Here is a 53,547-nt window from a genome sequence, read left to right as displayed (position 1 = left end):
ATCGCCTGCATGGATAATTTCATCAGCACCATTAATAAGATTGGTCAATACCCTAAATTGCTGTTCAGTATTCGGTAAAATACTGTACTGCAACGGACGGAGTTTCATCGGTAATGTTTCCCGACGCCACTTTATGTAATCTGGATTAAGTTCTCCTGGAGGAGTTAATTTAACTAAATGACCAATACACCAGGAAACAATATGTGATCCACAAACGATATATCCATCATGAGTTTGACCATTTCCCAGAACCTGAGCAATAAGCCGCCCCAACTCCGGTTTTTCCGCTATCCAAAGTATTTTCATTTATTCATCCCGACTATGTGATTATATAGTTAATAAAATAAGAGAGGCAACAATGCCCCGCCCATCAGGAAATAGCGTAAATAGCCTTACGACAAACCCCGTATCCGTGTCCAATAAAGGGAATATCGTCTTCAAAATCCATCGGTGGCTCCCCAGCGGAGGCCGGAACGGACGACTGCGGAGTTCCATTCCCATTTGCCGGTGGTGTTTTCCCCCATCCTCCACTATTTCCTCCTGCTTTTGTATTGCCATTTTGCCGACTGCCGCCAAGCATTTGCATCACCCCTTTCTGGTCCACAACAATTTCAGTTGTATAATGCTCTTGCCCTTGTTGATCCTGCCATTTTCGGGTTTGTAGCTTTCCTTCGATATAAACCTGCATCCCCTTACGCAGATATTCTCCGGCAATTTCAGCCAATTTATTATAAATAACAATTCTGTGCCATTCAGTCTTCTCCTTATCTTCTCCACTTTGTTTATCTTTCCAGGATTCTGAGGTCGCAAGAGTAAAGTTTGCGACTGCAACATTATTCGGCATATATCTTAATTCTGGATCTGCACCGAGATTTCCGATAAGAATAACCTTATTGACACCTTTACTAGCCATATATATATCCTCTTTTAAAATTGTTATACTGAATAGTGGAATAGACTTTAATTCTTAGATCAATTCTGATGAACAAGTGAGAATAATTTCTCCCCTTTGTAGATGCATAATTACTACCCTTTACCATCGATACGGACAGATACGCACTCACCATTTATGACTGTAAACATATGCAGCACATATATTTAAAGGAAGGTTATGTTGTTCAGACATAAACGCAGCGCATTCATTATCTTCAAAAACAGGTAATTCATCACTAACTTTAATAAGGTGAGAATGTTCTTTCCGTTCTTTTTTCAGTTCGCTTTTATCGAAAAGCCCACTTAATGTTATACCGACCAAATCCATATAATGCCATTGAGCCGTTTCTAATTCATCAAGAATCCTTGCCTGATTCTCAACTTTAGAAAGCAAATTTTCCAATTCTCGCACAGCCTTTTCTTTATTCATTAACATATGGCCCAAATCTATAACAGACTTATCTTTTTCATTAATTTGCTTGTATGTGATTGAATGTTTAATTGACTTCACGGAGAACTTGCAAGTCTTCGGTATTAGGATGATAAAAAGCATTTTCACCTAAGGCTACTTCCACCTGTTTAAGGAAGCCAGTCATTTGAATTAAAGTCAACAGGAAGAAACGGTTCGGTTTGTTTATGGCAAACGAGGCAGACATAAATATTTTTTGTCTTATGCAGTCGCATAGCCTTACACTTACCACAATCACACCATCCATCTAAGGGTTCAGGACATTCAGGTAAGGAAGTCTTTTGATATCTGCCATGTTTATTCCATTCTTCTGAAAACATATAACCTTCCCATGCCGCCTGTGTACCTCCATCCTTATAATCCCCCAATTCATTTTTATCAGAATTAAAACCAGGCATACAGAAACATGCTTCTTCAAAATCTTTTTGAAGTGAATTTATTTCTTCACCAGACAAACTCTTAATATAATCAGATTTTCTGTTAAAAAAATAAGTCATATTACTCCTCCCCTGTTAAAGAAATATATTTAGCATAAACCTTTTTAGCGTATTTCATGCGAAAAGGTGCATTAGCCCCTTTAAATCCAGCATTATACGCACCAACTGATTCCCAGTTAACACCGTTGGTTGAAATGTTCTTAGCAAGTATCCATGCGCCGACATAAATGTTCTGGCATGGGTTTTCAAGTAAATCGTTTCGTGTAATACCCATGCTATTAAGAGTTGGGAACCAGGATGAGTTGATTTGCATTAAGCCTACATCCTCACTAACAACCTTACCACCTCGCTTATTCAGACCGATCGCTTTAGGGCTCATACCACTTTCCACTTCTGCGATAGCAATCAGTAAACGATGATCAATTGAGTAACGGGTGCCAGCCATTCTGAAACAGTTGTAAAAACCATTGGTGTTTTTTTCTACCTGAGAGAAACCAAACGGAGAAAACATAATAAGTATAGTTATAAGAAAGAATCTATTCATAATGCCCCGCTTAATATCAGAACCTGATAGCCTGAAAAAACAAAAAACAGGACTGTGACAAAAGGTATTTTGGGAGTCCATCTGGTAACAGCAAGACTGATAACCAGTGCAACAAACATTAGAGTGGCTGCATACTCCGGAAGGACCATAATACCAATTGTCGGTATAACATAAAAATCGCCGGACGCTATCCATATTTCTTTCTTCACCAGATAGCCATAAAGATGAAGTATAAGAGCTGGCAATATAAAAAATGCAGCAGACAACAGTTGAGATACGGTATCTTTATCCTTCAACGAATAAACTGACAAAGCAACCAAAAAACATATTCCTGAATCAGGAATCCATCTGGCGCTTAAATCAGTATAGGAAACGATTGCAAGAAAAAAAAGATATAAAGATAACAATATATCTTGTGAAAAGTAAAATATTGAAACGGGTATTAATAACATACAAACTGCGGCCAGCGGATACACTCCAATGTTATCCATTTCATTTTTCAAATCTTCGCACTGAATAATTGCTCTTTTTTTCTCTCTTGAGTAAAGGGCCGGAAGCTTAACTGCGAAAGCACAGGAAAATAAAATCACTGTGAGTAAAAGTAAGTACCATGTCATACTTACCTCATATAAACAATGTAACCGGAAGGAATGAAGGAGGGTTTGTTAATCCTTCCGGCTTCTGTCACAAGAGATGAACTATCCGAAACACCAACAAGAACGCTTCCTTCCGTTCTCTTCAGAATATTATTGTAAACACCTGGATACGCGGGCATAAACACATATCCCCTTTTATTTTCAATAAACATTTTAATATCCACATTAGCCGGAAGCCATGACGGAGCTGTGACGTTATGAGTCACATCTCCATTATAATCAGGATTTAATTCATAATAAGAGTCAAATACATTAACGTAATTCAGAAACAGGAGGGCTTTGCCCTCCCTCAATGAAGCCGCATAACTGTCATTATCATCCCGGAGGTTTCCATAAAAAGCCAGCCATAAAAAAAGCAGCGAAATAACAATAAAGGATTTCATTTTTATTTCCCTATGAAAATAAATATCAGAACCTGCCGCATGAGTAATACAAGGTCTGATTTCAGGCACACCAGTTAAATAAAACAATGAATTCCCATATAATATGCAGAATATTGGGTGCCGTTGTACGCACGCCAGTTCATGTTACCGTTTGAGTCAGGACCATCGGTAGGAATAAGTTCTGTCAGAGCCATTTCTCGTCCGTCAATACGGTACGTGTTGATACACAATTTAAACCGCCCCAGATTTACTGTTTGCCCCGGCCAGACCTGGAACGTTCCGGCAACCCGGAAAGAAAATTCCGACGATTTCCATATTCCTGACTGGCAGGAAAGTATACTACCAGAAGCATCCCGCCCTATAAGCCCGTTTGGTGAGCAACCAGAACCAGCGGTGTACACTTTTTCAAGCTGTAATGCCTCTCCTGCATACAGTCGTCCATCAGCTCTTACTGTCCCCCCTTTGATCTGCCCTCCGGTTGAGAAATTCTTGTCGTTGTATACCCTGACCCAGGAATTATCCGTCATATAAATGCCGCCACCGTGTTTCTCGCTATACCATCCCGTATCTCCGGTTGTGCGGAACCATCCCCCTGTGTATGTCTCCCCTTCGGTGCGCGTCGTCCTGGCATTAACATTCGTACCTGTTACATTGTTTGTTGCGGTGACATTAGTAGAATTAACATCAGTTGCATTCAGCGTGGTTGTCGTTGTAGTGGCTGCGTTGGTTATATTGTTATTTCCCATGTTCAGGGACGTGCTCATCGTATTTAATTCCGGATGTCCGGGAACGGATTTACGATATAAGTAATCATTAATACTGATACCGTGATCGTAAAAACCCGCAATCACGACGCTACCATCACCGGGGTTATAACCACCAAACGAAGACAGCGCCACACTCCAGCTACCCAGCGCTCCTTTCGCTGTGTTGCCGTCAATGATTCCCCCTTCTGCGCCAATTCCGATCGCAACCTTTCGGGCCAGGCTTTTTGACAGCCTGGCACCACCTGCCAGGTAGGTCATGGACTGTAATTTATCTGCTGTCGGCTCAAATACTCGCGTCTGATATGTAGCACCAAAACCGTTAGTCGTGGAGAATCCTGTAGGCAGATATCCGGCGCTGATTAACCGGGAAACGCCAAATATGTACGGCGTGCTGGCTGTGGCCGTGCTGGCTATCATTGAGTGATTATCCTTGATGTAGAGCTGTACCGCCTTTTGTACCCGTTTTGCCTGGGTTGAAGCCACAATCGCTTTTGCCTGATTCGATAACCAGTTATTCATGGGGATCACAATAACCCCCATAATAAGAAACAAGACACCAATTCCGATAGCAGCGTCGGTGATATTGATCATGCCGCGCTTCGGGGGATTTATTAATATAGCCATTTTCTTGATTCCATATTACAGGGTGTATTCGATACCGTTGAATTCATCCTGCAAGGCCCGATAATTGCCCTGCATGATTTTGGATTTGATAGCTGCGTTCTGCGTACAGTTCACCAGATTAAAAGCGTTGATGCTGATATTGCGGCCAGTAGCCTTATCACCACGTCGTACTGAGGTCATTGTCTGATGAGCGATGATGTACAGCGTATTGGCTACATTCTGTTTCGCGTTGTGGTTGATTTCCTCGCAAAACATCACGTAACGTTCAATGGCCTCATAGACAGATGAACCGTGGATCGTAGACACGACAAACATTGTCAACGACGCTTTCAGTACCTCATGTGCCGTTTGCCCGTCACGTATTTCCCCTAACAGCAGGCATGACGCGCCCATACGCAGGGCTTTTTTCGTCGCCGTTGAATACGATTCATTCTGGCCGACTTCAAGCTGAAGACACCGCCCGTTACCGTGTCGGCCATGCAGCAGTGTTTCTATAGGATCTTCAATGGATACCCCCAGACTCCCTGTTATCTCAATACGCTGACGTAACACTGAGGCAGCAGTAGTCGTCTTCCCCGACCCCAATTCGCCAGCAATCAGGCACAATCCGGTTGCGCCAGGACGGGTGATGGAACTACGTAATGGTGTACTGAGTGGCACATCGGTAAAGGGCAGGATACGTTCCGGCGTCTGGCGGATCACAAAACTGGCTCCCGACCAGTCATTGCAAACGACCGTCACACGGTAAATGCGCCCGTCATAGCGTAAGGAAAATTCCGTTTTATGCGTGCTGAAATGAATTTCGTTGCACGCGTTCCTGAGTTCAAAGGCATCGCTCTGGTAGATATCCGGCAAATCGGTCAGATATGCACTTGCGCCTTTCATTCCCTTTATTTCAGCAAATTCTTCTCCGAGATACAGGTCAATAAAACTCAATTCGTTTAATCGGTTCATGTGGCACGCTCCTGTTTGCCGGGCACAACAGTGTACCCGGCGTTCCTCCTGTCAGCCCCTCGTAGTGAACGCTACCGTGTTACTGTCAGAAGAACAGGCTGCGGTTGCCGCAATTGTCGATACCACGCCATTGATAGATGTTGAATTAATTTTTGTTGAAGCCATATCTGCCGTGCCGAGTTGCGAAGCCATATTAATACAATCCTTTTTGGAAAGCCCCGTACTGGTCACTGTAAATCCGGTATTTGCACCAACGACGGTAATCGTGCCACCAGAATGATTGTAAATCGTCGTACCGGAATATTTTACCTTACTTGAAATAGCTTCTGAGTTGATAATGGCCTGGTTATAATTGGCTGTCCCATAGCCACCATTACCTTCTCCCATATTTCGAACCTCATTAATAATATTACTGATGACATTCGTTTCATTTACAGCCCAGAACTTACTGTAGACTGTATAGCCAACAGCAGCCACAATCCCCAGGACAATAAAAATAATACCCATATTAACACTTTGGTCTGTAATGTTTATCAGACCATGTTTAACTTTCTTTAATTTCATTTTCAATTTACTCCAGATTATTTATCGAAGAAGTGTTATTGTGATTAGTAAATTCATCACATAAAGAATGCCTGCTGAATAAGATCGGACATCACCAGAATAAGTAACAGAATCGCAATAGCTATTCCAAAATACCCCATCACCTGAATAACTGTTCCTGATTTCTCAACCGTCTTCACCGTCCTGTCCAGCCATTTATCAGCAAAACGATGCAGGGAATTCTCCTGATTTGCGGTTTCAAAGAGGCTCTGCATCTTGATGATGGCATCCTCCCCAGGAAACTCGTAGCCGGTGGCATCCATAGCCGCCCCCAGGTTTTTTTCCCCTGCCTCAATGTTCCTCAATATGGCTTCCAGCCGCTCCAGTAGCCACGGAGAGGTACTGGATTCCACCAGTCCACGGATAGCAGTTTCTATCGGAATACCAGCAGATAACATGGCATTCACGTTGAGAATAAACGAGGCTCCCTGTAACCGCCTGTACACCGACCAGGGTGGAAACCGGTCAAACCAGAAACGAAGATTCCCAGTCCAGACGGACAGCGATCTATAAACAGTAACAGCTAATGTGGCAACGACAGCCAGCATCAGATACCAGTAATCGGTAATCGCTACATAGAAATACCAGACACCAGTCTGTAACGTATTCCATTTTTCCAGCGGGACACTTTGTTTTATCGTTGGTACTAGTGTTATACAGAAAATAGCAACCAGACCGATAGCTAAAGACTGGATATAGCCAAAATTTAATAACGTTGACCAGACAGAACCGGAAATTTTATCTGTGCCTTCTGCAATAATCATGGCATTTTTAAATCCATCAGTCAGTTTCCCGGCTTTATCACAGGACTCAATAATACTGAGTTCCTGATCAGGTATCCACTCTTTAAAGGATTCGGCAAGGGAAAATCCTGCTTTAAGATTCTGGCTACATTCCGTCAGAATTTCGCCTATTGGGTCGCCCGTTTTTTTACCTCGTCGCGTGTAATTATCGATAAGTTTTTCAAAGGTTATTTGTGCGCTCAAACCATCAAGCAAATATTGACGAAAATTATCATATATTTCCATGCGATCTGAGGCATTAAACGTTTTCTGATAAATCCAGCGTTTAATTCGGTTCATTAAATGTCTCATCTCTGTCCAGATTACAGACTTTGCTATGGCCCATTACAGGATCAACGCGGCCATCATTAATCAGCCTGATAAGATTTTCCGCCAGGGAGGTATTCCCTTTTTGTTTCCAGTATTGCCAGGCAGCAAACTTCCCTTCGTGTTGGTACAACGACATGAATTTTCGATCCGTCTCAATGACCTCAAAAACACCTGTACGTCCACGAAACCCCGTAAATTTGCACGCCGGGCACCCTGCCGGATTGCGGCTGAATAGCCCTTCCGGTCGGGTGTACCTGGTAATAATTTCCTCGATCTCCGGATCAATACTGGCACGATGCCCGGAATACGGCTGTTTGCACTCCGGGCACAACAACGGCGTCAGTCGAATTCCCACAAGACAGGTGATCAGCGTGGGGTCTGTCAGATAGCTCTCATCAACACCAAAGCGTTTCCAGCGCTGAAGCACATCAATGGGCCAGGTCGTATGTGTTGTAGTCAACACTTCATGCCCGGTCTGCGCGGCTTCAATCACACCATAAACAGACTCGGCATCACGCGCCTCTCCGTAATAAATGGTATCCGGGTCAAGACGCAGTAGATTTCGAATCGCTTCAGGCCACTCCTCCATTAAAGGAGTTTGAATAGCTCCAAAAATCGGAGATTCTACGGGATCTTCCACGGTAATAAGGTGTATACCGGGGTCGTCTCTGAGAGTCATTTCGGCAAGACACTGTAACAGCGTGGACTTACCATGCCCGGTAGGTCCGTTAGCGACAATAATGCCGGTGATCTTTCTTGCCGCACGCCGGACTGACGCTATCTGTTGTGGCGTCATACCTAACGAATCAAGCGCAAGCGACTCCTTGCGTTTGCTGATAAGGCGCACCACTACCAGAATCCGGTTATCGCCACCAGGACGAGTGGCTACTCGCGCGGTACTGAGGCCAAATTCTGTTACGAACTCTTCGCGGAAACGGGCATCAGCAGACTGTGTATAGCTCAATGTGTTGGTACTCTGACCTGCACACATGGTATTAAACATCGACTGAATCAGACGCCTGCCGTTACTCGCTGAATCATCAAATTCATGGAACGGACGGCGTATACCATCAACACGAAACCAGACACGGAAATAGTGGTCGCTGACATATAAGTGCATATCTGACGCGCCGACAGCGACAGCACGGGCGAGAAGATCTTTTACTTTGCCTTGCAGACTGGCCTCGTCTTCAGGCTGCTCATCTTCTTGTCCGGCATCAAACTTCCATGCTACCTGAGCCATTTCTTCGTTGTTGACCCAAATAACTTCAGGACGATGCCCGCTCTGCCGAAGCTTTGCAATTAACTCCAGATAAAGAGGCGTTTGATTCAGTTTATCCAGCACCAGAAACTGGCAGGTGCTGTCTTCCGTGTTTTTCAACAACAGGACACTATCCTGGATATCAGCGACAATGCTTTCCTCCTTCAATAACTGACGGAGGTTAATGCAACTGTGGGTACGTTCAGAAAACCGGCTTTCAACACTGCCAGGTCTTTCATTCTGACTGTTTTCGCTCATTAATGTTATTCCTGTCAGTTCAGTATCTCTTCACGTCGGGTGGAGATATTGCGCACCTTCACCCCATTGAGGCTGACACTTACTATTTGCCAGCGTCCGCCAGGCAGCATCTGTCCGGAGTTAACCGTTACGGTTTTACCGCCAGGCATACTGATCACCGCGTTTCGCCCGTTGATTTTCACCAGTTGCGGCGTTATGTCTGGTGTGGCAGGCACGGTATTTCGCATACCCGAACCGGCCTCGCCGGTCGACGATGAGAGCGTGATACTTCCCCCCACACCTTCAGCCTCTGCCTGTGCTTTTTTGACCGCCGCCTGAGCTTCATAGAGAACCCGCTGTTTTTGCAGGGTATCCAGATCCCAGGCGGTTCCGGTCAAATCTTCTGCCCCGGCCATAAAACAAAAGGAAAGTAACAACAAGCCTAAGCCTGCCCCCAAATATTTATTTGCGTTTGTATTCGCCATAGACCGTCCCCGTAATTTTGTAGGCCAGCTCCCCCGCCTGACCAATTTCATAAATAATGTTATTGATGCGTACCCCGGTGAATTCGTCGTTCCTGAATACCAGTTGTGGCGGAACGGCTGTATCCACGCTGAAGGTATATTCCTGCCAGTCCTGTAATGGCATATCTTCTCCCTGCTCGTTTTTCTTCACGTCATTAACAGGCACTGCACTGAATGACGCCTGAATATTCACGCTCTGGAACAGTGAGATAACCTTTACCAGTTGCTCCCCCATATTGTTCATCGGATCATCGCCGTTGGGCGGCAACGTGTGCGGGAGAGTGAATACAGATACCGATGTGCTTTTGAAGTTGACCTCCGGCTCTATGCCGTAAATTTTTCGCACAGCCTCCACAAACTTTTCAGCAGTAGCAACGGAGTTATTAGGTCGGTTGTAGCTCGCACTCATCCCGCTCTGGTCACACTTCATTCCAGAAAGCTCCCAGCCCTCAATGGACAGGCGTAGCCGTTTAAGCGCTACTTCACATCCGGTAAGAAAATCCTGTACGGATGATGTGTTTATCCACGGATGGCGCAGTTTATCGAGCGCGGCCTTGTATCTCGCTTTACGATTAACCTCTTCCTGTTGCTGTATCTTCACTTGTATGGCAATGGCCCGCTGCTGTTCCTGCTCATTGAGCCATTTGAGGTAAAAAATCAACACCAGAAGTAAAACGAAGAGCGCACTGACAAACCAAAGTAGCTGTGTTCGGGTCATTCCCCAGCGCAGCGGCCGCAATCGAAAATCTTTGCGGATATTGCCAGGCGTAAGTATGGCGTCCAGATCCAGAACATCTGTCACCCAACTACCGATATCAGGATCACCATATACCGGAATGACGTCCTGACGGTTTCCGGCCATATCCTGACGCAGGTCAACAACAGCCTGACCTATTTCGTCGTGACTAAGGATACGGTCAGAACCAGGGTGGATAGTTCCTTTTGCTGTACGTCCCAGCAACGTGAATTCAGCCTTCCCGTGAGAATTTTTACCGAGCGGGATCACTGCAATGCAGGCACCATCCATCAGTGAGGACAGAGCGACAATCAATGAGTAAGTTCCCCTAAGTTTCTGACGGGTTTTTGGTGCAAATCCAGCCTGTATTGCCTCTGCCTGCCTGAGCGCAACAACGTCGAGATTGCGAATCCGTCCTATCCGGCGAACTTCCTTCATAATGTTGCGCTGGGCCTTGATCAGCTCCCATTTGAGCCCAACCACAAAACGATAACCGTGAATCTTCAGGATTCGGATTGCGGCGTCAGCATCACTATTTTCCGTAGACTTCACTTTTTCCGTTCTGAGTCGAAACTTCTTTTTAGCGAACATAAGGCGTCACCGTAATAACAAAGGTTTGCTTGGTTTTAGCTCCGGATAATGAACCGCCAAACGCAATATTTTCCGGCTCACCGACGCCCTTACGGGTCGAATTATCCGTATTTTGCTCAAATCCGGACATCACAATCGTCTGACCCGGTTTCAGCCATATACGTTGCTGTAATGAGCGAGTATCAACGTTAGGAGCCTCAAGTTTCTGCGTATCTGAGGTAATAACACGCATATTCTTGAGTGAAGATATATCCATGAACATATTTAACATCAGGCGATCAGAGTTCTTGAGGATTTTCGGGAAGATCGTGATGTTTGTACCTGTCGTTACACTGCCCGGCGTGAGGGTCTGAGTCGTAACGGTTGAATTTCCTGAAACGTAAGGTGTCGATTCAGAACTTTTCAGATATGTAGTCTGCTGGCCTACCAGCACAGGTGCCGCAGCCATATTTGTTGTCATAACCGTGTTAGTTTTGACATCTGCTACCCGAACCTGCTGTGAAAGTGCATCCAGCAGGAATGACGTCCCGGCAAACTGTTTTGCAGCCCCTTCAGCCGTATCAAGGACACTAAACCCACCGGTAATTGCATCATCTGAACCGGTACGGCTGCTATTCGCCAGCTTAATACCGTATTTGCCGCTAAGGGATTTCCAGACAAGATTCCAGTCGATTCCAACAAGATCGCTGGTATCCGTGTTAACGGTATATGTCACAACCTTGAGAATTACCTGCTTACTGAGCGTACTGTTTTCATCTTCTATATACTCGCCAACCTGACGAACGACTTCCGGTACATCCGTCACCATCATCGTTCCCGTCGTCGAGTTAAGACTCAGGCGGCCAACACCCGGAGTTAACATGCTCTCGACGGTGGTTTTTAAATCCTTATAGAGGTCGTTCCCCATACCAACGGTTGAGGACATTGTTGATCCACCGGACCCGGACACACCAGAATCTGAGCCACCACCAGAGTTACTGCTGTCCGTGCCAGTAGAGCTCGATAACCCACTGGTGACTGTCCCTGTTAGTTTGTAGGAAGCATCTGCTGGCTGAATATCAAAGCGCTTCGTTTCCAGGTAGTAAAAAATCACCTCCCCGTTCTCATACTTCCATGAAATACCAAGCCTTCCAGTAACGAGATCGAGGAAACGCCCCAGAGAGCCAGAGTACCTGATATCCGTAATCTTCCTGGTAGCAACTGTAGCCGGAGCCGCATTATTATTTGCCTGAGCACCAAACATCGCCAGCGGCTTCATTTCGCCACTGTTAATTACCGGAGATGGAACATCAGTCAGACGCTGTGTCACACCACCGCCAGTACCAACAGAACCCAGATATGCAGAAGCATCGGGAGATACGCGAAAGCGAATATGGCACTGTTCACTGAGATCCTGACTTAATTCAAATATATCCTGGGGTTTGACGGTTAAATATTGAATATTGCAATTCACCACCTGTCGCGGCGCATCATACTTAGGCTTTGGCAAAGGAGACGTATTTATGTACTGGCTATTTGTAAACCGGACTACAGGGTGGTTATCCCCCATTTGTTGAATTAATGAAGATGCTTTGACCCCAGTATCTTCAGCACTCTTTTTCACTTCATTCATTCGTTGAATAGTGCATCCTGGAAGCGACAAAAGCAATAACGCACCAACAGCAATAGCTGACGCTATAATTTTTTTGTTCATAAATATGATAACCTGAAATTAAGTTATTCGACTGATGATTAGTCTCTAATGGATTTAATTATTAATGACGATGTTATTTATTTAAGAAATTCACAAAAAGTTTAAATCCATTTTATTTTCCCTCATTAATTATAATCAGACACTGATTCCTGTAGCCATCTGCATACAATGGAACCTGCGCCTTCCGATAAAGATTGAAGAGCTGATCAGTCGCTTCTTCGAAGTTTCTGACACGGAATGTCAGAGGTTCGTCAATCGGATAATCAGTATCGGTATCCCATTTAACCGTCCATTTTTTCTTCGCGGTCGGACAAGTTTCTTTTTCGACCCAGGAATTAAATCCTTTCTGTAGTGTTGTCCCTTTATCCAAAGTCCAGACTTTTAGCACCGACACAGGAGCAGGTTTAATTATCGGTACATTTTTCTTAACCGGAGGCAAGATACCTTGTGTTACAACCGGCACTACAGGGGGTTTCAGAACCCTGGTTTCCGGTAGTCGTGTTATCAGTGGTTTAGCCGATAGCGTTACAGATTTGACCGGAACGCTTGCTTTCTGTGCATACAGAATGACAATTTCAGCTTTCTTGTCGTTTATCTCGGCCTTTAATCCGTAGGCTGTAAGCATCTTTCTTAATACATACGGCCATTGGTCATTTCCCTTCCATGAGACATTATGAGTAAATTTTTCAACAACCGGAGGTGACAAATTTACCTTCCATTCAGCAGGAATTATTTCACGTAATGCTTTATACAGTGGTACTTTCTCACCGTCCTTGCTGACAAAACTCTTCATATCCGGTTTACTTTCTGTATGCTCTTTTATTTTAACTACTGGCGCAGTGGTTATGGCCGGAGATGGTGATGAGAGCAAAGTGGATGTTACGGATATCCGTTTTGCTACAGCACTCTCTTTTGGTATCGGTGCCTGTATTTCCTGCCAGCAATTAAGGCAAGCCGGAGAAGACGTTGCAACTGTACCGACAATCGCCCCTGACGTGTCAAAATCGACCCACTGTCCTTCAGGTTCCGTTAATTTTGGCGGAGAACTACATCCTGTAAGGATATTTGCAAGAACCCCGGCAAGTATCAGTCTTTTTCTGTACATTTCCGTGCCTTTTATTTTATCAGTTTTTCCTAGCCCTTCATCCTGCCAAATTTACTCATAATTTTACTGACATGAGCGGGATCGGCGGTCGAACACTGCCCCAGAAATTTACTTCGCTCTCTAAAAGTTTTCGAGGGATTAAAACGGTGATGTTTTTTGAATGATTGTATACTAAAGAATTTCTTTATAGCTGGTTGACATTCAGATTTATTACCATAAACCATACCTGCCATACAAAAATAAACATCGCAAGGGTCATTTGGATCAACTTTATTTTTTTCTGCATATGCCGAATTCACAACAAAGAAAAACATCACCACAGCAACAAAATAAAATTTCATTTTCACTCCCCAATTCATAATAAACCAAGCATACATTATAAGAGCGGGATAAACAGATTGCAGATGAATGCAGATGAAATTCACAACAAATACTTTTTTATTCATCCTCATAAACATCTTGTTCTGATTCCACACCAGGAGCCATAATACGGCGTTTCTGTTCCGCGTTAAGGTCATCACCTTCAGGTGATGATATGGATACATTTTTCTTTACCGGGGGTCTGACTGGAACAACAAGCCCTTCAATTTTTGAAGTATCACCTTCAGGAATATCAGGTAGTGGGTATTTTTTTTCATCCACCCTTTCTTTAAATATTGGTTCCTTATACCAAAAAATCTTTTCTACTCTCATATTCATTGTCGGGTTATTTTTTGTAGGCTGAATAAAAACCAGTTCTTCCTTATACGGTAATTCATTAATTTCCTGTGGGAGCATCAGTGGTCTTGCCTGTAATGAAAAACCTCGTCCACGAGAACGTCGCTGTCCTTCAGATACGTTCGTGTTGGTTGAGGCAACTTTAATCGTCGTATTTCCCAGCCGTTCACTGTATTTTTTTGCCGTATCTATATCACCAGGTGCAAATGCAACTTTAATATGAAATGGTTCCATTACTGCTTTACCACCTTCAGGACCGTAACAATTATCTGAGCAAATCTGACTTTCGTTCTGGAAGATGATGATATAACGTAAGCCTGCGCCTCGCGTCAGTGCCGGTGCAGTTTCCATTACTTCAATACGTCCCATAACCGCGAACTCATCTTCCAGGAATAGTACCTGATATTTCAGCCGTAGCGATCCATCCTCGCAGTTCCCCCCCTGTTCCGGAAGAACTTTACTGTTTTCACGGATAGCCTGAGAAAAGAATAGATTCATCAGAGGACCAAATTTCTTTAGCGCACCTTCGGTTACGCAAAAATAGATACTGGTTGGTTCAACACGTAATCTGCTGAAATCTATATTCTCTTCTTCGTTTTCGCTTTCCGTTAATGCCAGCGCTACCAATTTTTCACCGTATACACTCAAGCGGCCAGTGACAAAGGACATGAGCGTGGAAAACTCTTTGCCTTTCGATTCAGATATGATCACCCCCAGCTCACGTACAGTTTCAGAAGATAATTCATCGGGTCTGCCGTGCCGCTCATCAACCACTCGCTGAGCCCATTCGCCAAGACGGGTTCCCTGTGCTGCAATCTCATATACCTGGGGCAAGCTTAACGGCAAAGACGGCGTCTCTATGAGATACAAAATAATGGCCGTTACCACATCCCCAGCTTTCGAAAACCAACTGGCGTTCTTCATGTTGTCCGGTACATATAACGAGGATGTAAGGGTCCGCGTATCACCGAGACGGAATAAAGGGTCTTTGTTAATCACCTTCAATGGGTTCCAGTGGTGCGTTTCCAGTCGTTCCGGAGAAAAACGAAATACCTTCTGACCGCAGGCTTTACGAAATCCCGCCGTCAAATAAAAGTTTTCGAATTTGGTGTCGTTGACAACAACCGAATGCGGATACGTAAGCAGATTAGGTACAACTATGCTGACACCTTTACCGCTTGCCGGAGGCGCAGCAAGTATCAGGTAAGTCTGTCCATAAGATGCTAGGAAATTATTACTGTACGGATCTTTTCCAAAAATAACAGATGGATAGCTGGTTATTTTCTTCTGAATAAGACGACCATTTTCCATCTCCCAATTGTTCGAACTGTCTTTATCTTCCTGTTCAGGCCCGGTGTACCACATACGGCGTAACTCGCGCCGGTTGGCAAAACGAGCATTACCATGTAAATCTTTTCGATTGCCGTCACGCCCAACAGTAAGAGCAAAAAGCGATACTCCAGCCGGGAAAAACGTAACAAGTACGGTGACGACCCACGCCCAGGGCAACAACATTCTGGAACGGTCAGTCAGTGATGTTATCCCTCCCTGATTTATCAGGGTAAATAGTGACAGCGATCTGTCATGTACGCCAGACAACGTAAGCCACATCCAGCCTCCTGCGTACAGGCCGATAATAAAAAATACACAGCACAGAACGAGAATGACGACTAACAGCTTTAGTTTTTCCATATTGGCCTCAACGAACGCATGAGAGTGCGCTTTCGATACTGGCGCCATTCAAGAGCGCCAACTGAACTTCAGGTTCATAGGTGACATCGAGGATCTCGGTATGCTCCATGTACATCACTACATCAAAAGAAGTGCGTACCCGCCTGTCGATATAGCTGAAGTCGAGCCCGGCCCCGACAGCAGATTGCTTAATGAGCCCAGCAATACGAGCATAACCATGAAGACTGCCGTTAGCGTGTGCTGTTGTAATCGTGCCCGGATGCCCCGTATTCAGTAGCTCCATAAAATCCCACGCTTCATCCCCGGTAAGTTCTGCCAGCAAAATATGATCACCTTTCATACGCATACAGCACGACACCAGATCTTTCGGAGTGACGTAATCTCCGTAAAGAAGATGTACATGGTTTAGGTGATAAGGAAGCTTCATCTCATTCAGCTCTTCAATCGTCAGTAATCTTTTATTTCTGGGGTAAACATCCACCACAGCTTTAGCAAAGGTCGTTTTACCTGAGCCAGTGCCACCGAAAATGATAATATTAAGTTTGTGCTGTACAGCCAGCCGGAAAAACTCAATGAATTCACGTGCAGAAATCAGCCGTTTCATTTCTTTTTGCCAGTCGAATAATTCCTTCTGCCTATTCACAGTTCGATTCGCCTTTCCGAAACGACCACTGGATACATAGTCATCCAAAGTGAATCGTTGCAACGATGGCTTACGGAATGTCATAGAAACGGTTCCACGTTCACATGCAGGGGGAATAACCAACTGACCACGCTCACCTTCTGGTAACTCCACCGTTTTAATCGGTGACTGAGGGGATAACTCTCTGTGGTTGTATACCGCCAGTGTAGAAGCCAGGTGTTCACACATATCCAACGTCAACCAGGGGGCTTCTTCACGCAACCATCCATCCGCTGAGGTTTCAATCCAGATCTCAAAGGGACGATTAATAGCCACTTCTGTAACTCCTTTCCGCTTTAGCCTTTCTGTTACCCCCGATTGTTCCAGATAACCCAATGTCAGTTCGTCTTCGCGAAGCGAACCAGAAACGTCGCCATATGCAAAATCACTCACAGCTTCACTTCTCCTTCAGGTTTTCAATACAAGATTCGGGTAATTCCCCTTGATGGCGAGAAATATCTCTGCATTCTGTTTTCTGCTCACTCACAGGAGCCGGGGTATCTGGTTTAAAAAAAGTTATTATTAATGCGACCGAAAACATTCCCAGCGCCCAAATAAGACGGCGAGGAATACGCTCAATAAAATTGCTGACGACATCCATTAGTTTCATAAAAACCTCTGACAACAATATAATAAAACAGCGCCAAATTTAATTCACAACCAGATAATTCAATATAAGAACAACAATATTAAAAACAGAAAGTACCCGAAACGTCAGGGTACTTATTCCCATCAGTTTAACGAGAGGTTCTGGTTTTATAGACGCTGGAGAAATCAATATCCTGAGCCACTATCACGGTAATAACTGTTCCTGGTAATACATATCCCGTTGGCGGGATATTTATGCTATTTTCAAGCGCTTTACTTGCCATATCTTCCGCATTCTGTTCTGAGTTTTCTACCGTGTATCCATTCCCAGAATTCCTTTTTGTCAGATTTGAAACAGAACCTAACGCATCCTGAATAAAGGAAAGCATCACCGCACCGCCAAATTTTTTCCCGTAATGATTATCTACATACGCTTCAGTGCCACTACTACCCATAGGATCTGTTCCCAGTCCATTCAATGAAGCACGAATCCCATCCGGCGCGGTTTCAAGTTCACTCCAGGAAGTGAAAACACTACTCTGACCAGCCTTCACTTCTACCGTCTGCTCCCCCGTCAATTCAGCCCCAGCTTCAGCCAGGATTACACTACCATCAGATGAGTACAACGGTCGTAACAGATAACAACTGACAAATCCCTGATAATCCGTTTTGACGCGATTGTACAGGACACACTGGAACCTGGTCTGACGCTTCAGTAGAAACTTACGCTCAGGGGAGCGACGAGCCCTTGTCATTGCGTATTCGCCTGAACTGCCTAATAACGCCCGCACAGAACCACGCCCACTGGAGCCTCCAGACAAACCGTTGTCGTCGACTCCTCCCTGATTTGCGAGCGCTTGTTTCACCAGTTCGTCTGGATCTGCATTAGCAAATGCACGGAGACGTTCTTCAGTATCAGAAGAAGAACGGCCTGACGAACTACCTCCAACCCCCTGACTTATACCTGCCGAGTCAAAGCGCGTGACAGGAGAAAACATATCTTCCTCCTCCCGTACTGGCGGAGTTTTATCATAATATTCTGCATCTTCTGCTGGCTTAGTTTTGATGGCCGTTTCTGTGGTATCTTTCGCTTGGGGAGTATCCTTCTGATTGTCATCTGTTTTCTTTCCCGCAGAAGAATCACTGATCGAGTGCCGGTTCTTCTCCATAAATGCGCCCATCACATCTTCAGGCGTCCGGTTGACCTGCGTAACTGCTTCAGCATTGACTTTTGACTCATCAATTTCAGGTTCCGGTCTCGCATTGCTTTTGATCACCGCTGCCGCAAACGAGATGATGATCAGAAGCGTAATAATGATCCCTCCGGCAATTACGCCAACAATTTTCCAGTCAATCGGCTTCTTTCGACTCGCCGGTTTTAAAGAAAAAGCCCCCTGACCTACATTCTTATTCCCGCTCCGGGACTCTGACGATGTTACAGGAGAACTATCCTTCTTCTGGTCTGGTGATAATTGTTCATCCTGATTCACTTTTTCACCTCCCGAATCTCACCCGTGGTGGTGCCGTTATAGTTATACCAGCCGGTATTTGGCACCTTAGAACGAACAGCCATTACCAACTTATTCAGGCGAAGACGAAATTCCTGGCTGACTCCATGAACAACCGTAATATCATTTACTGTTCTCATGTTGACCATGCTTTCAGTGCCGTCTGGTAACACTTCATAAATAACCGGACGCGGGGCGTTCGTCGGAAACCGGAAACAGGTAAAAGTACCGTTATCCCATACCTGATATGGCGAAATCGCTATATCACCGCGTCGCTGGTACTGAGTGTTAATTTTCCCATCGCAAGGGTTAACGTTAAGATCACGTCCTTTGAATGGTGTTTCTCCCACAGGTGCAGGTTTGGGGTAATCGAAACGCAGCATGTATGTCATGGAGGCCAGCGATTTAGCCAACTTCAGTTCTATTAAATAAGTGCGACGATTAGTATTGATGATCATGTTTGTTTCTGGCTCCTCCGCATAGCGGCTGGGCTTAATCATGATCACACTCCCTCTCTTGTTAGCGCCCAAAATCCATTCACGATTTTTTGGATCTCCAGGCTTACCAACATTCATAGCTCCATCATCGCTATCAATAGTTTCGCCGTCCTCCAGACGTATCATCGTCACGCGATCTTTCATTGCGTAGATACGAAAAACGTTATCCGGGCTGTAAGTAGCTGTCTGGATTCTCCCATCATGCGCAGATCCCTTTCCTGCGATTTCAGCGCTGGCGTTCGGTAACAAGGTGGCCATAAGGCTTAATGCCAAAAATCCCTTGCGAAAAGTGGTCATCGCCCCTCCCGGATTTCCTGTGTTTTGCTATATGCAAGTACACCGAATCCCTTCGGATTAACCCATCCGGCCCCTTCGGTTAACGGTGCATTTCTGTAGTCAAAAGAAATTATCGCCGTCCAGTAAACACGCTTTGGTTCTGCAATAGGTTTACCATCGGCATCAAGCTTCAACTGCTGACCAATATCGGAAACTGGTTTGCCTTCTGCATCAAGTAGCGATTGTGAAAAACGTACCTGATACGTTTTTATATCGTCGCGTTCACCCAATTTCTTTTCATGGCTGACAGGTAAAGGCACAATTGAGTCAATCGATACATCCACTTGACGGGATGAGCCTAACGTAGCTACATATCCTTTACTGGAAAGTTGGAAATTTTTGTACTCATTAAAAACATCTGGATAAGAAAGTTGCTGGACAATAGCAAAATTTGCTTTCTGACTGGCCCAGTTATATCTTTCACGCGCCAGTATATACATCGAAATATAATGTTTGTCATCCGCAACCTCTTTCGTATCTTCTTTTTTCCATCCTGGCCGAATCACATCCATATAACCACTATTCCGGTCAACACGGATAATAGTTGTCTCCACTGTTTTTAATGGTGTAAGCCCCATAACAGCAATAACAGATGCAAAAGCCAGAATGCCGAAAAATATAGACAGCCTACGGCTGTTCCTGGCTTTTTTTCGGTAGTCTTCAGCCACACGTTTTTCGAACCAACGAGCGGCCATTGTATAAGCCCGGATGTCCTGTATTACTTCGCTATTCTTTTTTTCCAGTTTCCCATCACCATAATGTAACTGGTGTTCTTCATCTATTTTTTTCTTTCCTTTACCAAATAACATCTACTCCTCCGGGAATGGCAAAAGCGCAGCATAAAACGCCACGCACAAAGCGATGGATATATTCATGATTTATTTACCAGGTTAAATAAAAGAAATCGAAGAAAAATGCAGGATTCAAATACTTAGTAAAAATTTAAGATATTAAAATTTTTTTACTCACCCCGGCCCTAAGCGATTTTTATTAAACCTGTTAACCAAAGTTCTACCTAATGTACGGCTCATATTTCTTGCGGCACCTACACCAGTCGTTTTACCGATAAGGCCGCCCACGCCACCGACACCTCCACTAGGAGCGCCACTCATGATTGAAGCAGCATAGCCAGGTAATTCTGTAGCAAGCATGGTAAATGCCCCAAAGTACAAAAGAATACATAAACAACCAATTAAATCTGTATTTATAACTCCGTCCTTTATTATAAAATTATTTATATATGATATTTCGAGCCCTAGCACTACAGCAAAAAGCACCTGCGTCAACATAAAACCACCAATAGTTCCAACCCAGCCCCAGAAATATTGGCTTGTCTGAGGAAATAAAAGAAATCCAATAAATATAGGCCCCAAGATTAATATAATCGCCGTAGCTGCTTTTAGAGTAATGAGAGTACCAATCGCAACACCAAGAAATGGGAGACCACCAAGAACATAGAATAAAACGGAACACACTGCAATAAATATTGTATTACCAGCAGCATCCCATATACTAAACTTAATGGAATTAACTAGAGCAATAAACCCATCATAATAAGCATTAATCAAACCATCCACTAAGTTGCCTGAGTTATGAGTGGTTCCAGAAATAGTATTACCTAACCAAACAGGAAAGTCTGTAACAACCGGAATAACTGTACTATTGTACCATGAAACAGACAATGCCATATAAAGTATTATACTAGCTTTTAATATTGTAAATAATATATCTTTGAAAATAACCGTAAGCCCGTCAAAATACCAATATAGAGATTTCATCTGGATATAAACAATCCAGAAACCGCCAATAACAATTCCAATAACCGACATTACTGTATTCATGCTTGCCATCTGGGATTGTGTGGCGGTGTTTATGGCATTAAATACGGGTTGTGCAACCTCAATAGCCATAATTCATCCTATTTTTTCACAAAAGTCTTACCATTGTATTTAAGATTTCCATTTTCTATTCTCATAGTGAAGCCATCTCCTTGTAAGGTCGTATCATTTAATGCCTTAGCCTCAAGAGCTCTCACACTATAACAGTCACTAAGATCCATTAAATTTGAAGGGGACTCTTTCGTTTTCCCCAACATATAATCCTCAAAAGCCTGTGCTCTTTTTTTATCTTCAAGTTTCTTATCAAGATATTTTACATCTACATGATATACACCATCATCGTAATTAACAACAACAGTTGACGGGTATTGTTCTTTAGTAACCTCATTCCAAGTTCCAATAAACCCAGTTCCTTTATCCTTACATCCAGATATAAAAACAGCAGTAATAACCATAAAAAAAAACAATATTCTTTTCATATATCAATCCCATATATAATCAGGCATTAGGTTGCACACTGATAACTGTGCCACGAAAATTAAAATTATTCTACCATTGCGTTACTCTGGACGAACCTTACTTTTACCTAACATATAGTCCACAAAATTCTGTTCTTTTTTCTTCTGTTCCAGCTTCTCCTGCTGCTCCATCAAGTAACGCGTGTTCTGAAGCTGCGTCTGTTGGTTCGCCAGTTCCAATTGTTCCTGCTGATAACGAAGTGCCAGTTGCTCACGTTCTGCCGGGGTCTGGACCTCATTCAGTTTGTTTCGCAAGGTTTCAGCGTTTTTCTTACGTATATTTGTAGCCTTATATTGTTCCTCCAGAACGCCAGCCTGCCGGAGCAACTTATCAAAAACCTTCTGCACTTCAGGTTCATAACCACTTACACCATACCGCTTACGTAAGTCCGTCAAATCCTGAGTCTGATTATAAATATCCTGCCAGTCACGGGCGGGAAGGAGCTGATTAACATACGGATCGTTCAGGAATGAGCCTAATTTGTCATTCCCCTCCATAATAGACTTGTAGTGCTCATACTGGCTTTTCGCCTGCTGAATAGCTTCTTTCGCCTTTTCCAACTGCGCCAGCGCCTGCTGTGCCTGTTGTTGAGCGTTCTGTACCAACTGAGCCAGTTCAGCCACGCTGACTGTTGGTACGCCAGCAGAAAATACGGGCTGACACAAAGAGACAGACATAACCAGTGCAATACTGGCTGCAAGATGTTTTTTACTGTTCATTGAAAATCTCCTGTTATCCTGGTGCAGGAATACCGATTACGCATAAAAATATCTATAGAACTCCTGCCGTATTCTTCTCTCTGTTCGCCTTTCATAACGAAAGGCTATATCCCGATAAGAGAATTTGTGCTTTAAAATTTTCCGATAAATAAAATTCCAGAAAGGTTGTTCCCAAAATAAAACTATTTTCGAAATTATGTACAGATTCCGCATCAGGACTCGTATTTCATTTACAGGATCTCCATCATATTTATGGTTAATCACCTATGTACTCCTGTTAATTGCAGCCCGGTCATATAGGGCCAGTTATGCGTTCAGTTCATTCAGCAACCGGGTATTGATATAGAGTTTTTCCCGGCCAGAAACCATCTCTTCAAGAACACCAACACTGACAAGCTGTTTCAGATAAACAGATGCAGTCTGGCGGCGTGCCAGCCCGGCTCCCACAACATTTTCAATACGACAGTAAGGCTGCATAAAAAGCACCTGAATCAATTCCCAGGAATATATTTTTGGTAGCTCTTTACGCACATAGTCAGCCGTACTGTTCATCAATGCTCTTACCTGCGCGATCTTTTGAGTCGTCCAGGTTGCTGTTGATGCGACACCCTCCAACATAAATAATACCCACTCTTCCCATGCCTGCCTCACTGTAACGTCACGCAATAACGCGTAATAGTCAGCACGTCGTTCCAGAATAAAGCGTGAAAGATAAAGTATTGGTAATGACAGCAATTCACTCTGGATCAGATAGAGAATATTCAAAATGCGCCCGGTACGCCCATTGCCGTCCGGGAATGGGTGGATACACTCAAACTGGTAATGTGCAACTGCCATTTTCACAAGTGGGTCTATATCATCCTGAGCATGAATAAAAGTTTCCCAGTTAGTCAGCAAGCCACGGATAACCTCTTCGCCTTCAGGAGGCGTATAAACCACATTCATATGTTGATCTCGTAGTACCGTTCCGGGAGTTTTACGCACATCAGTATCAACACCGCGTAGCGTGGTACAGATAACAGTAGCTGTAGAAGTACATAATGGATATTTCTCGATATGTTTTACCCCTTCATACATCGCTGTACGGTAACGCAACGCTTCTTTAGTTGCCGGGTCAGCCAGTTCTGCACGGTCCGCATACTGGAACAGCTGATCGCTGGTTGTCACAATATTCTCAATACGAGAAGAGTCTTTCGCTTCCAGCATTGGAAGAATGTTAACCAGTAATCCCTGATCTGGAAGCAACTGCCCGGCTGTTTTCAGTTCAGCAAGAGCTGATCTGGCCTCAATGCAGGCTTTTAGCACTGCTCGCGTCTCTATTTGAGAGAGTTCAGGAGGTAAAAGCGGAAGCTGGTTAAAGGGTCGTTCTGGTTGCCATAACATGTTTAAAAAATCCAATTTTATCGACATATATCGATTATATGTACGTCAGATCGACACATCAAGCGAATATGTACATATTTTTCGATTTTTTAAACATATCTAAGTTCTGCATGTGCTGGTACTGGTTGAAAAGAAGGAGCATGGCACAATCCATGCTCCTTAATGTCAGGCTGACAAGCCCAATTCCCTTTTTCTCGCCTCAAAAAGTGAGTGCCATACTGCGGGGTCGTCTACATCGAGTTCAGGATGGTCCTTACGAATCTCCGAGCGCACATCCATAGCAAACATTTCATCCAGGTACGGTTTCACCCATACATCAGGATCATCACTCCCCAGCGATTCACGTATTTTCCGGGCCACAGGGATATTTTTCGCACTTGACGAAAGCAGCGGTAACCAGTATTTCATTTTTCCACCAAGATCCATTTTAACTACAACAGCACCTCCAGCCTGCTTAACCAGCACCTTGCGACTATGAATGCCAAATTCAATTATTTTCTCAAATTCAGCCCTCGATACGCCAAACTGACGATAACTGTCATACTTTTCTCTCGCCTTTTCATTTGCCATCCATTCCTGCGTGATAGTCTGCTGAAGAACAGAGGGACCTTTCGGGTGTTCGAGAACATATTCCGGAACCTGTGTATCCATCATTAACATCTCACCACGAGTACGCCCCGCATGAAGGATTTCCATAATGGCCTCCGACGTACTCTCAAACATAAGAGCGGCCCAGAATTCAGCAACCGTGTTAATCATCAATGATCCCGGTTCTGCTTTCTGCATCCAGCGCTTCATGTAGAAGAAAGAGTTCAGCAGAACTTCAACCACAGCCGGATTTTGATTAGCAAATTCCTTAGTCAGTAACTGAGAACAATCAAACCCCAGCCTGCGACTTTTTCCGGGATCAAACATGTTACGAGGCGAATCCAGTACCCAGGCGTAATGACCCCGAGCCCCCTGCACATCCCGGCACCATTTAGTCAGTCTCGCGCGTAACCCTGTCGGACCTGTATCGGGTATAGCGTGAAGAAGCAGTGAAAAACACCGGGCCTCTACATTGTGATGGTTCATCACACTGCTGATAGCCTTCTGTATTACAGTTTCTTCATGGCTGTCTGCACCGCCCGCACACTGAACCACAGTGGAAAACAGAAAGATACGTAACTCCTCAGAATCCGGCCACTGAAAAGGCTGTATTCCGGTAAAAGCCCCGACCCTGACGTTAAAGTATTGAGTTTTAAGCGCTACTAATATGTGTTCCAGTGAGTTGTTGTAATCAATAGTGAAAATCATGGGATTCCAGCGACTGAAAAACAGCAGTTCCATCGCTTCAACAGTGGTTTTCCCTGCACCGGTCATGGCAATCGTGGTTTTATGGCCGGGGAGCGGCTGACCCGTGTTGAACTGCCCCAACGGACTGACATGAGAGTTCAGGAAGAACAGGCCTCCGTTCTCGGTCATCATTGGCATCAGCGCCGAGCCATCACCAGGAGGATTTCCGGTAGCTTTGCCGGATGGTGTGGCGTGCAGAGAAAAACCGCACGCCAGGTTATCCGTGGATTTCGGCATCGAGTAAATAACATCACCATATCCCGGAAAGAGCGTCAGCCAGGAAACATAATTGGTACTCGTTGAACGTACAAAACCAGTATCTTTTGACATCATCAGGGACTGCATTTTGGCACCATGCTCAACCGCTTTTTCAGGCGTATCGCCAAAAACGATAAGACTGGCATTGTATTCACCAAATATTCTTTTCCCTTGTGTCACTTCCTGTACGCTATCGGCCAAATCTTCAGTATCGCTGGACTGGCCTTCCGTGGATGCCAGATCGGCCATCTGAACCCTGAGACGACGTTTAATACGGTTTCTGTCCTCAAAGAGGAAACTCTGCACCAGACAGAAATCATAAGGCTCTTCAAGCGCCTCATCCCACATTCCGGGATATGATTCTTCCGGGTAATCGCGTAAATCATATGTGGATGCAAAACGCCGTTGGCCGCTGTAAGGACGGTTTTCAACATAGTCATATGCACCAAAAGCTGTTTCGCTTTCGATAATGGCGTCACCGAGAGGGGTATCGGTGACAGGTACGTCAACATCAACACCGTTAAAAATAAATGAGTAGAATCGCCCAATTTGGGAATAGAGTCTGCCATTACGTTCTTCCATGCTCATGACGGTAGGCCCAAAATCACTCATCATTTCACGACAAAGTGACAGCAAATCCATCATGTTCGCAATGCCCTGGTCAAGATCACGATACTTGAGGATCAACGCCATCGCATAGCCGACCTGACGGAAAGTACCGTTCCGGAATGGTTTAACATAGGTGTCAACCAGTTCCTGAAGAACTAATGATTCCACCTGGTATTTATGATCAAGGTGAATACGCTTTTTGAATATATAAGTCTGTAGTTTCAGATTACTGCCTTCTTTCTTCCCCATTGCCCTGAAACAACGAGCCTGATGACTGAATTCATTATTCAGGGTTGCCTGATCACGCGTATCATGCGGAACGCCCGTAAAACGAACCAACGCCAGTAAATGAGACGAACCAAGAGTACAGATTTCAGGATGTACGTGATGTCCCAACCAGGGAACCTTTGCATTACTCTCCGGCGAGAATACGTTTCTTGATAACTCGTCTTGCATATCTTTCTCTCCAGCGAGGATTTCGGGGGGTAATAAGAAGATGTCGACCATATTTACGGTTCATTTTTCGACGACGAAGAATGAAACGAAGACGCCGGAACGCCTTATCATCACGTTCACATATAATTCGTAATCCGAGAATAATCAGAACAAAAGGTAATGCGACAAGAAGTCCCCACCATCCCCAGAAATACACAGAAAGGAATGTACCAATCACTCCTCCAATGGAAAGAAACAACAAAGCAAAAACAGGAACTCCGGCAAAATTGGGAACCCGACTCATCGCTTTATAGGTTTCAAATTTGAGGATTTCGCTTTCCTGCTCCATCAACTGACAGACCCTCCAAATAAACTATAAGCCCAGGTAGCCAGAGATACGGCCCCACCGACTACAGCAAGAACCATCGCATGTTTAAAATAATCCATAGCTGTTGTTTCCATATTTCCTGATATACGAGAAGCAACCCAGGCAATCCCCATATATGCAAGAGAGGCAACCGCAATTGTACCTCCGGCAATGATAATGAATGTTTTCAAATCATTTAGAGTATTTAAAATTGGGTCATACCAGGCTGCATTTGCATAAGCAGGAGTAAAAATAAGAATCAGAGCATAGTAGGCAGTAAGGTACTGTGTAGCTGTGATTTTTTTATTTTTAAACAGAGCCATCAGCTTGTTCATTTACATCATCCTTTATTTTTTCAGATTGTGGAGTTGGCGGAAGCGTTCCTGACGGGGGAAGCGGGTATTCCCGCAGCACATCCCAACTTTCAAACGAAGGAGGTTGTCTTTCGTAAGTCTGTACAGGAAGAGAGTTCCCCTGATGCTGATCATCTTTAGTACCAGGAACAACATATTTTTTGTCTGGAGGTGCATAGCCAATACGTTGCACATAGCTGGTATTATCCAGTTCAGGTTCAGACTCCTGCCCTGTTGAAAAATTTCCGGAATAATAACAACTGAGGGCTCTTTTTAGTGTTCCTCCCCGTAACCAGCAATCTGTGATTATTTTTTCATATGCCTTCAGATTTTCACATGGAGAAAATAAATCATCTGCTGTCACATTGAGTTTTTTAAAATTTGTACTAGTTATTTGCATTAACCCTACAGAATAACGATGTTTTCTTTTTTCTATCTCACTGACTATCTTCAGTGCCTCCTGTTTACTCTTTGGTAAGTAGCTAATAAATCCACGTTGTCCGGGTTTACGTTCTGACCTGGGAATTATTTCAGCAATAGCATAAGGATTCATCCCTGATTCAACTCTTACGACATCCAAAGACGTATCCGGATGTACGTTCGGCGCACACTGTATCGCCAGCGCAAGAAACGAACCGGTAGTCATAACCGACATATTGATTTCCTCCCTGACTAATGACAATTATTTCTCGGTCAGAATGATTTTTCCCGTTTAACGATTTCATTGATAACCTGCTCTTTCAATTCTGGAGTATGAAGAACAATATCAATAACGCCATGTAAAACGGCAGAACGAGCGACAACAGTCCCTACCTTCTGACACACTTCCCATACTAAATCATCATGCTCTTTATATTTATCTTCTGGAATATATAATACCCTACCTCGACGTGATGAATTACTCTTCCTTCCCGAAACCATTTTCTTTAATGTTGACGTTGTCATTATCTCCTCCTTCAGGAGTAATAAAAAGTACCTGTGTAAACAGGCACACCCATGTATTAATTTGACATTAGCGAAAGGCTAAATTTCGTTAATTAATTCCGTAATACTCCTTAGAACCATTCCTCGACGTTTATAAGGGATAGCTTCTCGTTCATACCAGAAAGCCATAAATACTTTATCTTCATTTAACAGAACATATCTGTAACCTCTATTAATCAATTTACTTAATGCGTCTCTACGTTTTTGTTTAGGGCTTTTTGTGAACATATTACACACATATATAGAATATTATTTATGATAAAAAGAGCCCTCATTATTTATGAAAAATGAAGGCGTTTAAACTTAAAAATTAAGAAAGTATTTGTTTCATCAGCCATGCTTCACGCATGACATTGTTCTTTTCATTATTCAGATAAACCAGAGTTTCTTTATCTTTTTTATTAACATCTTCTTTAATTCCAGTTTCAGGGAAAATTCTTTTCAGCCGTTCAACCACATCAGCCTTAACTGGCAATAAAGCTTTTCCGGCAGAAATAATATGATGGAAAGCAGAACTCGACATTATATATTTTTGAACATCTTTATTCATTGTTACATAAACAAAAATATACCCAGGAAATACAGGTACACTTCGTCTACGGAATCCAACGATATTATCTGCACGAGGAGTTTTGCGGATCATCACTGGTGCCCAGCACTCTATCTCCCTGAGCGACAGCCACTGCATAAGAAGCTCTTTATTGCTTTCCCCTCTTTCATGCTTGATTAGATACCACTGCGGCACCCCATCTTTATCTTCACTCATACAAAAAATCTCCGGTTCAGACATAAGCCAGAACCGGATGATATCAACACAACGACCTAAGCGCTAAGACTCTCGGTTTTTTCCACTGACGAACGGAATCGCTCATCCAGATAACGTAGAAGCAACATGCTTCGTTTTTCTGGATTATCTTCCAGGAGCACAACCGCCAGTTCATGAGGAATAGATTTAACAATATCTTCAGGTGCCTGTTCTGACGATGGTGACTTGCCACGCCCTTTCTCAAAAACAAGCACATTTGTTAAATCTTCTTCACTGATCGGAACGGGTTCCCCACCAAATGAGATAAACCGTTGAGTCCACGGCAGCGCCGTAATTTTAGTGGAATGGATAGAACCAAAATCAACATTCACAAACAAATAACCGGGGAATAAAGGTACAGGTCTTTTTCTGAAACCGATCTGATTATCAGGACGCCGGTAATGTTTGGATACATCCATAGGGCAATAAAATTGCACGCCCATATTTTCAAGATGCTTAAAAACTGTCTGAAACCGTGTAGCGGTAAACTGAAGAACATACCATTTCATATAGGTTTTCCCTTCGTGCGCTCCTTCGACTCGGATGACCTCGGTCCGATTTTTATACAGCCAGAGGAATCGGCTGTACGGTGTCGACAAAATCTTTAATTACACAAACATCTTTGATCAAAAGATTAAACTTGTAAACACACAAAAACCAGATCTTACATCCAATCATAACAACTAAACTAGAATATTATTCTGTTTAACATAAATTAATCAGATCTTCGATCTATAAAAACAACAAAACATAAACGAATCGATCGTCCGAAGATCGGTTTGCAGACAAAAACTCTTTTTTAAGCACATCTATAAAAATCAATAAGATAACTCCTTTGTTACGCAACCAGCTTTATAAAATAATTCCGACCAGACAAAACATGTAACTTATTAATTTTAGGCGCTAAACACACTTGACAAATAGGCGCAATGCGCCTATTATTGTTATCACGGTGGCAACAGAAGGTCACTCGTTCCGGGAAGGCCAAGCCGCCGATAAGGAAACGAATGAAGCTGTCAGATGTCGCGACCATCCGGACGAATTTTCAGGAAGCAGATTTCTGGATTACTCGCCGGGGCTCTTTAAAAACCTGTGGCAAACCAACCCGCCAGTACAATCCAGAACACATAGGGATAAAGGTTGAAAGAACAGACCTGCTGTTACCTGACTACCTTTTCGTGTGTTTTGAATGGCTTCACTCACAAGGTGTCTGGGAACCGTTAGCCACTGGTACACTGGAGCTGGTCAACATCAGGGTTTCAGACGTAAGATCTATCGTGCTGAATCCACGCTGATAACGAAGGTGGGGGTAGTCCCCACCTTAACCAGCACAACATCAGTAGAGGAAAAATGAATGATAAAAATAGATATTCCGGACCTGAAAACACAAAAAGATATCGTGCGCAAAGAGGCTGTACGCCAGGCTTGCGCACAACTGAAAAACAATCTTCAGGCTAAGCACATTCCCGGACCGACTGGCTTTAATTACCGTCAGTTCGATCTGGCTCACCTGAAAACAGAAAATGAGGGATGGACACCTCCGGCAACTGAGGTAGTTAATGCCTGGTTTGAACACTTTAAAACTTCATTCCCGGAATACAAGTCTGACAAAAAGTTAGGGATATTACTCGGATTAACAGGAAATACTGACCGCCGTATAAGATCCTTCAGAAATGGTGAACGTCCGGTTCCTTATGGGGTATGGAGACGTTTTTTGATTATAACAGGAAGAGTTTCACAGGAAATTATCCCTGTTATCGCTCACATTGATGATGATGTGTAATATGAATTTATTAGTCGTTGATTAATGGAATTATAAAAGAGGTGAAACGATGCCAAAATTCGCAAAAGAAATTATCGTACCAAAGAGTTACGCTATAAATAATACAACTATCCTTGCAGCTATGGGACTTTGCTTCTTTGTTTTTTCTGAAATCATTCTGATTATTAACGCTGTTGCAAGGCTTTTCGCATCTGTATGGATGTATTCATACGAAGGTAGCAGTCCGGCTAGGTCAGGAACAGCATTTCTTCTTGCAGCCGTATGTTTTTTTATTGCAATTTTTTGTCATAAAGGTTTCCAACATTGCTTGTTCAAACTGAGACAACACCAGATACCGAACTAAGAACGAGCCATACAGGAATGCTGCCAACGAAAGTTATGCGGTAACAATCCTGATAATTCGGTTATTCAACTTCTGAATATAAATAATTATGACGGTGTTTTATTTGTGATGCTTATGTCGCCTGGTATTATTACTTCATGGATAGCCTTTTTTACTGTTTATAAGCCACAACAGACTTGTTAACAGGTCATATAAAGAGTATATTCAAGACTTGTTAAACAGTCTTGAGAGTATTTTATGCCTAACATCATTCTTACCGACACAAGCGCCAGCGTAAGCGAGCTAAAGAAAAATCCGATGGCTACAGTCAGCGCCGGTGATGGATACCCGGTTGCTATTCTGAACCGCAACCAACCTGCCTTTTATTGTGTACCCGCAGATCTGTACGAAAAGATGCTTGATGCCCTAGACGATCAGGAACTGGTTAAGCTGGTAGCCGAACGCAGCAACCAGCAACTGCACGATATAGATCTGGATAGCTACTTATGACTTACACAGTCAAATTCAGGGATGATGCGTTGAAAGAGTGGCTGAAGCTGGATAAGGCCATTCAACAGCAGTTTGCTAAAAAACTAAAGAAGTGCTGTGAAAACCCACATATTCCATCAGCAAAACTGCGAGATATAAAGGATTGTTATAAAATTAAACTTCGTGCGTCTGGCTTCCGACTGGTTTATCAGGTGATTGACGCTCAATTAATTATCGCTGTTGTAGCTGTAGGTAAACGTGAACGTAGTGACGTTTATAATCTTGCCAGCAAACGAATGAGGTAATGATATGTTTAAAAAAGCAAAAATCTATAAAGCGATTATCTCGATTATTGCCTTATTTTCCTTTGTTAAGTGGGGGCTTGATCCCAATGTCATTTGCAGGGTAGCAAGTGAAACACCTCAAGTCTGCGGTTATTCTGAACATGGTGTAGTGATGAATGCTTTTGGCTCAGGCTTTGCTTTCATTTTAACCGCTATGGCAGCCGCAATACTTACACTGTGGGTTAGAAAAGATTGATTGCAGGTTTATTTAGCTAGACCAACAGGCCGTTTGATTTACGCCTCCTTTTTAATTCTTCCCAGCGATGAACAGCGCATACCATGAGGCTGCTCAATTACCTGAAGAATTTCCTTGTAGAATGGCTGTAATCAACTATATATGGGGTAACGATGATGACAGGAACCGGAATTAACACAGTACGTATCAACGGTGAGATCAAACACATTACCGAACTTGACGCCATAACGCTTAGTAACGAGTGGTCAAAGCTGAAAAATGAAAATGCAGACCTGTACCGCTATAACCATCAGGTCAGCCAGGGCTGGCGCGGTCTCGTTCTTCGCCTGATAGGTGTGCATCTGCCGGATAAAGAGCGCGTGCGTCTTGAGGGCATCAACGCCAGAAAAGAATCTGTTTATCCAGAATGAGGCCGCTAAGTGGCCTTTTTTATGCCTCTTGTTTAATTCTAGCGCCACCTGGACATCCCAGTAATTCTGTCCAGTTATCCCGCACTTATCCCCGGCTTCTGTGGATAATCAACATATGGTATCGATCGCATCTGACCGGCACACCACATCTTGTGTCCGTGCCGCTGTCGTTGCCTCCTCCCCTCCCCTGTTTCCCGGAAAAAATGCGCCGCAGACCTGGACGAAACAGCATATTCGGAAAAAATGTCCATTGTGTCAGTTGCGCAGATCGGAATTAATGTGATCGGACTTCGCCGCGCTTTACGTCATAATTATGCCTGTACATATACGGCCCGGAGCCATTCCTGGTTAAGTGCGCCGGTAAACAGCCAGAGGCACGTCCGGCAACCTGTTTTAAATGTGCGGAGATTAAATAATTGAGCACTTTGCCCCGCGAAATGTTCCAGATTTCACGTAGCATCACCGGTAATGAGCCAGAAAGAAGTTACTTTTCCCTGGAAAAAGCCCGCACAATGCGTGATTACGCCTCACAGCTCGGAGCCAGTATGCCAAAATACCTGCTGGCCCCGGAAGTGGCCGTTCTGCTGTCTTACTTTGACGATCAGCATCAGCGAATGTATTTCGACACACTCTGGAACACAGGAGCCCGTCCAGGTGAGGCCCGCGCCATGAGGCCGGTTGATTTTGAGCTGGAGCCCTCCCGCCATTCACCACAGCCGCTGGCCGTGGTGAAAACACTGAAACAACGCGATCGTGAAGCCCGCCGTGGGCGCGGACGCCCGCCCACAAAACCGGAGCCACCACATCCCGATCCACGCTACCGTAAACCACCGGAACCCGTCACCCGGATTGTACCGCTGCTCGATGCCGCCTATGTCCGGAGAATGCGGGAGTACCTCGCAACCTGGAAAAAGCGCATCAGGCATCAGCCTGTCTGGAATATCAGTTCCCGTCAGACAGCAGTTAACTGGCTGGATCACGCGCTGAACCGGGCAGCGAGTGACGGCGTAACATTTCCGATCCCTGTCACACCTCATACTTTCAGACACAGTTTTGCAATGCACCTTTTAATGTCCGGCGTACCGGAGAAGGTACTCCAGTCATTGCTCGGACATCGCTACGCCCGCAGCACGGAGACTTATACGAGGGTTTTCGCGCTCGATGTGCTGACCACTCATTCACTGACATTTACCATCGATTCAGACGTTGCCAGAAAACTGCTTGACGGTAAGTAAATATAATGTATTTACACTGTAAATACGAAAAAGTAAATACAATGTATTGACAATGAAAATACAATCCCTACAATACATCGTAAATGCAATGTAAATACATAATCGTATTTACATTGTACATACATCGTATTGCCGAACATGGAGAGCACTATGGGTAAGTCAGTAATATATGCCTCTGATAAAGGTGGTGTGGGAAAAACAACGACGGTGACTAACACAGCATCGGCACTGGTAAATAAAAGCAAATCAGTAGCCATCCTGAAAACGGACAAAAACCCGGATATACTCAACTGGAACAGACGCCGCCAGGAAAATGGTCTGCCTCCGGTTCCTGTCTACGAAGCCTATGGCGACATCAGTAAGGAAATTAAGCGACTCACAGCACTGCATGAAACGGTATTAGTTGACTGTGCCGGTCACGACAGTCAGGAGTTCCGAAGCGCACTGACAGTGGCCGATGTGCTGGTCACGCTGGTTAAACCCTCATCAGCTTTTGAACGCGATACGCTTACAGACGTCACAGAAAAAGTCCGCAAAGCACAGCGAGTCAATCCTTCATTACAGCCCTGGGTTCTTTTCACGCGTATTGAAAACAACAAGGCAACAAAAGTCCGTGATGCAATAGATCTGGACAAATTTTTACGTTCAGATCCGGTCTGGATTCAGCCATTAAAAACCCGCATTGCGTCACTCGATATTTTCGAAAGCGCATGTAATGAAGGCGCAGGAGTGCATGATGTCGCCAGGGGAAGTAAGCTGGGTGAAGCGAAAGGTCAGATTGAGCTGTACGCAGCAGAAATAGGAATACTGTAGGAATACATTGTAAATACATATTGTAAATACCATGTATTTACGTTAATGTATTTGCATTGTATGTACACTAACTTAGTGGTGATTTATGTCATTAAAACTAAAGAGACCATCTGTCATGCAGCCACAGGACGAAAAGCCCAGTGCTCATGAGGTGGCCCGGTTCATTGCTGAAGGAGACAAGCGCCCTTCAAAGGGCAGGGCGATATCCCGAACCTATCGTCTGAATCAGGTTTTTATTGATGTAATGGAAGCTGATGCTCAGCGTATGGGACAGGGGAATACAGATATACTGAAAGCAGCCCTGACAGCCTGGAACAGTATGGATGATAACACCAAGTATCACTGGTTACTGCAATCAAACAAAATGTAACTACACGGTATTCACAGTGTAAATACAACGAATTTACACTGAAGGGATGCGGTGAGGCGGCCACCTCACCGCATTTAACACATCGATCCACTAGAGGGAGATCGAAAAAATGTCACAAGTATCATACAACACACCGGGAACCGTCGCCAGTGCTCCGCAGAAACCGGTAAGACTTCCCACGATAAGGGATGTAATGTATTCCTCAATTGATGATTATGAAGCACTGCTGGAACAAAAACCGCATTTTGCTGACGGGTTAACAGGACTGTTAAGTACACTGGTAGCCCACGAATGCCGGTCCATAGGTTTCTGATACCAGGCAAAATACCCCTTAGTCAACAATACAGTGTATTTACCACGTAAATACACTGTATTCCAATATTTGCATTTACAGTGTAAATACACAACATATAACCGTTGTTGGTGGGATTAACACTTTGGCGTTTTCGGTAAAACACCAAAAAAAGGAGTGTGAGTGTGGGGGTTGTTAAAGGGGTCTGAAGCCCAATCGTGCGAAAACGTACGCTAAGTACATTTTTTAACCACAACAGGGCTGCGCCGGAATCCCGGAAATTTCCAGCCTGCGATTTCTTAATGATCTTTCGGAACCTCAATAACGGCATCAGCAATCCCCTGTGCCAGCCGTTCCATCCATTTCGCAAAGCGATAATATCCGGGATATTGCTGGCAGATGTAATCCATCTGGACCTTTGAGGCACAGTCCATTACCCGCTTAAAGGCATCCATATAATTATAACAGCCTTGCAATAACTGAGCGTCACCATTCTCTGTCAACGGAAACCGGCAAGCATAATCATGAACTATTTTTGCCTTAAAAGGCGGGGAGTGGTCTCCCCGCCTTTAGCTACGTTTCCGCATTCATCAATCGACAAACCGGCGGATCAGTTCCAGGATAGCTATTACAGCGTTAGATGTAGCGGCTCGCAATCGAAACCTCACCGACTCGCAATAATCTCGTTTTTCGGCCCAGATTAAATGCAAATGAAAAACGCCTCCGGCTCACATTAAGTGATAATCGGCTCGCAATCAGCCAGACGGACTCGCAATCCATTTTGGCTGGCTCACAATAACTGCAAATGAGAAAAACGTCTCATTTGGCTCTAGATGTTGAGTGCTGTTTGTCTCGTAAATCTGGTTCAAACCCTTATGAGGCGGCGTTACTGTCTTATTGCCCTGTATGTTTTGGGTAGACCCGAATTAGACGGATGGCGTGTGTACTGGCGCAAATTTCGTTTTCACTTAGCGTGAGTCCAGAAATTTTGATTGCGAGCCAGCGGCGATAAATGCGAGTCCATTTGCAGTTATTGTGAGTCCGCGCCCGATTTCAGTTGCAATTATTGTGAGCCAAAATTTGCGCTGATTGCGAGTCCGACTGTTTTCGATTGCGAGTCGTTACAGTTAGACACTGCAACAACCGCCCGCAGAACGACGATTAACACGTTAATCATCCGTTTGCTCCATACAGAGCAGGAACGCCGCTGATTGCCCTTACATTGCCTGTCACAGTGGCTACCTGAACGTCAATTGTTTTGGTCTTTCCCACTCCAGCCAGGGCATTGAAACAGCACCACCTGTTTTTCAACCAGGACTTTAATCCATTCATGCCGCATTAGCGGAGAACTGGAGAGAGTACGCCAACAGATTGACCCGCGCAGTATACCCCATTTCAGGTTGTTTGCATTTACGCCATCCATGACGTAATATTTTATAGTCAATTGTTTTGGTCGTTCCCGCCTCCATCTGGGGCAAAACATGAAAACCCGATCTCACCAGTCGGGTTTTTTTGTGCCTGTATCTGCCTGTTCCCAGATTCGGATTTTGGGGAGCAACGGAACAGTAAACGCCGTTAAGCGGTCAATCATTAATGCTAGTGTACGCATACATTAGCATTAATGATGAGGGTGATTAGCCCTTTTCCTCTCTGGATGCCCTGATTCCAGCCTGATACAGCCGTTTTACCCGTTCAATTTCGGCCAGCGTAGCCGACCAGTGCAAACCTGCATCACGTCGGTATCTGGGGTTCCGCGCCCATTTCTTCCAAAAGTTCCACCTTCTTTAGATATCATATTGAATTTTATTCATATAAACATTTGTGTTTATAAACACTATTGTAATTATTATGCTGGCGCTGATCCCTTACGCCGGATTCCGTGCGCCCTTTTTCACTTTTGCCGTTGCCGGTTCTGTTTTCCGGCCAAGAGCGCCGCCAGTTGTTCGTTATGCGCTTTCAGCGCCTTGAGTTCACCGGTCATGGCCGCCTTTGCTTCCCGCGCATCCGTTGCTTCTTTCAGCGCTTTATCCAGTGCGGTCTGGCGGGTTTTTAATTCAGTATCTAACCGCTTTTGCAGGTCACTTTCGTTCCGGGCATGTTGCGCCTTAAGCTCCTTAATTTCGCCAGTGTGCTGCTCTCTGGCACCCTGCAACTCTGCCGCATGGCGCGTAGCGGTCTCGGCCAGTTTGTTCTCGGCGGCATCGAGCCGCTTTTGCAGGTCGCTTTCAGTCCGGGCATGTTGAGCCTTAAGCTCCTTAACCTCCCCGGCGTACTGCTCCCTGACGCCCTGCAACTCTGCCGCATGGCGCGTAGTGGCTTCGGCCAGTTTATTCTCGGCGGTATCGAGCCGCTTTTGCAGGTCTGCCTGTTGCTGCCGGTGCTGCTCTGCGGCCTCTTTTCCGGCCTTCTCTGATTCACCAAGCTGTTTCTCTGTCGCGGCCAGACGTTCCCGCAGTTGAGCCAGTTCGACGGCCTGAGCCTGCTCTTTCCCCCGGCTGTCGTCCAGCGCCGCCAGTGTGGTGCTGTGTTCATCCCGCAGGGTATCCAGTGTTTCTTCCAGATCGTCAACGGTCTGTGCGGCGTCGGCCAGCTCGCGCTCGGCCTGTGCCGTCTGCTCACCCGCCGCGCGGGTCACTTCGGCTACCCGCCGTTCGGCGGCTCTGACGGCTTTATCATTTAACTCGGTGGCTAACTGGCTGATACGTTCGGCCAGTGCTGACGATACGGCCTTAACTTCTTCGGCCACTTCAACGGGCAGCTCGGCCACCGGCTCGGCGGTGACTTCTGTCTGTGATGAAAGATATTCGTCCCACACCTGCTTAAGCCGCCCCGGATTACCGCCGCCAATCCGGTTACGCAGCGCAAAGCCGGTAATGTTCCGCCCTTCGGCCTGTAATGCCAGACCAGCCTCGATGATCTGCTGTGGTTCAAAAGTTGCCGGACGCATAAGCCTGTTCCTGTTCTGGTGATTGTGCATTCATTATACACAACAAACAAACAAACAAACAAATAAACTAATTAATTACGTGACAACGTGGGGTTCCGCGCCCATTTGCCCCAAAAGTCTCATGTATGAGACTTATCTACATGAATTAAATGGAATTTATTTCCAATTTTTGACTTTCGCCATCAAACCAGAGATCTGTTGTGAAGTTCTATGGTTGGATCAGCGAAAAACGCGTCCAGATAGGTGCCAAAAGTCGTTTTTGAGACTAACTGGTATCAAAACAGCCAAAAAACGATATTAGATACCCTGTTTCAGACCAATAAATATAGTCTCAGATATCACAACATATGAGATTATGAGCTAAACAACAGAACCTGAAGATATCTTATTGACATATCAATAGGTTACCTACGAAGGTGGAACTTATGGAGGAAATGGGCGCGGAACCCCAACGTGACGGTTTTCACGCTTCCGGCAGGCATTCGGTAAAACACCTAGTTTACCGAATACCGCGCCCTGCCCCTTTTCTTTCAGTTTTTCTGACGGGGATTTATTTCCGGCTGAATTTTTTAAGTAGCTGTTTTTACTGGTTTTGCATCATTGGCGCCAGCCGCTGCGGGACGCTGGCCATCTACGACTGGCGACGCGACCGGAAGCGGATTCATTCAGTCTCACTGAAGAAGATTTTCCCCCGCAGCCGCCTCCGTTCCGTCATTTGCCAGTGTTACAATGACGCAGCCCGGAAGGCTCAGGAACCGATTAACCAGGGGTGGTTGTTCCTGCCTGACGCCTCCGGGAGCTTAATTAAATAATGCGCTAAACGTACATTAATTTCCGATCTCCAAACAGACCCTTTTTGGGGGTATGAATGAAAAAGAGAAATTAAGAAGGGGAATTTCTTCCCCGATGTGATTAATCAGTAATAAGATGTAAATTCGAACTCTTCTTCCGGCTGTGTTTTGTATGCTGTTTCAAACGCCTCAATGCAGATCGCAGGTTCACAGGAAAATTCACGGACACGGCGTTTTAATGGTTCTCCACAAAAATCATTTAATCGTGGTATCTTATATCCTGTCATCATTGATTTTGTATGCTGAATATTGGTGCGGATCTGACGAACAGTAACAGTGATTTTACCGTGGAGAGAAATAACCTGATAAAAATTCACATTGGTTTGCTCATATCCCCAAGACGAAACAAATATATCACCAACAGAAACAGTACCGTTTTTAAATTTTAATACGTTCATTTAAAAGCTCCCGCCCAATTTGGGCTTTGGATGAAAGAAGAACCATTCCCCTTTCGATGTTTTTATTATACCTGCAAATGAAGGTATAGCAACTTATTTTTTTATTATTTTATAATCAGGATGTAAGTCTGCCAGAAGTAAAAGTAATTCGTATTCTCCAACTGATAATGATCGACTTGCTTTACCAGCACTTTCTTTCATCTGCCAGGAATTTAATTGATATCCAAAAGTATCCGCAGCCTCTTTCAAAGTCAGACCAGCGGCAATTCTCGCAAATTTTACCTGTTCCGGCGTTGGTTTATTCTTCATTATCACTCCCATTTAAAAATTTTTGAATACGCTCTCTCAAAAATCCTTCATCTAAAACTAAGGCCTGCTCCATACTTAAAATCTTATCAAAAACAAGTTCTCGCTTTGTTTTTCCTGAAGTATGTTTTCCTCTTGTTTTTACGTATTTGACAACATGTAACATCGCGCTAACATTACTTTTAACGAATGTTATAGTATATGAATAATTACCTTTATTCACTTTTAAAATATTTTCATTCATAAAAACCGTATCCTGAATAAAGAAAGACAATAGCGTCATAAGGCGCTATTATTAATAGCACTATTTTTCAATCACTTAATCAATCTCACTGAGAGAGTCTATAGCATCCTCTATCTGACATAAAGCATTATCAATTGAGCTGATTGCCATTTGTGAAATTTCACCATTAGAACCACTTTGGAAACTAACAGGCATATTATCAAAATATTCCTGTTCCTCATCGAGAGCATTTGATAATTCATCCTTCAATGCTGTCAGCTTATTACTAATTTCTGATATCCATTTGCGACGTTGATTATTCATTTATTTTGTATCCTCAAATCCAAGCGCAATACGTATTTCTGCTGCGCGTTCTTCACTTCCCGCTGTTTTCCCCTGGTTATAGATAAAATTGAATAAAACCTGTAGCTGCTCCCAATCATATCGGTTCAGCGTTGCATCAAGACGACAAAAGATATTTCCATTTTTAAAGTGATAAAACCGGGTGCCATCCTTTTTCCGGTCACGTTTTCTTTGGATAATACTCATTTATCTACCGCCCCTTTCGGGGCGTCTCCATAATTTATCACAGATGAGTATAAAGTCCGGTCGTTTCGATAAAAATTTCCTGAAGCTGATCGCAATAAATCATTTCAAATGATGCAATACTTTTAAGTGATGCACCTCTTGATTTTAAAAATTCTATATTATAGGTATCTGATGGTTCGAGTTTAATTCTGACAAGATTAATACCATTTCTGGAAAAATTAGAAGGTAGTTTAAAAATTAATCCGCCCTTCTCTAACCAAACGAAGTTTTTAGCTCCGGTCATTGCGATAAACTTGTTTCCGCCTAACTGATTGAGAATTTCTACAGCAATTTCTTTACTCATCTTATGCTCCTGCCCAATTTGGGCTTTGGAAGAAAGAGAAACTATTCCTCTTTCGATGTTTTTATTATACCTGCAAATGAAGGTATTGCAAGAATTTATTTTCCTTTTCCCAGGAAAGGGGAGTTACGCCGAAAGATAATTAAGTCCTAACGAAGGGACTTAACCGGAAGGGTTAATGACAGAACTATTCCTGTACAACCCCCCTGTATGAGGTTTTATGCCGGTTTTGGCTGCTTGTCGCTTACACCCCCTGTATTGCGTTCTGAGCGATTTTTTCTGCTTTGCTGGTACTTTGCCAGGGTGAGCTGCTTAAAACGGTTCTGAGTGGCTTCTGTTACGTTCAGGGGATGGATCAAAAGGATCGTATGACGTCACGGTAGTTAAAATTGTCAACTGCTGAATCGTGGGGGCCCCTTTGGGGTTCCGATTCAGTGGTTGACAACTGCACAGAAAACACCCTTCTGGCGGGGTGATGGCATCACGGAGTGGGGCCATCGCCCTGCAAAGCCAAAGGGGACTAAAAGCCACTCAGAAGTTTAGTTACATCATCCATCATTAAAAGCGACTCCATCCCGGCCTTTGGCCGGGGCGGCGGCGCTTTTTAGTGGTGGGTGGGAGCTGGATGGTTGAGTTTGACGAGGTTTCATGTACTGGATTCTTTGAGTGTTGTAACTACTTTGTTTTGTCGGGGCCCGCCGGCTTTGGCGGTGGGAGGTGCTATCTGGTGTTTCCGGATCGGCGCGGACGTTAGTCCGCTGCAAGAGCGGGCCTCTTTAGCCTGTCCACAGGGCAGGCGGTGAATAGGTTATTTATTTAATGGGTTTTTACTTTAGAAGTTTAAATGAGAGTACAGAACAGGGGTTTAAAAGAAATGTGGCGGTTTGAAACATTATCGAACAGCACTTATTGATGTCCTCGACTGCTACTTATTAGTGTAAATCCCTTGCAGTTATATGTTGATAACAGTTCCTGGTACACAAAACGACCACTCACATATATTTTTTGACCGTTGACAGTAAAATTTACAGGTTATAAATGCTGGACGTCAGGCAACTACCGGCGCTGAATGGTGTAATTTTGTACAAATATTTTCTATGGACGTGCGGAAACCTCCGGCGTTAACCGGATACATGAAGAGTTATCAGGCGGGGGCAGGGGAAAGACGAGAGTAATTACCCCTGGACATGATTGTTCGCTCGGACGTCCGCCGCTCAACCTCGCGATTAACAAGCTCCATATTGGCCGGAAAACGTCCCATCGAGATTTCTTTGGTGAGTTCGCGCTTCACCAGTACCCTGATTTCATTACGGCTGCGTTCTGCATCACGTTTCGCCCTGGCGCGTTTAAGCCCGTGCAAACGTAGTTCCCGATGATATTCCCGGAATTTGTTTCGAACATAATTAAATGCATTTAGCGCCAGCTCTTCGAGAGACAGACGTGACAGACCTTCCTTCTCTCGCTGTTTATTCTGCCATTCCGCACGATTCTTCCGGATAGCCTCCAGTGACGCCATCGAGATACCAAGAGTCTCAAACAGCGCCGGGGTAAACTGGATATTGGACGGTATGTTGCACCCTATTTCCGGATCAAACTCTGTATCATAGGTAATGAGTCCAAAATCACTGGCAAGGGAACGCAGGGCGCGGGTTGCCCGTGTGATGGACAGCTTATCCTTTCTGGATTCTGTTGCCAGTCCACACTCTATCGCAAGGGTGGTTGTCGAACACTGAACACGTCCGAAATTACCCGCCAGGGGGTCATAGTGAAAACACATGCCCTGCATCAGGGCGTCAATCGCCCGACAACGTAAAACAGGCGGTTTACGCCGACGCTTTCCAATCGAACGCGAAAACGCAACGTGGACAAGAAACTCAAAGCGTTCAGAGAACCCCTGAGCTTTTTCCATCATCTTCCGGCAGAAGGAAAGAGTCTCCTTGTCCGCAGGTTCGATGAACTGAGGGTTAGGATTTTTGACCTGTAGGTAATGTGTAACATCAGTCACTTCTTCCTGCACTTACAATGCACGGAAGGAGTAATGAGCGCAGAAACAAGTATTGAACTTTTCCGGGCATAAAACTATACTCCCTGCATAGCCTTATTGATGGTTATGCAGTTTTATGGGGCCCCGGTAATCTTCTTCGTCGCCAAACATAGAGAGATTATCGGGGTTTTTCCTTTTCTGGCTCCGGGTAGACACCTCATCAGAACCAGTTCCCAGCCGCCTTATGGCGCGACCAACCAAAAATTCACGGTAACAAACGATCCGTAATCTATCACTCCGTCCGAAAAGGATCAAGAAATTGTAAATATTGACAAAATTGTCAAATTTCACAAATTCTCGGAGCGCCGGATAATTTCAGACTCAATCAGCCTTTCAATCATCTCCGCCTGGGTAATCCCTTCCTCTGCTGCAAACTGTTCCAGCTTCTTTTTCAATGGAATACGGATAACAGCACTGAGAGCTTTATGTGTCTCACTTTTTCTGCTCAAATAAGCCTGCTGCCGTTCTTTTGAAGGAATCGGATTACCTTTACGATACGGCCGTTTCGTTTTTTTTGAGGAAGTAGCTGGGTTTACGGCATCAGACATCTCTGCCTCCTCAAGGATCTAAAAAGGATCATTTAGCAGAGACTACTACAAATTCCGTAAATTGGCAGCCCGTATTACAGACATTCGTGTTTCTACTCACGCAGTTAGCATGAGCATGGCGAAAAAACTATCTGAATACTGAGTGGGCCAGCCCCGCAGAGCTGGCATTGTGGAGACTTGTATTTCTGGTTCCGGCGTAATGCCTGACCAGAAATGCCAGGTTTGGTGACAACAGCAGTCACGCTATGTCCGGACCGTCGTTATCATGTTCCATATTCGATACACGGAAACCTTTCATTATTTCTGCTTCGCGGGTTAATGATGTGCCTTCCCAGATCCGACGATCGCCGGATTTCTCGACCACACGCCCATCCTTCAAAGTCTCTTTCCATGTTACGGGTTCAACGCCCTTATCCTTCAATTTCACACGCTCCCCATTCTGAAAGTCACGTACAACATTTTCCAGTCCGACCCCCCACAGCGTGCGCGTCTTACCATCCTCCATCTTCAGCTTCACATAGAAACTGTCATTACGCTCTTCTTCGGGCTTATTCATATCTGGTTTAAACTTGTAGGGAGCCGCACCACTGTCCACAAGTACACCTTCATGAACCTTATCCCTCTTGGCTACGCTCGGCTTGCCTTCCTTCTCCTGGTTCTTTGCATGGATATCTTTCGTCTGAACAGTTGCGGCCACCGTAGAAGAAGGAATGGGAACACTGACTAATCGGGCAACCCTTGCAGCAACTTCACCATTAATCTCCGCTACCACAGCATCCAGCTTGTCCAGCGGTGCAGCTTGCTCACGCATTTTCTGCTCCATCGAAAGCGCCATACCACGCAGTTCTGTATCCGAAAGAATCAATTCAAGTGGTTCGCGCTCCTGATCTACTCCCTTAAATCGTTCAACAATTTCAGCATTAATTTGCGCATTAACGGTATTTTTTTCGTCCGCCGGTGCATTAAACTCTCGCGCTTTTTGCCCGGCTGTCATTGCCATATTACGGAGCGTCGGATTCGACAGGATCATATCAACGGCATTTCCGGACTGAATCATATTCAGGTCCGCCATGTCTTCCAGTTCTGTGTCCTGAGATCCGGCCACTGCGCCCTCCTGAATAGTTTTAATATCTGTAGCCTGCTCCTTACTACCCTGAACCGGGCTATCGCTCTCTTTCGTAACGACATCATTTGGAAGCCGCGAGAAGCTCCATTCACGGCGCACGGCCTCCCGGATTGCAGAATTACCGTGTTCATCACGGACGTTCACCTCTACAGGACGAGATTCTTTCTGTTCAAGAGAAATATTTTGCCCCCGGCGGCGACCTTTCATTACATCCTGAAGGTCAGAACTCCAGTGTGTTCTCTCATTTCCGTCTTTATCCCTGACCGTAACAAAATAGCTCTCTACGTTGCCTTTTTGATGCTCAAGTGGGGCCCTTCCGTGATCAATTAGTTTCCCTTCAAGATGAACCACAGTTCGCCAGAATGGTAAATCTACCGGCACATTAACTTCAGAGGACTCGCTGTCCGTATTCGTATCACTGGCATTTGCTTCATCCGATTGTTTTGTGGTGGACGCAACGGGAGAAGTATCCTGAGACATTGGTGCCTTTTCCGGAACAACACCTGGTTGTTCTATGGCCTGCCCGTCTCGTTCTGTGGCCAGCTCCGCTTTTCTCTCTTCCAGTTGTCGGTTCATCTCCTTACTGGTGAAATGAATATCCAGACCATTCTTCGCAACAACATCAATAACCTGCTGCTTAAATTCCGCTGTTCCCTTAATATTTAACGTGCTACCAAAACGTTCTTTTGCTAACTCCAGAGCGACTGTTAGCGCCGCTGATGACATGCCTTCCCTGCGAACAGCAATCGCTGTTCCTGTGTCAACAAATAACGTCCTGTCCGTCTTTTTGTCTTTATAGTGTACATTTTTGGTGAGTTTTGACCTGCGGGTATAAAGATCCGCTGCCGTCAGTTTTTTCTGACGTTCCTGGTGAATGTCGTCGCCCTCAATTTGATTTTTCAGTTTATGGACTATCCGGGAGAAACGATGCCCGGCAGGAGGAACAGATTTATCTTTTTCGTCATCATCGGCAATGCTGTTTCTTGATGTACGGCTCTTTTCTTTAATCAACTTACGAATATCTTCACTTCCCATATCTCTGATCTCCTCTAATGCCGGTTCTTCCGGCCTGGTAATACCACGATGAGCCTTGAGGCGCTCAAAAGTTAATACAGACAGCAATTGTGTTTTCTCCGATCGTGTAAGACGTTCATCCTGAAAAATGAGTCGTCTGGCCGTAAAAAACTGGCTATCGACGCTGCGAATAGCTCTTTTTTGAGCTGGCAGAATTTGATTCTGTTCGCTCTGACGGAGAAACCAGGCTGCTACATATGAGGCATTCTTTTCCCTGTGCGGCCATTGTTTCCGTGCTGGACTGAAATACCAGTTTCCATCACTGGTACTGCGCCGTAGCAATAACTGACTACGCTGTTCCACATCTTTGGTGGTGGATTTTCGACGGGGATTTCCAGCATAAGGAGGCAGGTTTAAGCCTCCGGCCATAATCCCTCGAAGTCCTGATCGGTATTTACTTCCTGACCATCCTGAGTAAGAAGAGAGCGGCGGGATGCCAGGAACGGAGGGAGTTTGTCCTCCTGGTCGTGAATCGTCTCGTCGTCCTCTTCTTCCGGTTCGTAAATCATGTCGCAATCCAGAATCTCCTCCGGTGGATTCCGGCTGTCCCAACTGAAAAGATGCATCACCCGGCAAAAGCAACGGAGGCCAGGTGAATCCAGATTTCCCGTCAGTTGCCATGTCGCTGCCGGGCATACTTTGCAAGCTATAGGCAACCCAGGAAGTTCTTCTGCTTTCAGTTTCAGTAATACTTCGCTGGTTATTACTTTCCCGTTGGGTAGGGTATAGGCCATTTTTTCCCCCGTAAGTCTGATAGAATTCTTTTTTTCGCTGTTCCAGTAGAATTAATTTTTCACTCGGAGATGAGTCTCTGTACTTATGGCGGAAACCTTCACTGGCTTTGCTGACATATTTAAGTTCGTATGAGCGCTGCGGCCATTCCTGTAACCGTTGATAAATAACATTTTTGTCGAGTGGTGGTTTTTTTAGCTCCCGATGTACAATAAAATCATCGCAAAAAATACTTTCCTTCAGATTGGTAAACTTTTTATCTTCCGGAAGTTTCACAGCAATATACTCGTTCTCACCTCCCTTATTGCGTATTCTGGTTTCACCAAAAGATGCAACATAATCATAGAAGCCATTACGGGTTGTAATGTTTTTATCAATAATATCTCTTACCAGTTGCTGTTTAAACTCTCTATTCTTATTATTGAAGTCGTCTCCCTTATAACGTGACAGAACATCGGCAGCGTTTGTAGGATCAACACGTACCCGCTCTCGTGGAGAAACAAGATTGTATTTCTGGTTTATGTATTCCTGGAATGCCTCAAAATATTTTTCATTTGCTGTATAATTACCTCGTGGATTTATGACATTTCCAGACAAAAGATTAACCTCTGGTATTATCATATGAATATGAGGCTTCCTGTCTATCATTTCTCCAGTTTTCTTATCCTGAACTTGCTTTATCTTTGGGAGATGAGCTTCAGCATAAAAATTATATTCATCATCACGGTAAGCATACATTAAAAACTGACGATACTCTTGAACAATATCCTTCATAGTCTCAACAGGAATATGCTCTTCAAAGAAAGACATTGTTATTGATACATACCGTTCCTGACCATTATCCGGAATTTGCTGGTAAATTTTCTGGGTTAAATCAAGATTTCCCCAAAGCATGACACGTTCATCCAGCTCGTCGCGGGTAAACTCTCTCTCTTTTTTAACTCCCTCCTCAAGGTATTCTTTTGCACCATCATTATATCCAGAAACCCTAATCAGCATTATTAACTCCTGCTAACATTAGCTCCTCAATATTCACAAGGCGATTAAGAATATTTATGTACAACGATTCAGAAACCCTTCCCATTTGATGAGCTAAATTCAATTTATATGCAATCTGATTAAGATTGTTACTTGATTTACTAAAAATATAAATAAGGTCTTTTAATTCTTTTGATGGTGCTCCTTTTACTGTAAGATTAACATTAGCATTTAAAAAAATTTCGCGAAAGAATTCAGATTTTTTCATTTCTGAAGCAGCGAGCTTTTTTTCAAAAGGAGCAAATTCGCTTTCTGATAAACGGAATGAGACAACCCTGTCTTTTTTAATGTTTTCTGACATATGCCACCTCTGGTAAAAATCCCTTTCGCCACCGCCAGGTAAATCGCCCCTGCGGGGGTTTCAAAGGGGTATCCCCTTTGGCACGTCGATTTTACAGAATGCTTCCGGCATTCTGTAAACATCGGTCACGTGCCTCTGTCTATGAGACATAGTGTTATCCACACGCATTAATGCGCATTGATACGCACTATTTTCCGGTATAATTCGCATAAACGCATTAATACGCATTAATACGTACTACGAATCAAAAACATACGCACTAATACGCACTCCAGCGCACTAATACGTATTAATGGCAATCCGGGAACTCCAGAAGAGAGATACCGTCAATCAAGGTTAAAGTATTTCTTTGTTTCCTCCCGGAACTGACGTTGTACCACCTCCGGCATACGTTCGATAACTGCCTTCTGATCACGGAATGCGTTATAATATTGCTCTGCTTTATCCTGTTGCTGTAAGTACATAATTCCAAACGCAAGACACCCTGAAATTGATAACAATGCTATGCCAATTAACCCTCCAAGTCCTAATGCAACGCGATTACTCATTTCAGATCTAAGCCCATTTTTTAAAATGGTATTTATCTCTTTCGTTTTTTCCTTTGCGTCTTCCAAAGGCTTATCAAGCGCATTCTGGATAGATTCATGAATTTGTCCTGCTATTTTCAGCTTAATTAACTCAAGTTCATTAATGGAGTTGGCCCGCATAGTAACTTTATAGTCATCAAGAAGACGCTCGGTTGTTTTCTCCATTTCCTCTACGGAGACAAAAACCTTTTGTAATGACTCCTCAAGAGTACCAGGTGTCGCACGTATAGCATCATTTACATCATCAATTTTAGAAGCAAATAAACCGGGAAAATCCTCAATTCTTTTTTGCAAGTCTCTAAAATCAACCAACATCCCTCTTACTTTATTTTCCAGTACGCCCTCAACCTTTTTGTTAAGTTCACTCTCAAACTTCTGTATAAATTCAGATGTTATTTCATCAATATTATCTGACATATTAACCTCAAACAATATCTAACAAATTAAAGGCCATATTTAAATCTTCATTTACTCCAGTAGCCAGCCGTTTAATAGCACGTTCTGTTGATAATATCTCCAGTTCATCATCATCTTCACATTCTCGCATCAACTTCCGGAAATCACGATCATCATCCAAAACCTCCTTTAGCGTTTTGTTCATTTCATTAAGATGAAAGAACAACTCTGTATTTCTGATTATTGGATAGCGTTTAATCTTTAAAGAACAAAATAACTGGTTTTCAAGAATCCCTGAGAATTGTTTATCAAAAGCTCGCCCCGGATCAACTTTATTAAATATCACCCTTATTCTTTCAGGTTCTACATTAAGATCCAGTAATGCACCAATAGTCAATAAAGTATCCATTTGCCCCTTGTTTTCAGGAGTAACAGGCACAATAAAATAATCAAAGTCCTCTTGCGTACCATGAAACTCCCTTATTTTTTCAAAAAATATCTCAACATTCGATGAACCAACATCAACAATAACGCTACCTTTCGCACCAATTTTTTTAGTTATTTCAAGGAATTCTTTTGCACTGATCTTCACATCATTTGTACCATCAGTATTTATAGTTTCAACTTTAACAACTTTTGCTCCTTCAAGACGAGGTAATAACAAAGAATCACAGATTGTTGACTTCCCCATGTTTCCTGAATTATTTACCACAGCAATTTTAATATTCATTTTCATTTTCCTTTCTGACGTGCATTTTCAATAATTAACCTCTGCCGGATTTGAGACTCCGGCAACCCCCATTCTCTCACGATGCCAGGTGTATAACCGTTATTTTCTAAATCAATGGTTAACTTTTCAGAAAAAACTCCGATATTATTCCATTCATAGGGCAAAGAGATATCTGAATTAATAGCACTATTACATTTCTTCTCATTAACCTCGGAATTAAATAATTGACTTTTACTTTTTTTATCATGAGGGCGAAATATTTTTTTAATATGACGATTAAATTGAGATTCACTAATATCTAATCCTTTGTTGGTCAAAAGATTATATATCTGCCTGTTTGTTTTTCCTTCAGCAAGAAGTATTCTTATTTCATTTGAATGTTCTGTTATTTTTGCGCGCCCGGTTCTGGGCTTTGAACGCCAGTCATCCACAATTCCTCTCCTTTAAATTTCCTGAAAATATTGCTTGTCTTCGACCATCAAACCTTTATTGATCTGACATCCCGCAGGCATGGCTGCGCACTGCTCGCCACGCCAAAAAACCCGCTTGGCAGGGCGGGGAGGGGGGTACTTCTTATTATTCGGATCACGGGCGGCTACGCCGCGTCATCAGCGACATGAACCAGATATGTTTATTTGAAGCAGTGTTTGTCGCTTCCATGCGCTACGCGCATTAAAGAGATGGGTACGGATTCACGTTCCGTACCCAGTGATTATTAATCATACAAGCGGGAGAACTGTGACTCTTCTCTATTTACTTGACAGCTCACGTCTGGCAGCCTGTGCAAGAAAATGACTTCTGTCCTTATATACAGGGCGTTTCCCCTGGATAAAACCATCAATCCGTTTAATCAACACATCAGGAAGAGTGATATTGACTCGTTGCTGTTTTCCTTCGAATTCAGAAAGGTCAACGTCAATCATGAACCAGGTATCACAATGCGCATATTCAGGGTTGGCGGCATAGAACATAAAACCGGCATCCGTAATATCTTCAACAGAGTGAGCACCGCTGATAATCATTTCTTCAACGATGCTTAGAATAGCTTCACGAGCCATTACCGGAATGTCAGCCTGTTCGTCCGCTGCGGAGACGCAACCATAATTAAACTGGTCAAAAGCAGGAACAATAATACCAAATGCAGTGCTGGCATTTTTTGGGGACTCAATCCCAACAGAGAAAAACATACCTTACCTCCAAGTCGGCGGGGATTAAATCCCCGCCATTTTTTTGATTGATCTGACAGTACCGAGGGGCAAGTCCTTTTTCGGATGCGGAACAGGAAAGGTTTTTCCTGTTATGGGAGACCACCATATCTGGTGACTCCCTCCGTTATGCCGTCGAAGCTCACATCCTGCGGCTATCAGTTCTTTCAACAGGTCAGCAGATTTCATATGTCCTCCCTAACCTGCAAACCATTATACACACATATACACAAAAGGCAAGTAGTTATTCTCTTTCATTGTTCCTAACCTTGTATGTAGTAATAATCAATCAAAAAAAATGAATATTAATAATCGACCAAAAATACATTTAACCTACTGAAAAATAGACAATATAAAAATTGCCGGCATCACTTATCTGATGCTGGCCATCTGCGAACACGTCCCCGGTCGCAACAAAAAATCTGAAAAAAAATACTCCTCCCTGAAGGACAGGGTTTTACGGCGCACCAGATGTGCCAATCTGACTGGCAAAAGATTCAGGACCGCCCTCCGTGGCAATCTTGATATAACTGCTTTTCAAAAAGCAGATCGCTTTTTTTTCTTCAGAAAAGTCGGTGTAATCGAACCATCCTGATTAAGAGTCAACACTGCATCGAACTTACTACCATCCTTCTTTTTAAGTCCCTTAATCTCTCTTGTTTTCCCTTTTGTCAGCAGATCCACTACCTGAGTCATAGTAAGCTCTTTGTTAAACTGAGTCCCCCACAAACGGAACTCACACTTTGGAATATTTGTGCAACTGTAAGCTTTTGGAGAAACCTTCATTTTACTGCCACACATCGGGCATTTGACCTTAGCTTCAAACTCCCGAACACTGAAATCAGGTACACCGCCTTTATCCGGAACTGCATTACGACAATCAGGATAATTATTGCATCCCCAAAATACGCCTTTGTCGTTCTGTCGACGAATATAGCGTCCACCACAGGAGCATGGATAAACAGTTACCTTCAGTCCGGATACATCAACATGTTCCACCTGGTAGGAAATAAATTGCTCCAGCTCATTAAGGAACTCATCAACGGTCAACTCTCCAGCCTCAATCATACGCTGTTGCTCGTGCCATAGCGCCGTCATATCTGGTGTAGTCATAACAGGCGGCAAGGCATGGATAAAAGAAATCCCAAGTTCTGTAGGAACAAACTTTTTATTCTGAAGAACCATGAGGCCACGCTGCTGCAAAAGCGCCAGAATCTTACTTCGGGTGGCTGGCGTACCAATTCCCCCATGTTCGCCTTCTTTTCCTTCGTCTCTATCCACCAGAAGCTGGCGAATCCGGGGATCATCAACGTATTTCGCCACTCGCTGTAAATCTTCGAGTAATGATGCTTCTGTGTACAATGAGGGCGGTGACGTAGCTTCACGACGAGAGATCACTTTATTAAATACCATCTGTTCGCCTGGACACAATGCAGAAATCACATTGAAAACAGCCTGACTATCCTGTGAACCCCCATCTTCCCGCTCGGAAAGTAATGCACTCCATCCGGGTTCAAGTTGATGAATAGCTCTCTGGCGGAACACCAGACCATCAACATCAAACTCTGCAACAGATGATTCAAAAGTTTTTTCCGGCATAAACTGAGCCAGATATTGTGCAACAATTACGTCGTACACCTTTTTCTCATCAGTTGTCATTTTATCGAGATTAACAGGTAACGGCGTGGGGATAATCGCAGTATGTGCGCTGATTTTTTTATCATTAAATGCGCGACTTTTACGGCTACTGTCGGCCAGATCCAAATACTTCTCCAGCTCCGGGAGCCGCTGGCGTAGCATGATTAGAGTAGCTGGAGCCTGTAAGAACTGTTCTGACGACAAGTAACGGCAGTCTGAGCGGTTATAGGTAATTGCCCTATATTCTTCCCGCAAACGTTGCGTTATTGCCAGTGTCTTTTCTGAATCGAAATCATACTGGCGGTTCATTTTCACCTGAAGATCCAGCAAGGCAAACGGTAAGGGTGGCTGCTTGCTTTTCGGTTCCGTTATTGCAAGCGTTACTGTCGCCGTCTTCCCCTGACAACGTTTAACAATATCAGTTGCATATTGTTCGTTAATAATCCGTTTCTTTTCATCCACAGGTGCATCATCAGGTACACTCAACACCACCGGACAAACACCTTTTTCACCGGACAATTCACCTTCAACAACCCAGTAGAATGATGCCTTATGGTCCCTGTTCTCCTCAAAGCGCCTGACAACCAGCCCCAGTACCGGCGTCTGTACCCTTCCCACGGAAATTGTCTCGGTATGCCCTTTTTCCATAGCCGCAATGGTATATGCTCTTGTCATGTTCAGACCATACAAATAATCTGCTGCATTACGCGCCAGTGCTCTCTGGTACAAGCCGTAAAACGCCTGGTTATCCTGAAGATTACGCATAGCCCGATGTGCGGCCTCCGGGTTCAGATCGTTAATCAATACTCGCTTCACTGGAGCCTTATTACCACAGTAATCCAGAATCTCTTCAACCAGTAATTGTCCTTCTTCATCGGGATCGCCTGCATGGATAATTTCATCAGCACCATTAATAAGATTGGTCAATACCCTAAATTGCTGTTCAGTATTCGGTAAAATACTGTACTGCAACGGACGGAGTTTCATCGGTAATGTTTCCCGACGC

63 protein-coding genes and 1 pseudogene are annotated in these 53,547 nt (G+C 44.1%); 11 read left to right on the top strand and 53 right to left on the bottom strand.

Annotated elements, in window-relative coordinates; genetic code table 11:
• From F4V72_RS23260 to F4V72_RS23090, 34 genes and pseudogenes are all read right to left on the bottom strand, one after another.
• A pseudogene (locus tag F4V72_RS23260) lies at nt 1-306 on the bottom strand (toprim domain-containing protein); the annotation flags it as partial.
• Between the two features lie 64 nt (nt 307-370).
• Nucleotides 371-913, bottom strand: coding sequence for a single-stranded DNA-binding protein (ssb, locus tag F4V72_RS23255; RefSeq protein WP_116779465.1), 543 nt, complete (start codon nt 911-913; stop codon nt 371-373).
• 147 nt (nt 914-1,060) lie between these two features.
• Nucleotides 1,061-1,444: a hypothetical protein gene (locus tag F4V72_RS23250; RefSeq protein WP_232081696.1), complete on the bottom strand. Its 384-nt coding sequence runs from the start codon at nt 1,442-1,444 to the stop codon at nt 1,061-1,063.
• Between the two features lie 68 nt (nt 1,445-1,512).
• Nucleotides 1,513-1,899: a hypothetical protein gene (locus tag F4V72_RS23245; protein WP_000220759.1), complete on the bottom strand. Its 387-nt coding sequence runs from the start codon at nt 1,897-1,899 to the stop codon at nt 1,513-1,515.
• A 1-nt stretch (nt 1,900) separates the two neighbouring features.
• A complete protein-coding gene (locus F4V72_RS23240; RefSeq protein WP_023233701.1) occupies nt 1,901-2,383 on the bottom strand; it encodes a lytic transglycosylase domain-containing protein in 483 nt (160 codons plus the stop codon).
• Nucleotides 2,380-3,000, bottom strand: coding sequence for a prepilin peptidase (locus F4V72_RS23235; protein WP_023233700.1), 621 nt, complete (start codon nt 2,998-3,000; stop codon nt 2,380-2,382). The genes F4V72_RS23240 and F4V72_RS23235 overlap by 4 nt, the downstream gene beginning before the upstream one ends.
• Nucleotides 3,001-3,002: 2 nt before the next feature.
• A complete protein-coding gene (gene pilM, locus F4V72_RS23230) occupies nt 3,003-3,422 on the bottom strand; it encodes a type IV pilus biogenesis protein PilM (RefSeq protein WP_023233699.1) in 420 nt (139 codons plus the stop codon).
• A gap of 74 nt (nt 3,423-3,496) precedes the next feature.
• Entirely contained in the window at nt 3,497-4,780 is a 1,284-nt protein-coding gene (gene pilV / locus F4V72_RS23225; protein ID WP_232081697.1) for a shufflon system plasmid conjugative transfer pilus tip adhesin PilV, read from the bottom strand.
• A 48-nt stretch (nt 4,781-4,828) separates the two neighbouring features.
• The gene (locus tag F4V72_RS23220) at nt 4,829-5,767 is read right to left on the bottom strand and encodes an ATPase, T2SS/T4P/T4SS family (RefSeq protein WP_023233697.1); all 939 of its coding nucleotides are present in this window, start codon (nt 5,765-5,767) and stop codon (nt 4,829-4,831) included.
• A 51-nt stretch (nt 5,768-5,818) separates the two neighbouring features.
• On the bottom strand, nt 5,819-6,331 hold the full coding sequence (locus F4V72_RS23215; RefSeq protein ID WP_000768888.1) for a type 4 pilus major pilin: 513 nt from the start codon (nt 6,329-6,331) through the stop codon (nt 5,819-5,821).
• A gap of 56 nt (nt 6,332-6,387) precedes the next feature.
• Complete coding sequence (locus F4V72_RS23210) at nt 6,388-7,452, bottom strand: type II secretion system F family protein (protein WP_001079825.1); 1,065 nt, start codon at nt 7,450-7,452, stop codon at nt 6,388-6,390.
• The gene (locus F4V72_RS23205) at nt 7,439-9,001 is read right to left on the bottom strand and encodes a GspE/PulE family protein (RefSeq protein ID WP_116779474.1); all 1,563 of its coding nucleotides are present in this window, start codon (nt 8,999-9,001) and stop codon (nt 7,439-7,441) included. Before F4V72_RS23205 ends, F4V72_RS23210 begins: the two co-directional genes overlap by 14 nt.
• Nucleotides 9,002-9,015: 14 nt before the next feature.
• A complete protein-coding gene (gene pilP, locus F4V72_RS23200) occupies nt 9,016-9,465 on the bottom strand; it encodes a type IV pilus biogenesis protein PilP (protein WP_136058639.1) in 450 nt (149 codons plus the stop codon).
• A complete protein-coding gene (gene pilO2 / locus F4V72_RS23195) occupies nt 9,443-10,831 on the bottom strand; it encodes a type 4b pilus protein PilO2 (protein WP_023233695.1) in 1,389 nt (462 codons plus the stop codon). The genes pilP and pilO2 overlap by 23 nt, the downstream gene beginning before the upstream one ends.
• On the bottom strand, nt 10,821-12,524 hold the full coding sequence (locus F4V72_RS23190; RefSeq protein WP_136058640.1) for a PilN family type IVB pilus formation outer membrane protein: 1,704 nt from the start codon (nt 12,522-12,524) through the stop codon (nt 10,821-10,823). The genes pilO2 and F4V72_RS23190 overlap by 11 nt, the downstream gene beginning before the upstream one ends.
• Before the next feature lie 112 nt (nt 12,525-12,636).
• The gene (locus tag F4V72_RS23185) at nt 12,637-13,629 is read right to left on the bottom strand and encodes a TcpQ domain-containing protein (RefSeq protein ID WP_230389293.1); all 993 of its coding nucleotides are present in this window, start codon (nt 13,627-13,629) and stop codon (nt 12,637-12,639) included.
• Nucleotides 13,630-13,658: 29 nt separating this feature from the next.
• Complete coding sequence (locus tag F4V72_RS23180) at nt 13,659-14,075, bottom strand: TrbM/KikA/MpfK family conjugal transfer protein (RefSeq protein ID WP_223203161.1); 417 nt, start codon at nt 14,073-14,075, stop codon at nt 13,659-13,661.
• Nucleotides 14,068-16,038, bottom strand: a complete 1,971-nt coding sequence (locus F4V72_RS23175; protein WP_232081698.1) for a type IV secretory system conjugative DNA transfer family protein — start codon at nt 16,036-16,038, stop codon at nt 14,068-14,070. Before F4V72_RS23175 ends, F4V72_RS23180 begins: the two co-directional genes overlap by 8 nt.
• 7 nt (nt 16,039-16,045) lie before the next feature.
• The gene (gene virB11, locus F4V72_RS23170; protein ID WP_136058641.1) at nt 16,046-17,113 is read right to left on the bottom strand and encodes a P-type DNA transfer ATPase VirB11; all 1,068 of its coding nucleotides are present in this window, start codon (nt 17,111-17,113) and stop codon (nt 16,046-16,048) included.
• A gap of 4 nt (nt 17,114-17,117) precedes the next feature.
• The gene (locus F4V72_RS23165) at nt 17,118-17,330 is read right to left on the bottom strand and encodes a hypothetical protein (protein ID WP_000772401.1); all 213 of its coding nucleotides are present in this window, start codon (nt 17,328-17,330) and stop codon (nt 17,118-17,120) included.
• Nucleotides 17,331-17,457: 127 nt separating this feature from the next.
• Entirely contained in the window at nt 17,458-18,798 is a 1,341-nt protein-coding gene (locus F4V72_RS23160) for a TrbI/VirB10 family protein (RefSeq protein WP_001070720.1), read from the bottom strand.
• Nucleotides 18,795-19,610, bottom strand: coding sequence for a TrbG/VirB9 family P-type conjugative transfer protein (locus F4V72_RS23155; protein WP_000206613.1), 816 nt, complete (start codon nt 19,608-19,610; stop codon nt 18,795-18,797). Before F4V72_RS23155 ends, F4V72_RS23160 begins: the two co-directional genes overlap by 4 nt.
• The gene (locus F4V72_RS23150) at nt 19,607-20,458 is read right to left on the bottom strand and encodes a virB8 family protein (RefSeq protein ID WP_136058624.1); all 852 of its coding nucleotides are present in this window, start codon (nt 20,456-20,458) and stop codon (nt 19,607-19,609) included. Before F4V72_RS23150 ends, F4V72_RS23155 begins: the two co-directional genes overlap by 4 nt.
• A gap of 156 nt (nt 20,459-20,614) precedes the next feature.
• Nucleotides 20,615-21,559, bottom strand: coding sequence for a type IV secretion system protein (locus tag F4V72_RS23145; protein WP_023233689.1), 945 nt, complete (start codon nt 21,557-21,559; stop codon nt 20,615-20,617).
• Nucleotides 21,560-21,567: 8 nt separating this feature from the next.
• Nucleotides 21,568-21,966, bottom strand: a complete 399-nt coding sequence (locus F4V72_RS23140) for a hypothetical protein (protein WP_136058625.1) — start codon at nt 21,964-21,966, stop codon at nt 21,568-21,570.
• 81 nt (nt 21,967-22,047) lie between these two features.
• Nucleotides 22,048-22,725 carry a type IV secretion system protein gene (locus tag F4V72_RS23135; protein ID WP_001086129.1) on the bottom strand — a complete coding sequence of 226 codons (678 nt, stop codon included), beginning with the start codon at nt 22,723-22,725 and terminating at the stop codon, nt 22,048-22,050.
• Between the two features lie 306 nt (nt 22,726-23,031).
• Nucleotides 23,032-24,108, bottom strand: a complete 1,077-nt coding sequence (gene fic / locus F4V72_RS23125; RefSeq protein ID WP_024148595.1) for a protein adenylyltransferase Fic — start codon at nt 24,106-24,108, stop codon at nt 23,032-23,034.
• Nucleotides 24,109-24,273: 165 nt separating this feature from the next.
• A complete protein-coding gene (locus F4V72_RS23120) occupies nt 24,274-26,766 on the bottom strand; it encodes a VirB4 family type IV secretion system protein (RefSeq protein ID WP_001150380.1) in 2,493 nt (830 codons plus the stop codon).
• A complete protein-coding gene (locus tag F4V72_RS23115) occupies nt 26,723-27,094 on the bottom strand; it encodes a VirB3 family type IV secretion system protein (protein ID WP_015062746.1) in 372 nt (123 codons plus the stop codon). Before F4V72_RS23115 ends, F4V72_RS23120 begins: the two co-directional genes overlap by 44 nt.
• Nucleotides 27,094-27,447: a TrbC/VirB2 family protein gene (locus F4V72_RS23110; protein WP_023233717.1), complete on the bottom strand. Its 354-nt coding sequence runs from the start codon at nt 27,445-27,447 to the stop codon at nt 27,094-27,096. Before F4V72_RS23110 ends, F4V72_RS23115 begins: the two co-directional genes overlap by 1 nt.
• Entirely contained in the window at nt 27,422-28,120 is a 699-nt protein-coding gene (locus F4V72_RS23105) for a lytic transglycosylase domain-containing protein (RefSeq protein ID WP_015062745.1), read from the bottom strand. Before F4V72_RS23105 ends, F4V72_RS23110 begins: the two co-directional genes overlap by 26 nt.
• A gap of 38 nt (nt 28,121-28,158) precedes the next feature.
• Nucleotides 28,159-28,410, bottom strand: a complete 252-nt coding sequence (locus F4V72_RS23100) for a hypothetical protein (protein ID WP_000213776.1) — start codon at nt 28,408-28,410, stop codon at nt 28,159-28,161.
• Nucleotides 28,411-28,759: 349 nt separating this feature from the next.
• On the bottom strand, nt 28,760-29,215 hold the full coding sequence (locus F4V72_RS23095; protein WP_001287806.1) for a transcription termination/antitermination NusG family protein: 456 nt from the start codon (nt 29,213-29,215) through the stop codon (nt 28,760-28,762).
• A gap of 56 nt (nt 29,216-29,271) precedes the next feature.
• Nucleotides 29,272-29,763 (bottom strand): transcription termination/antitermination NusG family protein, encoded by a 492-nt coding sequence (locus F4V72_RS23090; protein WP_116779484.1) that lies wholly within the window; start codon nt 29,761-29,763, stop codon nt 29,272-29,274.
• Nucleotides 29,764-30,261: 498 nt separating this feature from the next.
• Here F4V72_RS23090 and F4V72_RS23085 point away from each other — a divergent pair, with 498 nt between their 5' ends.
• The 10 genes from F4V72_RS23085 to F4V72_RS23040 all read left to right on the top strand — a co-directional run bounded on the left by F4V72_RS23085 (nt 30,262) and on the right by F4V72_RS23040 (nt 35,216).
• A complete protein-coding gene (locus F4V72_RS23085) occupies nt 30,262-30,549 on the top strand; it encodes a hypothetical protein (protein ID WP_023233715.1) in 288 nt (95 codons plus the stop codon).
• Between the two features lie 59 nt (nt 30,550-30,608).
• Nucleotides 30,609-31,037: a hypothetical protein gene (locus tag F4V72_RS23080; RefSeq protein ID WP_023233714.1), complete on the top strand. Its 429-nt coding sequence runs from the start codon at nt 30,609-30,611 to the stop codon at nt 31,035-31,037.
• Between the two features lie 49 nt (nt 31,038-31,086).
• Nucleotides 31,087-31,380 carry a hypothetical protein gene (locus F4V72_RS23075; RefSeq protein ID WP_136058626.1) on the top strand — a complete coding sequence of 98 codons (294 nt, stop codon included), beginning with the start codon at nt 31,087-31,089 and terminating at the stop codon, nt 31,378-31,380.
• A 237-nt stretch (nt 31,381-31,617) separates the two neighbouring features.
• Nucleotides 31,618-31,869, top strand: coding sequence for a type II toxin-antitoxin system Phd/YefM family antitoxin (locus F4V72_RS23070; RefSeq protein ID WP_057394760.1), 252 nt, complete (start codon nt 31,618-31,620; stop codon nt 31,867-31,869).
• Nucleotides 31,866-32,153 (top strand): type II toxin-antitoxin system RelE family toxin, encoded by a 288-nt coding sequence (locus F4V72_RS23065; RefSeq protein ID WP_116779486.1) that lies wholly within the window; start codon nt 31,866-31,868, stop codon nt 32,151-32,153. The genes F4V72_RS23070 and F4V72_RS23065 overlap by 4 nt, the downstream gene beginning before the upstream one ends.
• Before the next feature lie 4 nt (nt 32,154-32,157).
• Nucleotides 32,158-32,388 carry a hypothetical protein gene (locus F4V72_RS23060; protein WP_079911778.1) on the top strand — a complete coding sequence of 77 codons (231 nt, stop codon included), beginning with the start codon at nt 32,158-32,160 and terminating at the stop codon, nt 32,386-32,388.
• A 155-nt stretch (nt 32,389-32,543) separates the two neighbouring features.
• Complete coding sequence (locus tag F4V72_RS23055) at nt 32,544-32,798, top strand: hypothetical protein (RefSeq protein ID WP_079898404.1); 255 nt, start codon at nt 32,544-32,546, stop codon at nt 32,796-32,798.
• A 416-nt stretch (nt 32,799-33,214) separates the two neighbouring features.
• Entirely contained in the window at nt 33,215-34,033 is an 819-nt protein-coding gene (locus F4V72_RS23050; protein ID WP_042773989.1) for a tyrosine-type recombinase/integrase, read from the top strand.
• 150 nt (nt 34,034-34,183) lie between these two features.
• Complete coding sequence (locus F4V72_RS23045) at nt 34,184-34,846, top strand: peptidyl-arginine deiminase (protein ID WP_136058627.1); 663 nt, start codon at nt 34,184-34,186, stop codon at nt 34,844-34,846.
• Between the two features lie 85 nt (nt 34,847-34,931).
• Complete coding sequence (locus F4V72_RS23040; RefSeq protein ID WP_024137864.1) at nt 34,932-35,216, top strand: hypothetical protein; 285 nt, start codon at nt 34,932-34,934, stop codon at nt 35,214-35,216.
• 591 nt (nt 35,217-35,807) lie between these two features.
• Here the strand turns inward: F4V72_RS23040 and F4V72_RS23035 are convergent.
• Nucleotides 35,808-36,041: an arylsulfatase regulator gene (locus F4V72_RS23035; RefSeq protein WP_136058628.1), complete on the bottom strand. Its 234-nt coding sequence runs from the start codon at nt 36,039-36,041 to the stop codon at nt 35,808-35,810.
• A gap of 1,358 nt (nt 36,042-37,399) precedes the next feature.
• Nucleotides 37,400-38,455 carry a DNA-binding protein gene (locus F4V72_RS23030; protein WP_136058629.1) on the bottom strand — a complete coding sequence of 352 codons (1,056 nt, stop codon included), beginning with the start codon at nt 38,453-38,455 and terminating at the stop codon, nt 37,400-37,402.
• A 425-nt stretch (nt 38,456-38,880) separates the two neighbouring features.
• Here F4V72_RS23030 and F4V72_RS23025 point away from each other — a divergent pair, with 425 nt between their 5' ends.
• Nucleotides 38,881-39,267 carry a hypothetical protein gene (locus F4V72_RS23025; RefSeq protein ID WP_136058630.1) on the top strand — a complete coding sequence of 129 codons (387 nt, stop codon included), beginning with the start codon at nt 38,881-38,883 and terminating at the stop codon, nt 39,265-39,267.
• Between the two features lie 104 nt (nt 39,268-39,371).
• On the opposite strand, the gene F4V72_RS23020 is transcribed toward F4V72_RS23025, so the two are convergent.
• The 17 genes from F4V72_RS23020 to F4V72_RS22935 all read right to left on the bottom strand — a co-directional run.
• On the bottom strand, nt 39,372-39,704 hold the full coding sequence (locus F4V72_RS23020) for a hypothetical protein (RefSeq protein ID WP_136058631.1): 333 nt from the start codon (nt 39,702-39,704) through the stop codon (nt 39,372-39,374).
• A 93-nt stretch (nt 39,705-39,797) separates the two neighbouring features.
• The gene (locus F4V72_RS23015; protein WP_136058632.1) at nt 39,798-40,013 is read right to left on the bottom strand and encodes a hypothetical protein; all 216 of its coding nucleotides are present in this window, start codon (nt 40,011-40,013) and stop codon (nt 39,798-39,800) included.
• Nucleotides 40,003-40,254 (bottom strand): hypothetical protein, encoded by a 252-nt coding sequence (locus tag F4V72_RS23010; protein WP_136058633.1) that lies wholly within the window; start codon nt 40,252-40,254, stop codon nt 40,003-40,005. The genes F4V72_RS23015 and F4V72_RS23010 overlap by 11 nt, the downstream gene beginning before the upstream one ends.
• 75 nt (nt 40,255-40,329) lie before the next feature.
• Entirely contained in the window at nt 40,330-40,557 is a 228-nt protein-coding gene (locus F4V72_RS23005; protein WP_136058634.1) for a hypothetical protein, read from the bottom strand.
• Nucleotides 40,558-40,782: a hypothetical protein gene (locus F4V72_RS23000; protein WP_136058635.1), complete on the bottom strand. Its 225-nt coding sequence runs from the start codon at nt 40,780-40,782 to the stop codon at nt 40,558-40,560. It lies immediately after the preceding gene.
• Nucleotides 40,783-40,819: 37 nt separating this feature from the next.
• Entirely contained in the window at nt 40,820-41,125 is a 306-nt protein-coding gene (locus tag F4V72_RS22995) for a hypothetical protein (protein ID WP_136058636.1), read from the bottom strand.
• 1,141 nt (nt 41,126-42,266) lie between these two features.
• The gene (gene repA, locus F4V72_RS22990) at nt 42,267-43,139 is read right to left on the bottom strand and encodes a plasmid replication initiator RepA (protein ID WP_060710285.1); all 873 of its coding nucleotides are present in this window, start codon (nt 43,137-43,139) and stop codon (nt 42,267-42,269) included.
• Nucleotides 43,120-43,197, bottom strand: coding sequence for a RepA leader peptide Tap (tap, locus tag F4V72_RS22985; protein ID WP_031606513.1), 78 nt, complete (start codon nt 43,195-43,197; stop codon nt 43,120-43,122). The genes repA (F4V72_RS22990) and tap overlap by 20 nt, the downstream gene beginning before the upstream one ends.
• 256 nt (nt 43,198-43,453) lie before the next feature.
• Complete coding sequence (repA, locus tag F4V72_RS22975; RefSeq protein ID WP_023233709.1) at nt 43,454-43,714, bottom strand: replication regulatory protein RepA; 261 nt, start codon at nt 43,712-43,714, stop codon at nt 43,454-43,456.
• Nucleotides 43,715-43,952: 238 nt separating this feature from the next.
• Nucleotides 43,953-47,645 (bottom strand): LPD7 domain-containing protein, encoded by a 3,693-nt coding sequence (locus F4V72_RS22970; protein WP_150342510.1) that lies wholly within the window; start codon nt 47,643-47,645, stop codon nt 43,953-43,955.
• Nucleotides 47,635-47,985, bottom strand: coding sequence for a plasmid mobilization protein (locus tag F4V72_RS22965; RefSeq protein ID WP_001293490.1), 351 nt, complete (start codon nt 47,983-47,985; stop codon nt 47,635-47,637). Before F4V72_RS22965 ends, F4V72_RS22970 begins: the two co-directional genes overlap by 11 nt.
• Nucleotides 47,986-48,311: 326 nt before the next feature.
• Nucleotides 48,312-48,989, bottom strand: coding sequence for a hypothetical protein (locus tag F4V72_RS22960; RefSeq protein ID WP_023233707.1), 678 nt, complete (start codon nt 48,987-48,989; stop codon nt 48,312-48,314).
• 7 nt (nt 48,990-48,996) lie between these two features.
• Complete coding sequence (gene stbB / locus F4V72_RS22955) at nt 48,997-49,698, bottom strand: StbB family protein (RefSeq protein ID WP_001668755.1); 702 nt, start codon at nt 49,696-49,698, stop codon at nt 48,997-48,999.
• Nucleotides 49,699-49,700: 2 nt separating this feature from the next.
• Complete coding sequence (locus F4V72_RS22950) at nt 49,701-50,129, bottom strand: hypothetical protein (protein ID WP_136058637.1); 429 nt, start codon at nt 50,127-50,129, stop codon at nt 49,701-49,703.
• Nucleotides 50,130-50,447: 318 nt separating this feature from the next.
• The gene (locus F4V72_RS22945; protein ID WP_000466316.1) at nt 50,448-50,885 is read right to left on the bottom strand and encodes a type II toxin-antitoxin system HicB family antitoxin; all 438 of its coding nucleotides are present in this window, start codon (nt 50,883-50,885) and stop codon (nt 50,448-50,450) included.
• Between the two features lie 24 nt (nt 50,886-50,909).
• Nucleotides 50,910-51,092 (bottom strand): type II toxin-antitoxin system HicA family toxin, encoded by a 183-nt coding sequence (locus F4V72_RS22940; protein WP_000833472.1) that lies wholly within the window; start codon nt 51,090-51,092, stop codon nt 50,910-50,912.
• A 348-nt stretch (nt 51,093-51,440) separates the two neighbouring features.
• The coding region (locus F4V72_RS22935) for a type IA DNA topoisomerase (protein ID WP_249042130.1) at nt 51,441-53,547 on the bottom strand (2,107 nt) is incomplete at its 5' end.

It is taken from the genome of Salmonella enterica subsp. diarizonae (assembly GCF_008692785.1).
Taxonomy (GTDB): Bacteria; Pseudomonadota; Gammaproteobacteria; order Enterobacterales; family Enterobacteriaceae; genus Salmonella; species Salmonella diarizonae.
This window is presented reverse-complemented; position numbering and strand designations above follow the sequence as displayed.

What these genes read in the sequence shown, in the direction of transcription:
- F4V72_RS23210 (WP_001079825.1), bottom strand. Translation starts at nt 7,452, where the DNA reads ATGAACCGAATTAAACGCTGGATTTATCAGAAAACGTTTAATGCCTCA.
- F4V72_RS22940 (WP_000833472.1), bottom strand. Translation starts at nt 51,092, where the DNA reads ATGAAATCTGCTGACCTGTTGAAAGAACTGATAGCCGCAGGATGTGAG.
- F4V72_RS23215 (WP_000768888.1), bottom strand. Translation starts at nt 6,331, where the DNA reads ATGAAATTAAAGAAAGTTAAACATGGTCTGATAAACATTACAGACCAA.
- F4V72_RS23235 (WP_023233700.1), bottom strand. Translation starts at nt 3,000, where the DNA reads ATGACATGGTACTTACTTTTACTCACAGTGATTTTATTTTCCTGTGCT.
- F4V72_RS23060 (WP_079911778.1), top strand. Translation starts at nt 32,158, where the DNA reads ATGTTTAAAAAAGCAAAAATCTATAAAGCGATTATCTCGATTATTGCC.
- F4V72_RS23005 (WP_136058634.1), bottom strand. Translation starts at nt 40,557, where the DNA reads ATGAATAATCAACGTCGCAAATGGATATCAGAAATTAGTAATAAGCTG.
- F4V72_RS22995 (WP_136058636.1), bottom strand. Translation starts at nt 41,125, where the DNA reads ATGAGTAAAGAAATTGCTGTAGAAATTCTCAATCAGTTAGGCGGAAAC.
- F4V72_RS23085 (WP_023233715.1), top strand. Translation starts at nt 30,262, where the DNA reads ATGAAGCTGTCAGATGTCGCGACCATCCGGACGAATTTTCAGGAAGCA.
- F4V72_RS23010 (WP_136058633.1), bottom strand. Translation starts at nt 40,254, where the DNA reads ATGAATGAAAATATTTTAAAAGTGAATAAAGGTAATTATTCATATACT.
- repA (WP_023233709.1), bottom strand. Translation starts at nt 43,714, where the DNA reads ATGTCTGATGCCGTAAACCCAGCTACTTCCTCAAAAAAAACGAAACGG.
- F4V72_RS23155 (WP_000206613.1), bottom strand. Translation starts at nt 19,610, where the DNA reads ATGACCACTTTTCGCAAGGGATTTTTGGCATTAAGCCTTATGGCCACC.
- fic (WP_024148595.1), bottom strand. Translation starts at nt 24,108, where the DNA reads ATGTTATGGCAACCAGAACGACCCTTTAACCAGCTTCCGCTTTTACCT.
- F4V72_RS23090 (WP_116779484.1), bottom strand. Translation starts at nt 29,763, where the DNA reads ATGAAATGGTATGTTCTTCAGTTTACCGCTACACGGTTTCAGACAGTT.
- F4V72_RS23080 (WP_023233714.1), top strand. Translation starts at nt 30,609, where the DNA reads ATGATAAAAATAGATATTCCGGACCTGAAAACACAAAAAGATATCGTG.
- F4V72_RS23220 (WP_023233697.1), bottom strand. Translation starts at nt 5,767, where the DNA reads ATGAACCGATTAAACGAATTGAGTTTTATTGACCTGTATCTCGGAGAA.
- F4V72_RS22960 (WP_023233707.1), bottom strand. Translation starts at nt 48,989, where the DNA reads ATGTCAGATAATATTGATGAAATAACATCTGAATTTATACAGAAGTTT.
- F4V72_RS23140 (WP_136058625.1), bottom strand. Translation starts at nt 21,966, where the DNA reads ATGAAAAGAATATTGTTTTTTTTTATGGTTATTACTGCTGTTTTTATA.
- F4V72_RS23095 (WP_001287806.1), bottom strand. Translation starts at nt 29,215, where the DNA reads ATGAGTGAAGATAAAGATGGGGTGCCGCAGTGGTATCTAATCAAGCAT.
- F4V72_RS23115 (WP_015062746.1), bottom strand. Translation starts at nt 27,094, where the DNA reads ATGGAGCAGGAAAGCGAAATCCTCAAATTTGAAACCTATAAAGCGATG.
- F4V72_RS23120 (WP_001150380.1), bottom strand. Translation starts at nt 26,766, where the DNA reads ATGCAAGACGAGTTATCAAGAAACGTATTCTCGCCGGAGAGTAATGCA.
- F4V72_RS23245 (WP_000220759.1), bottom strand. Translation starts at nt 1,899, where the DNA reads ATGACTTATTTTTTTAACAGAAAATCTGATTATATTAAGAGTTTGTCT.
- F4V72_RS23020 (WP_136058631.1), bottom strand. Translation starts at nt 39,704, where the DNA reads ATGAACGTATTAAAATTTAAAAACGGTACTGTTTCTGTTGGTGATATA.
- F4V72_RS22945 (WP_000466316.1), bottom strand. Translation starts at nt 50,885, where the DNA reads ATGTTTTTCTCTGTTGGGATTGAGTCCCCAAAAAATGCCAGCACTGCA.
- tap (WP_031606513.1), bottom strand. Translation starts at nt 43,197, where the DNA reads ATGCCCGGAAAAGTTCAATACTTGTTTCTGCGCTCATTACTCCTTCCG.
- F4V72_RS23055 (WP_079898404.1), top strand. Translation starts at nt 32,544, where the DNA reads ATGACAGGAACCGGAATTAACACAGTACGTATCAACGGTGAGATCAAA.
- F4V72_RS23205 (WP_116779474.1), bottom strand. Translation starts at nt 9,001, where the DNA reads ATGAGCGAAAACAGTCAGAATGAAAGACCTGGCAGTGTTGAAAGCCGG.
- ssb (WP_116779465.1), bottom strand. Translation starts at nt 913, where the DNA reads ATGGCTAGTAAAGGTGTCAATAAGGTTATTCTTATCGGAAATCTCGGT.
- F4V72_RS23240 (WP_023233701.1), bottom strand. Translation starts at nt 2,383, where the DNA reads ATGAATAGATTCTTTCTTATAACTATACTTATTATGTTTTCTCCGTTT.
- F4V72_RS23015 (WP_136058632.1), bottom strand. Translation starts at nt 40,013, where the DNA reads ATGAAGAATAAACCAACGCCGGAACAGGTAAAATTTGCGAGAATTGCC.
- pilM (WP_023233699.1), bottom strand. Translation starts at nt 3,422, where the DNA reads ATGAAATCCTTTATTGTTATTTCGCTGCTTTTTTTATGGCTGGCTTTT.
- F4V72_RS23030 (WP_136058629.1), bottom strand. Translation starts at nt 38,455, where the DNA reads ATGCGTCCGGCAACTTTTGAACCACAGCAGATCATCGAGGCTGGTCTG.
- F4V72_RS22970 (WP_150342510.1), bottom strand. Translation starts at nt 47,645, where the DNA reads ATGCTGATTAGGGTTTCTGGATATAATGATGGTGCAAAAGAATACCTT.
- F4V72_RS23070 (WP_057394760.1), top strand. Translation starts at nt 31,618, where the DNA reads ATGCCTAACATCATTCTTACCGACACAAGCGCCAGCGTAAGCGAGCTA.
- F4V72_RS23175 (WP_232081698.1), bottom strand. Translation starts at nt 16,038, where the DNA reads ATGGAAAAACTAAAGCTGTTAGTCGTCATTCTCGTTCTGTGCTGTGTA.
- F4V72_RS23165 (WP_000772401.1), bottom strand. Translation starts at nt 17,330, where the DNA reads ATGAAACTAATGGATGTCGTCAGCAATTTTATTGAGCGTATTCCTCGC.
- stbB (WP_001668755.1), bottom strand. Translation starts at nt 49,698, where the DNA reads ATGAATATTAAAATTGCTGTGGTAAATAATTCAGGAAACATGGGGAAG.
- F4V72_RS23065 (WP_116779486.1), top strand. Translation starts at nt 31,866, where the DNA reads ATGACTTACACAGTCAAATTCAGGGATGATGCGTTGAAAGAGTGGCTG.
- pilV (WP_232081697.1), bottom strand. Translation starts at nt 4,780, where the DNA reads ATGATCAATATCACCGACGCTGCTATCGGAATTGGTGTCTTGTTTCTT.
- F4V72_RS23025 (WP_136058630.1), top strand. Translation starts at nt 38,881, where the DNA reads ATGGAGGAAATGGGCGCGGAACCCCAACGTGACGGTTTTCACGCTTCC.
- F4V72_RS23135 (WP_001086129.1), bottom strand. Translation starts at nt 22,725, where the DNA reads ATGAACAGTAAAAAACATCTTGCAGCCAGTATTGCACTGGTTATGTCT.
- F4V72_RS23145 (WP_023233689.1), bottom strand. Translation starts at nt 21,559, where the DNA reads ATGGCTATTGAGGTTGCACAACCCGTATTTAATGCCATAAACACCGCC.
- F4V72_RS23075 (WP_136058626.1), top strand. Translation starts at nt 31,087, where the DNA reads ATGCCAAAATTCGCAAAAGAAATTATCGTACCAAAGAGTTACGCTATA.
- F4V72_RS23110 (WP_023233717.1), bottom strand. Translation starts at nt 27,447, where the DNA reads ATGAACAAGCTGATGGCTCTGTTTAAAAATAAAAAAATCACAGCTACA.
- F4V72_RS23000 (WP_136058635.1), bottom strand. Translation starts at nt 40,782, where the DNA reads ATGAGTATTATCCAAAGAAAACGTGACCGGAAAAAGGATGGCACCCGG.
- F4V72_RS23100 (WP_000213776.1), bottom strand. Translation starts at nt 28,410, where the DNA reads ATGACAACGTCAACATTAAAGAAAATGGTTTCGGGAAGGAAGAGTAAT.
- F4V72_RS23190 (WP_136058640.1), bottom strand. Translation starts at nt 12,524, where the DNA reads ATGAACAAAAAAATTATAGCGTCAGCTATTGCTGTTGGTGCGTTATTG.
- F4V72_RS23150 (WP_136058624.1), bottom strand. Translation starts at nt 20,458, where the DNA reads ATGTTATTTGGTAAAGGAAAGAAAAAAATAGATGAAGAACACCAGTTA.
- F4V72_RS23045 (WP_136058627.1), top strand. Translation starts at nt 34,184, where the DNA reads ATGGGTAAGTCAGTAATATATGCCTCTGATAAAGGTGGTGTGGGAAAA.
- F4V72_RS23040 (WP_024137864.1), top strand. Translation starts at nt 34,932, where the DNA reads ATGTCATTAAAACTAAAGAGACCATCTGTCATGCAGCCACAGGACGAA.
- pilO2 (WP_023233695.1), bottom strand. Translation starts at nt 10,831, where the DNA reads ATGTTCGCTAAAAAGAAGTTTCGACTCAGAACGGAAAAAGTGAAGTCT.
- F4V72_RS23105 (WP_015062745.1), bottom strand. Translation starts at nt 28,120, where the DNA reads ATGTCGGTTATGACTACCGGTTCGTTTCTTGCGCTGGCGATACAGTGT.
- F4V72_RS23180 (WP_223203161.1), bottom strand. Translation starts at nt 14,075, where the DNA reads ATGAATAAAAAAGTATTTGTTGTGAATTTCATCTGCATTCATCTGCAA.
- pilP (WP_136058639.1), bottom strand. Translation starts at nt 9,465, where the DNA reads ATGGCGAATACAAACGCAAATAAATATTTGGGGGCAGGCTTAGGCTTG.
- F4V72_RS22965 (WP_001293490.1), bottom strand. Translation starts at nt 47,985, where the DNA reads ATGTCAGAAAACATTAAAAAAGACAGGGTTGTCTCATTCCGTTTATCA.
- F4V72_RS23185 (WP_230389293.1), bottom strand. Translation starts at nt 13,629, where the DNA reads ATGTACAGAAAAAGACTGATACTTGCCGGGGTTCTTGCAAATATCCTT.